Source organism: Mesorhizobium sp. M1307, from assembly GCF_040318155.1.
In the GTDB taxonomy this organism is placed as follows: Bacteria; Pseudomonadota; Alphaproteobacteria; order Rhizobiales; family Rhizobiaceae; genus Mesorhizobium.
The window spans coordinates 1-55,550 of record NZ_JAMYLR010000035.1 but is presented as its reverse complement, the minus strand read 5'-3'; the positions used below and the strand labels follow the sequence as shown (position 1 = coordinate 55,550).

Here is a 55,550-nt window from a genome sequence, read left to right as displayed (position 1 = left end):
GAGTCGCGACCGACGTGGAGGTTTTCGCGAACGTCTCGAGATGGCGCACGTGGTCGGGTGGCGCGTTGAGTTTAACCGGATCAAACGACCATCCGCTTCGGGTCCGCATCAGGTCGTAGCGAGAACGACCGCAATGGTGAAGGGCCATGATTGTCAGCAAATGGCGCTCTGTGCTCATTCCCGCCGACTAATTCAAACGGCAAGTTCCGCCCATCTGGGCCATTGGCGGCAGCCAGTCTGATTGAGTTTTGACCCTAATCCTCAAACGCCGCCCTCAGCGTTTCGAACGTCGCAAACACGCCCAATGCAGCGCCCTCGGGATTCTTGGTCGGTGGCAGAGCTTCAGCTATCCGGCGCACCAAGGTCGTCTCAGAACCGGCTGGAGCGTTCTTTCGGCTGAGGCGACTTCAAGCCGTGACAGGAGCATTCCGGATCAGCGGGAAGTCGCGCGGCGGTCTCCAGCGCGACCCGCGACGCAGTCATGGAGAGGCTCGGCAACACGTCCTCCTGCAGCAGTTTCTGGCGATTGCGATCCATATAGTCGTTGAAGCCCGCCGTCACGAACGCGCAAGGCACGAAACACGCGCCGATCTCGCGCGACAAGGTCGCCTCAGGGGCTATGGAATGGTTGAGTACATCGGCCCCCATGCCCCGATATGCCAAGGCTTCGGCAGGCGTTGTCAGCCGGGGCCCATAACAATGGGCAGCCACCAACTGCTGTTCGATGCCATAAACGCGGCATTCGGCTGGCCAATGACGGCGCGCCGTTTCGACCAGAACCGCCGCACATCTTGGACACACGATTTGCTTGCCCGAACAGTCAAAGCTCTGACGGTCAGGAAGCAGTGAAAACGGGGTCTGCGTCAGTTCGATGATATCGGCGGGCACCACCATGTCGCCCGGCTGGATCGCCTTGTTGACGGCGCCTACAGTCGAGCAGGCGAGAACTTGCCGTACACCCGCCCGCATCAATACCCAGAACGCGCGGCGATGGCAGGAATGGTCGATACGGTCGCGGGGATTGCCGTGCGAATACATGCACAGCGCGCGTTTTGCTCTCCCTTCGGCTGTGATCGACGCATCGAACTCGAGCAGCTTCCAGTTGTCGGTGCGACCGAAAGGTGTTTCAAAACTCATGTCGCGCCGCAAGGTGCGCACACCATCGAATTCGACATCTTCCGGGAAGGCAAGCCCCCAGTTTGCCGACCCGGTGATGATGGCCAACCCTACCTGAGGGATGTCCGTCGAATGATCCGTCAGATCGTCGGCTGCATGGTAATTGGTGGGCATGTTTCCAGTCTCGGTCAGGATTTTTGGCGAAGGGTCACAATCAGGACCACAGCCACGACGATGACGGTCCACAATGTCGAGATCGCCGCAATGGTCGGATCGATCTGATCGCGCAGCGACAGGAACATAAGCTTCGGCATCGTGCTGTTGCGACCACTTGCGATGAAGATCGAAATCACGGACTCGTCGAGCGAAGTCAGGAACGCCATCAATGTCGCCGACAGCAAGCTGATCCGAAGTTGCGGAACGATGATTCCGCCAATGGACCTGGCCCAGTTTGCACCGAGGCTGCGCGCCGCCTGAACCTGGTTCCAGTCAAAGCGGGCGAGAGCGGGTAGCAACACAATGCAGGCGACCGGAACGGCCAGCACCACATGTCCGACCAGCACACCGAATAGCGTTCCGATCAGATGTTGTGCGGCCAACACAAAGAAGAGACCGATCGCAAGCAGGATACCTGGAGTGATCGAGGGGGTCAGCAGGACGCTCTGGATGGCCGCAGCGGTCTTTCCGCCCAGCCGATTCATTGAAATGCAGGCGAGCAGCGCGAAAGGCACCGTGATCGACGCCGTCAAAGTCCCAAGGATCAAACTCGTTCTGAGCGCGGCCATCCACGTTGCCGAGCCGAAGAAGTTCTCGTACCAGCGCAACGAGTAGGCGTGCGGCGGAAACTCGAGGAGATTCGACGCCGAAAAGGAAAGCGGCACCACCACGAGCGTCGGCAGCATCAGAAATGCCATGACAAGAGCGGCAAAGCTCCAGAGCAAAATGCGGGCGAGCCTGTTTTGCGGATAGGCTTCAAGCATGGGAGGCTTCCACGGTGTTCTGGGCCACCAGGCGGCGTGCCGCCAGCAACATCACACCGATCAGCGCCATAAGAACGAGGAGCAGAATGCCCAGGACGCTTGCCGACCCCCAGTCCTGAAAGGTCGATAGTGTACGCTCGATCCGGGTAGAGAGCGGATTTACCTTGCCGCCGCCAAGCACCGCCGGCGTGATGAAAAAACCTATGGCGTAGATGAGGACGATGATCGAACCCGAGAAGATGCCGCCCGCCGAAAGCGGCATAATGACTGTGCGGATGACCTGCCTGAGAGTGGCTCCCATGCTCGCAGCCGCGCGAATGAGATTTGGGTCGATATCGCGCATCGCAGCATAAACAGGCAGCAGAAAAAGTGGCAGCATGTAGTGCACCATGCCGATGAGCGTTCCCGTGAAGTTGTAGACCAGCGGCAATGGCTCCGCCGTCAGGCCTGAACCGGTCAAAGCCGCGTTGATCAGGCCGTCGCGCCGCAAGAGCACGAGCCAACCATAGGTACGCACCAGAATAGAGGTCCACAGCGGCAGCATGACGAACGCCATGAGCACGTTGGCCAGCCTTGGTCTGACGCTGGCTAGCGCCAGCGCCAGAGGAGTGCCGAGGAGAATGCAGCCCGCCAGCGTACCCAAGGACAGTTCGAGGGTCGTGACGAGCGCCGACCACGTCAGTCCGCTCGAAAGGACCTTCTCGTAGTTGCCGACGGTGTACTCACCCCCGGTGGTCAGGAAGGATTGCCGGATGATCCAAAGGATGGGCAGTATCGCCGCCAGTCCAACGATGAACAGCGCCGGGAGCGAAAGTGAAAGAAAAAACCGCCGCTCGCGCCGCGCATCCGCCGCGAGCGCCGGGTCCCGGACGACGGTCACGCCATCGCTCCCGGTATCGCGTGAATCTTCGCTGCTGGTGCATATGCGGTCATCCGCTGACCGGCGGCAAGCTCGGCGCAGCCGCCGGCCAGCGCTGCCGGAATGCAGACAAGAACCTCTTGCCCGCCGTCAAGCGCCAGCGTCAAAAGCCAGTTCTCGCCGCGGAACGCTTTGGCGCGCAGTATTCCTTCGAGAGCCACTCCGTCTCCCCCGACGAGCTTCGCATCAAGATGGAAGCTTTCGGCGCGGATCATCAGGGTTTCGCGTGATGCTTCGGCGCCGTCGATTCTGCGCGCTGAGCCCGGGGCCACAATGTTGGCCTCGCCCATGAACTCCGCGACGAAGCGGGTCGATGGACGATCATAAATCCGCTGCGGCGTATCTATCTGCTGGATGCGGCCAGAATTCATCACCGCAATCCGGTCAGACATAATCAGCGCTTCGCGCTGGTCGTGGGTTACATAGATTGTGGTGATCCGTAGATGATCATGCAGACGCCGGATCTCATACTGCATGGTCTCGCGCAGGTTCTTGTCGAGCGCCGACAGCGGCTCGTCCATCAACATCACGCGCGGTTCGAAGACGATAGCCCGCGCCAATGCCACCCGTTGACGTTGGCCGCCGGATAGTGCGGCAATATTGCGCTCCGCCAGACCATCCAGCTTCACGCGGGCCAAGGTATCAAGCGCCCGCTGACGCGCCTCCGCTCTCGGTACCTTGCGCAGCACCAGCGGATACGCGACGTTCGCCAGGACATTCATGTGGGGAAACAAGGCGTAATTCTGGAATACTATGCCGATGTCTCGTTTGTTGGGCGGCAGGCGGGTGATGTCTCGATCGCCCAAGAAAAGTTTACCGGAATCCGGCCTGACAAAACCGGCCAGAGCCATGAGTAACGTGGTCTTGCCCGATCCCGATGGTCCAAGCAGCGTGAGGAATTCGCCAGCCTGAATGTCGAGCGAAACATCATCCAGTGCGACGTAGGACCCATAAGCCTTGTGCACGCTTTCGATGGTGATCGCGAGCGACTTCATCATGTGCTCCAGCCTTGAAGCGCATCGCGTTCGACCGGCTTCACGCGACGCGCTTTAGGTTCTTGTTTTCATGCATGTCGTTGTCGCGCTGCACATTTTTGCGCGACATGCGTCAGAGCTGAGAGTCAGCGAGCCATCATTTCATCGAAGGCTCTTTGGGCAGCCTCGCCATTCTTGACCCACCATTCTGAATTGGAAAACACCGAAGTGCCAGCATTTTCAGGCGCTGTCGCAAGGGTCTTCAGACGGTCCTCGGGAATAAGGCCACCCTTATATGCCGCAGGATTGACTGGGCCGTAGGCAATGAAATCGGTCAGCTTGGCAACCCGCGCGGGCTGCGTCATCGCTGCGATGAGCTTCATCGCGGCTTCCTTGTTCGGCGCTCCCTTCGGCACCCCAAGACAGTCCGTGCCGATGACCGAACCCTTGAACGTGTAGTCAGCCGCGCCGCCATCGGCTTTCACGGTTTGGGCGCGTCCGTTCCAGGTAATGACCAAATCCGCCTCACCGTCTTTCAGCAACTGCGCGGACTGGGCGCCCGAGGTCCACCACACGGCGACATCTGGTTTGATCGCTTCAAGCCGCTTGATGGCGCGCTCTAGCCCTTCCGGCGTGCTGAGCACGGAATAGACGTCCGCCGGTGCCACGCCATCGGAGAGAAGCGCGATCTCGATCGAGTCTTGCGCATTGGCGCGCAACGCGCGACGGCCAGAAAATTTGGCAACATCCCAGAATTCCGCCCACGTCTTCGGCGGGTTCTCGCCATAGGTCTTGGTGTTCCACGACATGACGGTGCCATAGGAGTCAAACGGATAGCAGTAGTCGGACTTCGCACCCTCCGGCACGGATTTCGGATCGATGATCTTGTAGTCGAGTGGCTCCAGCAGCGATTGTGCGGCCGCCTGGGCACCTTCCGGTGAGCCCAGGTGAATGACGTCGGTCGTGACCGCACCCGAGGTGACCTGCATCTTCAAGGCGGCCAGGCCGTCGCTTAGGGTCTCCTCGCGGACATCATAGCCAAGCTCTTTTGCAGCAGGCCCCCACATGGCTTCCTTCATGGCATTACCATAATCCCCACCTGCGGTCGTGATGGTGACTGTTTGCGCATGAACGGGCAGGGCAGCCGAGATTGCGAATGCTGTTAAGGAAATGCGTAGCCAGGACATAGGTTCTCCTCCCCAACTTTATCAAACATCGCTCAAAAGAGCCATTATTTTGTAATCGTAACGTTACGATTGCATCTCAATGCGCTGGAGTCAAGCTGCTTCCTACGGGAGTTTCGATTGACCGGGATGTCGAATTCGGTAACGTTATGGCGGTCAGCAAATCAGCCGGCGCTTTCGCAAATGAAGTCGGGCGAACAATGGCCAATCTAAAGCAGATCGCCGCGGAACTTTCCCTCTCGGTGACCACGGTATCCCGCGCTCTGAAGGATGGGCCGGAGGTGCAGCCCTCGACCATAGCCCGCGTCAAGGAGGCGGCTAAGCGGGTCGGCTATTTACCAAATCATCATGGTCGCGCGCTCAAAACCGGTCGAACGCAGACGCTGACGGCAGTACTCCCGATGGAAACACGAGACCATCTGTCCGATCTGTTGAAGCTTCCTTTAATCGAAGGCATGACGCTGGCTGCGCGGCAAGCCGGTTATAGTCTGTCCATCTATTCCACCACTCCCGACGACGATCCCGTCGAGAGTGTGCAGCGGCAGCTTCAGGCGCGCAGCGCAGACGGCCTGATCATCACGCGCCTGGTGTCGGCTGATCCGCGCGTCAAGCTGCTGCTGGATAAACGCATGCCGTTCGTCGCGTTTGGAAGAACCGACCTGGATATCGCGTATCCTTATGTCGATGTCGACAATGAACAGATTGCCTACGAGGCGACCCGGCGGCTCATGGATAAGGGCTGTCGACGCATTGCGCTGCAACTTCTCGTTCCGGAGGACCAGGCGAGTGCCGTGCGTCTTTCCGGGTATGGAAGGGCAATGGCCGAGGCTGGTATTCCGATCGACCAATCGTTGATCGGTCATGGCATGTTCACCATGGAATCGAGCGCAGGCTGGTTCGATCGCTTGCTGGCGTCATCAGATCCGCCAACGGGCTTGGCGTGCGCCAACGAACTGGGCCTTCTGGGAGCGTTGCACGCTCTCGGCAAGCGGGGTCTCACACCAGGCCGCGACGTTCACATTGTCACCCGTGACAGCACGCGGCTGGCACGCTTCCTGCCGGCAAAGATCGGAGTTCATTCCGTGGATATGGCGGGTGTTGGACGCAAACTTATCGAAGTCCTGGAGAGCCGGATCATCAATCCGCTTGGGCCGGTGGAGACAGTCTTGGTGCAAGGCAGATTCGAGCCGGCCGAATAGTCCGGGCTGCCCTCAGGAGGCCACCTCGTCTTGAACCGGCCGGATCAGCGCCTTTGCGGCAGCTGCTCCCGCCGCTAGGATACGATCCGATAATTCCGTTCCTTCCACGGCGCGCGCGAGTTGAAGCGCGCCGATGAGCGTTGCAAACATGCCCAACGCAGCGCCCTCGGGATCGTTCGTCTGCGGCAGAGCTTCAGCTATCTGGCGCACCAGGGATTGAGCGCGCTCGGCATAGAGGGCTCGCGTTTCAGGCGGCTGCCGCGCGATTTCCGGCAACAACGCGGCCGAAGCGCAACCCTTTCCAGGATTGTCCCGGTGCTCGGCCGATAGATACGTCTCTATGGCCATTTCCGGACCGCCGGCGGCCAATGCTTCCTGCACTTCATGCGACTGCGCGTCCAAGGCCGCCGCCACGCTTTCACGGACGAGCTCCGCCTTCGACTGGAAGTGCGGATAGAAGGCGCCGTTCGTCAGCCCGGCGTCGCTCATGATGGTTGCCAGCCCGGACGCCGCGATGCCGTCAGATCGAAAACGTTCGGCGGCGACCTCCATGATCCGGCTGCGTGACGCGTCTTTTCGGCCCTTTTCGTAGCGCATGGTCTTTCTTTCCTGTCCTGCTATTGCATTATGCTCATAATCTGATATTACGATCATAATTCAACTCGTGGAAATAAGCTAGACCTCTCGAACCTGGAACATCAAAAATGAATGGGAATTCTGAAAAGACCGCAATCGTGACCGGAGCCTCCTCCGGCATCGGCCGCGCCAGCGCCGAGGCCTTGGCGCGGGCGGGTTTCACTGTCTTCGGGACAAGTCGCCGCAAGACCAGTAATGGTCCGGGCGGAGTGACCATGCTGGCATGCGACGTGACCGATGATGCGGCCGTCAATGCGCTCGTTGCCACCGTGCTCGCGCAGACCGGCCGGATCGACCTCCTGGTCAACAATGCCGGTGTCGGTCTGCTAGGAGGCGCCGAGGAATCCTCGGTCGCCCAGGTACAAGCCCTGTTCGACGTCAATCTGTTCGGCGTCATGCGAATGACCAATGCGGTGTTGCCGTCGATGCGGCGGCGCGGCGAAGGGCGCATCATCAATATCGGCTCCATTCTGGGACTGGTACCCGCGCCATACTCAGCTCATTACTCGGCGGTCAAGCACGCGCTCGAAGGCTATTCGGAATCGCTCGACCACGAGGTGCGCGCCTTCAACGTCCGCGTTTCCGTCATCGAGCCGGCATTCGTTCGCACCGTCTTCGACCAGAACGGCATCGAGCCGGATTCGCTGTTGAAGGAATACGATCGGGCTCGAGCCGGGCTCAAGGCGCTGCTGGGCGATGTGATGCCCAAAGCCGATCGGCCGGAAGTGGTGGCGGATGTGGTTGTCAAGGCAGCGACCGATGCCCGCCCGCGACGGCGCTATACCGCTGGCAACGCAGCGCGCCAGGTCAGCCTGCTGCGCCGCTTTGCCCCCGCGGGGATTTTCGACAAGAGCCTGCGCAAGCAGTTCCGCTTGCCGGTCTGAACAACGGCGAGGCAGAGGATTTCACGCACATGCGACTAGCAACTACGACACATTTGGCCAGGCCCTACGAAACGGAGGCGCCAAGCATGACACATAGATCCAATCGGTCGCCGCGTTCACCGGCGTTGTTCCAGGGCGCGCCAACGCGCTCCGTCGATGTCGGCGGCATAGCTTTTGCGTACAGGGAACTCGGGCCCAGGACGGGCGTGCCAGTGATCCTGCTCAACCATCTGGCTGCTCAGCTGGACAATTTTGATCCGCGCATCGTCGATGGCCTCGCTGCGACCCGGCGGGTAATTGCCTTCGACAATCGCGGCATCGGTGCTTCGGGTGGCAAAACTCCGTCGACCATTTCCGGCATGGCGCGGGATGCAATCGCCTTTGTCCGGGCGCTGGGGTTCGAAGAAGTCGATCTCTTCGGCTTTTCACTCGGCGGCTTCGTGGCGCAAGAGATTGTGCTGACCGAGCCCAAGCTTGTGCGCAAACTCATCCTGGCTGGCACGGGGCCGGCCGGTGGGCAAGGCATCGACAAGGTAACGCCGCTGACGATCGTGGACATGATCAAGGGCGCGCTGACTTTTCGGGATCCGAAGTACTATCTCTTCTTCACAAGAACGCCGAATGGGCGCCGCGCCGCAAACGCATTTCTGGAACGGCTGAAGGAGCGCCGGAACAACCGGGACAAGGCGATATCGCTGAGCGCGTTCGGCGCGCAACTCAAGGCGATCAAGGCCTACGGACTCCAGGCGCCACAAGACCTGAGCACCATCCGCATTCCCACTTTGGTTGCGAATGGCGACCAGGACAGGATGGTGCCGAGCAGCAATACCTATGATCTCGCCGGGCGTATCCCGGGGGCGCATCTGGTCATCTATCCGGATGCCGGGCATGGCGGGATATTTCAGAACCACGCCGATTTTGTCCCGAAGGCCCTGTCCTTCCTCGAGGCTGAGGCCTTGCCGCAAGGCGGCTATGCAGCTGAAAACGTTCGGCTTGTTTCGTCCCGAACAGCAACAGGCATTCTTAGAAAGTAACTGCCATGAAGGCATTCGTTGTCGATAAGTATAACAAGAAGGCTATTCTGCGGCTGGCCGAAATGCCGGAGCCGGAGCTCCAGGACAGCGATGTCTTGGTCGAGGTCCATGCCGCAGGGGTGAACCTGCTCGATTCCAAGGTCAAAACCGGAGAATTCAAGCTCATCTTGCCCTACCGCCGGCCCTTCATCCTGGGCCACGACGTGGCTGGGAAGGTTATCCGCGTGGGATCGAAAGTCAGCAAGTTCAAGGTCGGCGACGAGATCTATGCGCGGCCGCGCGATGGCCGGATTGGGACATTCGCCGAATTCATTGCCGTGAATGAGGCCGACGTAGCCTTGAAGCCCGAGAATCTCAGTATGGAAGAGGCGGCGTCGATTCCCCTGGTCGGTCTCACCGCCTGGCAGACGCTCATCGAACGGGCAAACCTGAAGAAGGGACAGAAGGTCTTCATTCAGGCTGGTTCCGGCGGCGTCGGGACATTTGCTATTCAGTTGGCCAAGCACCTCGGCGCGACCGTTGCGACAACCGCGAGCGCGGCGAGTGCCGATCTGGTCAAAAGTCTCGGCGCCGATGTCGTCGTCGACTACAGGAAAGACGACTTGGAGAAAGTTCTGTCGGGCTACGATGTCGTCTTGAACAGCCAGGACGCCAAGACACTGGAAAAATCCCTGAGGGTGCTGAAACCGGGTGGCAAGCTCATCTCCATCTCCGGTCCACTGGATGCCGAATTTGCCAGGGAAAAGGGACCCTGAACTTAATGCTGAGGCTGGTGCTCAGCTTCCTGAGTCGCGGAATTCGGGCCAAAGCCAAGCGCCGCGGCGTGCAGTTTTCGTTCCTTTTCATGTGGGCGCAGGGCGATCAGCTGAGCAAAATCACCGCTCTCATCGAAGCCGGCGCGATCCGCCCGGTTGTGGATCGGGTCTTTCCATTCGAGGCGACCAATGACGCCCTGGCCTATGTCGAAACAGGACGCGCCAAGGGCAAGGTCGTCATCAAGGTCAGATAGCAGTTGCCTCGAACGCAGCCTTGAGCGTCTCGAACGGCGCCAGGGCGCCGCGCACCTGCACGACGGCGGCGGCGACGCGATGGGCGCGCAGCACCGCCTCTGCCGGGGCATGGCTGGCAAGGCGAGCGGCGAGGTAGGCGCCGTTGAAGGAGTCGCCGGCGCCGGTGGTGTCGACCGGGGTGGCGACGTGTACCGCCGGCACCGATTGCGAGGTTCCGTTTTGCGCGATCAGCGCCGGTTCCTCGCCGTTCTTGACGACGACTTCGCCGACCAGCTTTCGCAGCCGTTCAGCTGTTTTCTGCGGTGTTGTATCACCAAACAGCATCTGCTCGTCGGGAAAGGTCGGTAGCGCGATGTCGGCGACGGCGAGCGCCTCGAGGATCGCGGCCTGCGCTTCCTCGCTTTGGCGCCACAGCCTCGGCCGGTAATTGGGGTCGAAGGCAATCAGCGAGCCGGCCGCGCGCGCCTTGGCCACGGCCGTCAGCAGTACCTTGCGTGGAGCCTCGTCGAGGATTGCCAAAGTTATACCGGAAAAATAGACAAGCGCTTGGTTTTCAAGGCTTTTCTGCAATGCGGCTGGGTCCGAAGCCAACTGCCTTGCGGCCGCATCGGCCCGCCAATAGGTGAAAGAACGTTCGGCGCCGGTCAGCGTGATCGCATAGAGGCCGGGGCGGGCGCCCGCTATCACCGGGCTGGCGCCGATGCCGATGCCGTTCTCGGCCAGGAACTTGATCTGGTCGCGTGAGAACGGGTCGTCGCCGAAGGCCGACACATAGGTCGCCGGCCGCTCGCCGCTCAAAGCATGCAGCGCCCACAAAGTGTTGAACGTGTCGCCGGCAAAGCCCATGCGCCAGTTCGGCCCGGCCTGGCCCGAAAGCTCGAGCATGCACTCGCCGATCGAGGCGATGCCGATTCCTGCCATGAAGCACTCCTCCATCCTGCAATTGCGGTGCTGTAGCTTTTTGCTGCCGGCAGCGCCATGCTTGGCGACGGCGGATTCTTGCACTGGGCGCGATTTCCCACAGGGGCGTGGGACGCGATCTGCCCAGCGAAACGTTATCCGCAGAACAGGAATGGGTTTGGCATCGTTATGGCGTTATCTTCTTGGAGGCCTCGGCTTGGCTGCCTTGCTCGCCGGCGTGCTGGCAATCGTCTATCTGACGGCGCCGCATGCACCGCAACCAAGCTCGGACGTCGGCCGTTCCAAGACGACGGCGAACAAGCTGTTCGCGGCGACTTTCGAGCCCGAGAAAGGCGTCATCCGGCAGGGCGAACTGGAATCCTGGCTGCTGACGCTGAAAACCGTCGAAGGTGCGCCGGTGGAAGGTGCTGCGATAACGATTTCCGGCGGCATGCCGCAGCACAAGCACGGTCTGCCGACCAGCCCGCAGGCGACCGATTACCTCGGCGCGGGGCGCTATCGCATCGACGGCGTGAAATTCACGATGAGCGGGTGGTGGCAATTGCATTTTGCCATTTCCGCCGCGGCCGGTTCGGACACTGTCGTTTTCAACGTGGTGCTGTGAGCCATAGATGAGCCGGTTTTCCAGTCTTCTCGCGTTGGTGATGGTGGCGGTGCTCGCCGGCTGCGGCAGACCGGAGTTTTCCGACGCCGAGAAGCAGACCATCGCCTCATTGGCGCTGTCCAGGCTGCCGCAGCTGAAGCCCGATACCACCAATCGCTTTGCCGACGTGCCGGCCGCCGCGGCACTCGGCTCGACGCTGTTTTTCGACACCGGGATGAGCGGCGACGGCACGGTATCGTGCTCGACGTGCCACAAGATCGACCGCCAATTCCAGGACGACCTGCCGCAAGCGGTCGGCGTCGGCCGCACCAACCGCCGCACCATGCCGTTGGCCGGCGTCGCGCATGATCCCTGGTTCTTCTGGGACGGGCGGCGCGACAGCCTGTGGGGGCAAGCGCTGACACCGCTCGAAAATCCGCTGGAGCAGGCCGGCAACCGCGCCGCCTTCGCGCATTACATCAAGGCCCGCTTCGGCGAGCGCTACGAGCGCATCTTCGGGCCGCTGCCGGACCTTTCGGGCGTGCCGGCCAATGCCGGCCCGCTCGGCACCGATGCCGAGAAGGCGGCCTGGAACGCCATGCCCGCCAGTCAAGCCGAGGACGTCAACCGCGTCTTTGCCAATATCGGCAAGGCGATCGCCGCCTTCGAGCGCTCGATCGCGCCGCCGCAGACACGCTTCGACCGCTTTGCCCTCGACCTGGCTGCGGGCGCCGAGCCGAAAGGCGACGCCGCCTTTTCATCGGAGGAAATCCTCGGCCTGAAATTGTTCATCGGCAAGGCCAATTGCGTGACCTGCCACAACGGCCCGCGTTTTACCGACGGCAGCTTCCACAACACCGGCGTGCCGCCGGTCGCGGGCCTGCCGCCGGATCGCGGCCGCGTCGAGGCGGTGGCGCAGGTCGAGGCCGATCCGTTCAACTGTTTCGGCGCCTTTCGCGACGGCGATGCCAGCGCCTGCCGCGAGTTGCGCTTCATGGTCAAGACCGGGCCGGAACTCGTCCGCGCCTACAAGACGCCGTCGCTGCGCGGTGCCGCCACCCGTCCGCCCTACATGCATGCCGGGCAGTTTTCCTCGCTGGACGAGGTGGTGGCGCATTATTCGAAGGCGCCGGCAAGTGTCGAGGGTGTGTCAGAGGTCCACCCGCTGCAGCTTTCGGACCGCGAGCGCGCGGCGCTGGTGGCGTTCCTGAAGACGCTGGCGGAGTGAAGGCGGCGGGGTAGCGATCCTTCGCGCCCCCCTCTGTCCTGCCGGACATCTCCCCCTCTAGTGGGGAGATTGGCAGCTTCGGCGCGCCGTTCACTCCTGCGACGTTTAGAGATTGGCGAAAGCGGCAGTGACAACCGATCTCCCCCCTGGAGGGGGAGATGTCCGGCAGGACAGAGGGGGGGCTGTCCCGCCGGCGTTTCCTACCGGTCCTTCACCGTCTCCATCGCGACAAACGTCGAGGTCTGGGCAACGTGCGGCAGGGCGGAGATGCGCTCGCCGAGCACGCGGCGGTAGGCGGCGATGTCGGTGGTGCGGACCTTCAGCAGATAGTCGAAGCTCGATGCCATCATGTGGCACTGCTCGATCTCCGGCACCGCCTGCACGGCGCGGTTGAAGGCGTCGAGCGCGGCCGAGCGGGTGTCGGACAGTTTCACCTGGACGAAGGCGACATGGCCTTCGCCCATGCGCTCACGGTCGATGATCGCCTGGTAGCCCCTGATGAAGCCGTCCTTCTCCAGCCGTTTGACTCGTGCCTGCACCGGCGTCTTCGACAGGCCGACTTTCGCCGCCAGTTCCGACATGGAAAGCCGGCCATTACTGCCCAGAGCCGACAGGATGTTCCTGTCGATCCGGTCCAATTGGTCTTCTGTCATCAGATTTTTGGCCACATTGGTGATTGCCGACCCGCAATCATAGATCAATCGACCTGTCTTGTCGATTTCTTTGGACCGACCGAAATCCGTACTTATGTTAGGTTGCGCCATTCGGCCCGGTGACCGCCGGCCCGCCCCCTTATGCTCGTTCTACAGGACCGCCATGCCAGCGCTCGACACCATCCGCCAGCAAATCCGTGCCAATTATTTGCCCGACGAAGACCAGGCGGTGAAGCGGCTGGCCGAGGCGGCCGGGCTGTCCGCGCAAGACCGCAAGGCGATTTCGGCCCGTGCCGCCGATCTGGTGCGCGCGGTGCGCGGCTCGTCCGATCCGCGGCTGATGGAGGTCTTCCTGTCCGCCTATGGCCTCTCGACCAAGGAGGGCGTGGCGCTGATGTGCCTGGCCGAGGCGCTGCTGCGGGTGCCCGACACCGAGACGATGGACGACCTCATCGCCGACAAGATCGCGCCGCACGACTGGTCGGCGCATTCGGGCGGCTCGAGCTCGATCTTCATCAATGCATCGACCTGGGCGCTGATGCTGACCGGCCGCGTGCTCGACGAAGGCGAGGGCGGCATCGAAGGCACGCTGCGCGCGATGGTGCGCCGGCTGGGCGAGCCGGTCATCCGCAAGGCGGTCGCCGCCGGCATGCGCGAGATGGGCGAGCAGTTCGTGCTCGGCCGCACCATTGCCGAGGCGGTCAGGCGCGGCCGGCCGATGACACAGAAGGGCTATCTCTATTCTTTCGACATGCTGGGCGAGGCGGCCCGCACCGAGGCCGACGCGCTGCGCTACCTCAAGGCATATGCCGATGCCATCTCTTCGCTCGATGCCGGCGCCAACGGCCCCGACATCCGCCAGAACCACGGCATTTCGGTCAAGCTTTCGGCGCTGCATCCGCGCTATGAAGTGACGCAGAAGGAAAAGATGCTGCCCGTCATGGCCGAGCGGCTGCTGTCGCTGGCGCTGGCGGCGCGCCATTCGCGCATGGGCCTCAACATCGACGCCGAGGAGGCCGACCGCCTCGACCTGTCGCTCGACGTCATCGAACGGGTACTGGCCGAACCGGAGCTTGCCGGCTGGAACGGCTTTGGCGTCGTCGTGCAGGCCTACGGTCCGCGCGCGGCCTTCACCATCGACTGGCTCAATGAGCTGGCGAGGAAATACGACCGCAGCATCATGGTGCGGCTGGTCAAGGGCGCCTATTGGGACACCGAGATCAAGCGGGCGCAGACGCTCGGGCTCGACGGCTATCCGGTTTTTACCCGCAAAGCCAATACCGACGTCTCCTACCTGGCCTGCGCGAAGAAGCTTTTGTCGATGACCGACCGGATCTACCCGCAATTCGCCACCCACAACGCCCACACCGTCGCCGCCATCCTGTCGATGACGACGGACCGCGATACGTTCGAGTTCCAGCGGCTGCACGGCATGGGCGAGGCGCTGCATGAGACGGTGCGGCGGGCCGAAGGCACGCGCTGCCGCATCTATGCGCCGGTCGGCGCGCATTCCGACCTGCTCGCCTATTTGGTCCGCCGGCTGCTGGAGAACGGCGCCAATTCCTCCTTTGTCCACCAGCTTACCGATGAAGAGGTCGAGCCCGAGGACATCGCCCGCGACCCGATCGACACGATGGAGAAACAAGGCCCCGCCGCCAATCCGGCGATCGTGCCGCCGTCGGCGATCTTTGGCCCCGGCCGGCGCAATTCCAAGGGCTTCGATATCACCGACACGCTGACGCTGGCTGCGATCGACAAGGCGAGGGCCGAGTTCGCCGGGCCGGAGCGCTGGCACGCCAAGCCGGTCAGCCGCGCCGCCGGCTACGGCAAGCAGCGTCCGGTGGTCAATCCGGCAAAACCTTCCGAAGTGGTCGGCACGGTCAGCGAGGCCGGCGCCAAGCAGGTCGAGACCGCCGTGCGCATCGCCGTCGAGGCACAACCGGCATGGGCAAGACGCCCGGTCGCCGAGCGTGCCGCCATCCTCAACCGCACGGCTGATCTCTACGAAGCCAATGCCGTCGAGTTTTTCGCGCTTGCCAGCCGCGAGGCCGGCAAGTCGCTCGCCGACGGCGTTGCCGAGGTGCGCGAGGCGGTCGATTTCCTGCGCTACTATGCGGCCGAGGCCGCCAATGCCGAGGCGGGCACCGAGGCGCGCGGCACCATCGCCTGCATCTCGCCGTGGAACTTTCCGCTCGCCATCTTCACCGGGCAGATCGCGGCGGCACTCGTCACCGGCAATTCGGTGATCGCCAAGCCGGCCGAACAGACGCCGCTGATCGCCTTCCGCGCCGTCCAGCTACTGCGCGAGGCCGGCGTGCCGGAAGACATCATCCAGCTTCTGCCCGGCGACGGCCCTTCGGTCGGCGGCCCGCTGACCGCCGATCCGCGCATTGCCGGCGTCTGCTTCACCGGCTCGACCGAGGTCGCCAAGCTGATCGAAAAGCAGCTGGCCGAGACCGCCGCGCCCGACGCCATGCTGATCGCCGAGACCGGCGGCCTCAACGCCATGATCGTCGATTCCACAGCACTTCCCGAACAGGCGGTGCGCGACATCCTCGCCTCCGCCTTCCAGAGCGCCGGCCAGCGCTGCTCGGCATTGCGCATTCTCTACGTGCAGAAGGACGTCGAGAAGAAGATGCTTGAGATGCTGAAAGGCGCGATGGAAGCGCTTAGCCTCGGCGACCCGTGGCGGATATCGACCGATGTCGGCCCGGTCATCGATGACGAGGCGCAAGCGTCGATCCGTGACTATTGCACCAAAATGGGCCTGCAGGGCCGGCTGATCGCCAAGCTTGAAGCGCCGAAGGACGGCCGCTTCGTTGCGCCGCACGTCTTTCGGGTCAAGGGCATCGAGGAGTTGGAGCGCGAGGTGTTCGGGCCGGTGCTGCATGTCGCCACCTTCGATGCCGACGAGATCGATGCGGTGATCGCTGCGATCAACCGCAAAGGCTATGGCCTGACCTTTGGCCTGCACACCCGCATCGAAGGCCGCGCCCAGCATTTCGTCGATGGCATCCATGCCGGCAACATCTACGTTAACCGCAACCAGATCGGCGCCGTCGTCGGCGCGCAGCCGTTCGGCGGCGAGGGCCTTTCCGGCACCGGGCCGAAGGCCGGCGGGCCACATTATCTCCGGCGCTTCCGCAAGGGGCCGGAAGCCGGCACCCATCTTGCCGAAGGCCGCAAGGTGACGGCGACCGAGCTCGCCGACAATCTGCCGGACCCGGCCTTTGGCGGCTGGTCGACGCGGCCGGATCGCGTCGCCATCCTGAGGAAACATCTGCGCGGCAAGGGTGCCGCGGCTATCGGCACTGCCGCCGGCATCGATTTCGGCCAGGTCGACCTGCCCGGGCCGACCGGTGAGGCCAACACGCTGTCGCTGTCGCCGCGCGGCCGCGTGCTCTGCCTTGGCCCGGACGCAGATACGCTGCTTGCCCAGACGATCCAGGCGCTGGCCGCCGGCAATGCGGTGCTCGCCGTCGCGCCCGGCGCGCCGGCAGCACTTTCGTCACTGACCGGCAAGGGACTGCCGCTGGCGGCCATCGACGGCAGACCGGACCCGGTCGAAGCGCGCTCGCTGCGGGTCGATGTCGTTGCCTTTTCCGGCACGCCCGAGGCCGCGCGCATCGTGCGCAAGGTCATCGCCGAGCGCGCCGGCCCGATCGTGCCGCTGATCAGCGAAGTCTATTATCCGGCCGCCTACGCCCACGAGCGCGCCGTCTGCGTCGACACCACGGCGGCGGGCGGCAATGCCAGCCTGCTGGCCGCTGCGTAGGTTCGCCAGGGCTCGCGTATCGCGGGCAGGGCGGCGCCAACTTTGGTGCCGGCATGGGGACGGTCGCTATCTGATACCGAGCGGCACTTCGAACTGCCAGGCCGAGCGACCGGCTCCGTCTGGAATAGGGGGAAACGGAGAAGCCCGGCGGACCGCGTCGAGTGCGGCCTTGTCCAGCGCGGCAACGCCCGAACTGCCCGTCAGCCTGGCCGACCGGACGCTGCCGTTCGAACCGACAGTAAAGGCAACCGTGGCTGTGCCAGTGGCGCGCGTGCGTGTCGAATTGAAGGCCCGCACCAGCTTTGACCTGATCTTGCCGGGATAGTTCGTGAAGGCTGCATTGCCGATGCCTGATTTGCCGCCCCTGCTGGCGGTCAGGATCTTGCCGTCCTTCCTGCCGTCGGCCATGCCGCGCGCGACATCCGTTTCGTCACGGCCGCCGGAGCCGGTCTTTTTCTTCTTGGAATCGGCTTTCGCAAGTGCCTTGCTCGCCTTCCTGCGCAGGGCCGGCTTTTCAGGCTCGTTTGGTTCGGCCTTCCTGGCCCGCTTGTTCTTTGCGGTTGCCTCCTTCGGCTGCTTGGGCTCCGGCCTGTCCGGCTTCGGTTCTTCCGCCGCGCCGACTGTCTCGGTCGTCTGAACTGTTTCCGCCGGCGCCGGATCGGCTGGTGCCGGTGCGCTTGTCTCGGCAGGCTCGGCCGTTTCGGCCGCGCTGACTGGCGGCGGCACGGCATTGCCGTCGGCAGGCACCAGCCTGTCGGTCACAAGAACGTCGGGCGATGGGTCCTGGCGCGCCGGCTGCGCGGGTGCTGGTTCGGTGCGATCGGCAGGCGCAGCAGTTTCCGTGGCGGCCTCGTTGACCGGCTCAACCACTTCTTTGTCCGATGTCTCCGCCGCATCGGTGACCGGCTGGAGCGTCTCCTCTGCCGCGGCCGCCTGCGCCTCGACCGTTTCGACCGGCTTGGCGTCGAGCATGGTCACCATCGTCACGTTGGCCACTTCCGGATCGTCTCCGACATCGCCGGCCGCCTGCTGCGGGTCGGCGCCGAGCAGCATTTCGCCTTGCTGATCGGCACCTTCGATGCTTGGCCGGTCGTCCGGCAGCGTGAGGAAGGCCAGCGCCACCGCCACGTGGAATGCGCAAGAGCAGGCGATCGCCACCGTCCAGTTGCGGCGCCGCCGCGTCTGTCGTGCCTGCCGCAATGGCTCCGCAGGCACCGTCGGCAAGTCGCCGTCGGCGTCGGCGATGTAACTGTCTTCCGGCCTGTCGCGCGGCGAAACACGCAGCGCCCCGCGCGGGATGGCGAAATCCGGATCGTCCGGTTCCGGCGGCAGGAAACCGGCCAATGGCCACGCGACGGGGTTTCGTGCGAATGCGGGTTCCGGTCCCAAAATTCAGACCCCGAAGGCGATGCCGGTCCTGGCCTGCGTTTTCAGCCCGTGCATGCAGGCATTCGGCTCGGCGCCGGCGCATTCCGTGGCGCTGTTGATCAACACGCGGCTGACCTTGCCGCAATCCGTGCCGGCAAGATCGAAACGCGTCACCTTGGTCTTGCCTGCCGGCAGCTCCTTGAAGTCGAGCACGGTCAGCCGGTCGACGACGCCGGCCTCGTTGAACAGCGCGATCTCGAACGCCGCCTTGGAAAGGTCGGCGCCGAGATTGTTGGTGACCACGAAAGTCAGGCGGCAGCCCTTGTCGGAAGGCTGCGCGCCATTGAGCTCGAGGATCAGCGCCGGTGCTTGCTGCTGTGTCCATGCCGGAGCCGCCGCAAGCAATATTGCCAGCACCGCGGCGAACAGACGAAGGGATGCCGTCATGCCTTTCATTGTCGTCAGCCTCCAAACCTCATGGTCGCCGCCAGCTTCAGGGTGACGCCGGGCTCGTAGACGACGCTCGTCGTCGATGCGTTCAGCGGGTTGGCGTATTTGACGTCGAACAGATTGTCGGCGCGGAAATCGACCTTGAAATTGTCGGTCGCCTGGTAGCTGGCGAAGGCATTGACCAGCGTATAGTCCTTGGCCACCGGGTTGCCCTGCGGCTTGCCATTGTACTGCACCTCGCCACCGATGGTCAGCCTGTCCTCGAGGAAGCGAAAGCCGAGTTGCCCGGTGATCTGTGAGGAGGGGACGGTGACAAGGTCCGCCCGTTCGCCTTCATAGGAAATCGTGTGGCCGTCGGTGAACGACGCCGAAAGCCCGGCAAAGCCCCAGGTGGCATCATAGACGCCCTCCATCTCGAAGCCGTGAATCTTGGCCTTGGCGAAATTCTGATACTGGAAGCAGATCGGTATGCCCGGACCGAACGGGCAGCCGCTGGTCGGGTCGAACGGCGAGAGCGTCACGCCGTCTATGTAATCGTCGACGTTGTTGTTGAAATAGGCCGCCTTCAGCCGCAGCGCGTCGTCGGCCTCAATGACGCCGTTGGTGCTGTAATTGACGCCAAACTCCACGGTCTTGCCGGTTTCGGGCTTGAGATTGGGATTGGGGAGGAACGGGAAGCTGACGCCGGCTGGATGGTTGCCGCTGATCAGTGTCTCCGATAGCGACGGAGAACGATAGCCTTCAGCGTAGGTGCCGTAGAATTGTAGCCCGGAAATGCTGGCGCTCTCGAAGGGCGAAATGCCCACTGTGATGCGTGGCGACAGCCGGTCGCCAGAGGTTTCGCCGACATCGCTGTCAAGCTTGTAGCTGTCGTAGCGCAGCCCGGCGATGATCTCGAGCCAGTCCCAGGTGAGCTTGTCCTGAACGTAAGCGCCGGAGACGTTCCTGTTGCCCGAGGGCGTATAGAAGCTGTCGCCGCCCGCCGTGCCGCCTGTCTCGACATCGTCGCGAACCCAGTCGCCGCCATAGGTCAGCTCATGCGCGATGCCGACGGTCTCGAATCTCGACGTGTTCCAAATGTCGATGCCGGAGGTGCCGATGTCGAACGTCGATTTCGAACCCGCCGGCAAAACCACGGGCAGACCGGTGACCGGATCAAACCGGTTTTGCGCGACAAGGGTCGTCAGATCGAGCTTGGTCTTGTTGTAGGACGCATTGATGTGGAGATCGAGCCAGCTCTTGTCTTCGTCGGTGATGTTGTAGCGGGCCGTGAAGGTATTCGCCTTCAGGTCGGCGTCGTTCACCGGCGCGCTGCCGCTGGTCTCGGTCCATCCGTCGTTCGAGCCGATCCAACCGAGCTTCAGCTCGCTGTTTTCGCTGGGGCGGATGGTCGTCTTGAGGAGGCCGCTCAAGACATCGAAGCCGGTGCCCGCTACAGCGTCGCCGCCGCCATGCTTGTAGTCGTCATAGTCGCGGTAGACGATATTGCCGAGCACGTCCCAGTTCTCGTTGATCCGATAGGCGCCGGTGGCGCTGGTGGTCCAGCCTTCGCCGTTGGTTTCGTAGCGCCCAGTTGCGGATACCGCCCAGGTCTCGTCCGGCTTGAGGAAATCCTGTGCATCCTTGGTGTCGAAAAATACGACGCCGCCGATCGCCCCGGAGCCATAGGTGTTGGCGACCGGGCCGCGGATCACATCGACGGATTTGATCAATTCGGGATCGATGTAGAAGGTCGATTGCGTACCGTGATCCGAGCGCTGGAAATTCTGGCGGGCGCCGTCGACGATGACGGAGACGCGGCCGAAATCCTGCAGGCCGCGGATGTTGATGCTGGAACTGACACGCCTTGCGTCGGCCTGGACGGCGACACCCGGCACACCGAACAGCATTTCGTTGGGCGTCGTCGCCATGCGGCGCTCGAGCTGTTCCTCGTCGACATGGCTGGCTGAAGCAAGCGACTCGATCGCCGTCTCGCCAGTACGGCTGAGGATCAGGATCTTGTCGAGCAGTGTGGTACCCGCCGGGGCCGGCTTTACCTTTTCGGGCTGTTGAGACGGGTCAGTCTGCTGCTGGTCGGCTGCCGGTTGGGCGGCCTGCTGGGCGCCGGCCGGTGTGGCGAGCAGCGGGATCGCCGCCGCGCCGGCCAGCAACGCGGCCATTTTGCTTGTCATAGAACAATGTGTCAGGCCGCTGCCCGCCAGCCGTCCCCAATTCGCCAACCCCATGCTGCAACTCCAAGAATCCATGTTCGATGCTGGCTGGCCTGGGGCTCGCTGGCATTTTTCATCGTGTCCGGCGTCTTAAATGTTGACTCTTTACTCCGGTATTGCACTGCTAGATAACATGATTATTCGAGTCAAGAATTGAATCGGCATTTCACGCAGGCGCCGAGCCAGATGCCCGGCACAGGAAAAGGGATCGAACCAATGAACACGCACAATCCCAGCGACTTTCGCTATCGCGTCCGCCGTTCCGACGAAAATTCCGTCCGTTTCGACCGGATCCAATCGGCCGTGAGAACGCTGTCCAGCAACACGCTGTTCCAGGGCGAGCACGAGATCGGCATCGAGCATCATGGTGCGCTGTACCGGCTGAAGATCACCCGGCAGGGCAAGCTCATCCTCAACAAGTAGGTGGTAGAAATGGACCAGCGCGTAAAACCCGCCCCACACGAGATCCGGCGGGCACGGGCAGACAATCCGAAAATGCGCGAGCGCGACCTCGCCGCCCAGCTCGGTATTTCGGAGGCCGAACTGGTCGCCGCGCATTGCGGCGACGGCGTCGTGCGCGTCGAGCCGCGTGTCAACGACCTTTTGACTGGCCTCGAAGCTGTCGGTGAGGTGATGGCGCTGACCCGCAACGAAAGCGCGGTGCACGAGAAGATCGGCGTCTACGACAAGGTCGTCACCGGCAATCACAATGCCATGGTGCTCGGTGAGAATATCGACCTGCGCATTTTCCCAAAAGTCTGGGCGCACGGCTTTGCCGTGGAAAAGCGCGATGGCGCCGACATCCGCCGCAGCCTGCAGTTCTTCGATACCGCAGGCGAGGCGGTACACAAGGTGCATCTCAGGCCAGCCTCCAACCTTTACGCCTATCAGAAACTGGTGGCCGGGCTGGAATCGCCGAACCAGGAGCCGACGGTGGCGATTTCAGCGGGCACGGCCGACGAGACCGAGACTGCGGACAACCCGGCGAGCATCGACGATCTGCGCGACCGCTGGAGCCAGCTGACCGACGTGCATCAGTTCTTCGGCATGCTGAAGACACTGAAGATCAGCCGCCGACAGGCGGTGCGCATGGTCGGCCAGGACTACGCCTGGCTGGTCGACAAGGATGCGGTGAACGCCATGTTCAACCACGCCGCTGCCGGCGCCATGCCGATCATGTGCTTTGTCGGCAATCGCGGCTGCATCCAGATCCATTCCGGCCCGGTCGCCTCGATCAAGCCGATGGGACCATGGCTCAACGTGCTCGACCAGAACTTCCATCTGCACCTGCGGACCGACCACATCGATGAGGTCTGGGCCGTGCGCAAGCCGACCAAGGACGGCCATGTCACGTCGCTCGAAATCTATGGCGCCGACGGCAAGATGATCATCCAGTTCTTCGGTAAGCGGCATGAAGGCGAAAGCGAGCGCGAAGACTGGCGCTTTCTGGCCGAAAACCTGCCGCGTATCCCAAGCCCGACCGCAGCCTGAGGAAAACGACGATGGTTCTTTTCTCCAGGCTGGCATCGGTCTCCAGGTCGGCGCCTGGTCCTGCGGCGGCTGTTTTCCTGGCGTTCGCCGCGCTGATGCCGGCTCAAGCCGCCGAGGGCATCGCGACTTTCGCCGACCGCTCGAGGATCGTTGCCATCGGCGGCTCGATCACCGAGATCGTCTATGCGCTCGGTGAACAGGATCGTCTTGTCGCGCGCGATTCGACCAGCCGCTATCCGCAAGCGGCGGCGGAACTGCCTGATGTCGGCTACATGCGCCAGCTGTCGCCGGAGGGTGTGCTGTCGGTCAATCCGTCGGGCATATTGGCCCTGCACGGCAGCGGACCGAAGGAAGCCGTCGACGTCTTGAAGAAATCAAGCATCCCATTCATCGAGGTGACCGAGCGCTATGATAATCAAGGCATTCTCGAAAAGATCCACATCGTCGGCAAGGCGCTTGGCACCGAGGCCAAGGCCGATGCGCTGGCGGCCCAGATAGACGCCAGGCTGAAGGCAGCCGAAAAGCAGACCGCCTCGATCAAGGATCGCAAGCGCATCCTGTTCGTGCTGTCGATGCAGGGCGGCAAGCTGCTTGCCGCCGGCAGCGACACCGCCGCGGAGGGCATCATCAAGCTTTCGGGCGGCATCAACGCCATCGACGGCTTTGCCGGCTACAAGCAATTGTCGGACGAGGCAGTCATCACCGCCAGGCCCGACGTGATCCTGATGATGAACAATGCCGGACCGGCCACCGCGGATGACGAATTGTTTTCGAACCCTGCCGTGGCTTCGACGCCGGCGGGTGCAGCCCGCAGGCTGATCCGCATGGACGGCGGCTACCTGCTCGGCTTCGGTCCGCGCACGGCCGAGGCCATCCACGATCTCGCCGTCTCGCTCTATGGCAGCCAGGTCGCGGATTGAGCGCGATGGCCGAACATTCGATCGCCGGTACGGCGGGCATTATGGCGACGGCAGGTGACCGTTCGCGGCGTGCCCGCCTCGTCATCGTGCTGCTCTGCGTCGGGCTGGTTATCGCCGTGCTGTTGTCGCTGACCTCCGGCGCGTCCGATGCCTCGGCCATTGGCGTCATGCACAACTGGCTGTTCGGCGCGTTGCCCGGCGACGCGGCGTTGAGCGCCCGCGACCGCCTGATCATCCATGACATCCGTCTGCCGCGCGTTGTTCTGGGCGTGCTGATCGGCGCATCGCTTGCAGTCTCCGGTGCCGTCATGCAGGGGTTGTTCCGCAATCCGCTGGCCGACCCCGGCCTGATCGGCGTTTCGGCGGGATCGAGCCTCGGTGCGGTCGCCGTCATCGTGCTTGGCTCGACCATGCTGGCGCCGCTGACTACGGCGCTCGGCACGATGGCTTTGCCGCTGGCTGCGTTCTGCGGCGGGCTGGCTACGACATTGCTGCTCTATCGGGTCGCGACACGGCAAGGCCGGACCTCGGTCGCCACCATGCTGCTCGCCGGCATCGCGCTGGCGGCGCTTGCCATGGCGCTGACCGGCATCCTGATCTTCATGGCCGACGATCGGCAATTGCGCGACCTGACCTTCTGGCAGCTCGGTTCGCTGGGCGGCGCAACCTGGCAGAAGATCGGCTCGGTCGGGCCGGTCATCGTGCTGGCGTTGGCGGCAATGCCGTTCCTGGCGCGCGGCCTCAACGCGCTGGCGCTCGGCGAGGCCACGGCCGGCCATCTCGGCATTCCGGTTCAGCGGCTGAAATACACCGCGATTGTCGGCGTCTCAGCAGCGGTCGGCGCCTCCGTCGCGGTCAGCGGCGGAATCGGCTTCGTCGGCATCGTCGTGCCGCATCTGCTGCGTCTGCTGATCGGCCCCGACAACCGTTACCTGCTGCCGGCATCGGCCCTGCTTGGTGCGGCGCTGCTGCTGTTGGGAGACGCCGTTGCCCGCACCATCGTTGCCCCGGCCGAATTGCCGATTGGGATCGTCACCGCGGTCGCCGGTGCGCCGTTCTTCCTGTGGATCCTGCTGCGCAAGCGCGGCGTCATTGACCTGTGAAAGTTTGCTTATGATCGAAGCGCGGGATGTCTCGGTGGCGATCGGCTGCAAGCGCATTGTCGCCAATGTCGATTTCGAGGCGCGGCCGGGCGAAATCGCGGCCATCGTCGGCCCCAACGGTTCGGGCAAGACGACCTTCCTCCGAGCACTGTCCGGCGATCTTGGCTATTCGGGAGAGGTCACCGTCAACGGCCGCAATCTATCGGCGATGAAGCCGGTCGATGCGGCGACGGTCCGTGCGGTGCTGCCGCAGGCGACGACGCTGTCGTTTCCGTTCACCGTGCGTGAGATCGTCAGGCTAGGCCTGGTCGGCGGGCGCTCCGGCGCGTTGCCCGGCGAGGACCAGCGCCTGCCCGAACGGGCGCTGGCTCGCGTCGACCTCGACGGTTTTGCCGGCCGCTTCTACCAGGAGCTGTCCGGCGGCGAGCAGCAGCGCGTGCAGCTTGCCCGCGTACTCTGCCAGGTCTGGGCGCCGGTGCTCGATGGCAAGCCGCGCTATTTGTTCCTCGATGAGCCGGTGTCCAGCCTCGATATCAAGCACCAGCTGATCATCATGGACATCGCGCGCGATTTCGCCAGACGGGGAGGCGGCGTGGTCGCCATCCTGCACGACCTCAATTTGACGGCGATGTATGCCGACCGGATTTTCGTCATGCATCGCGGCAGGCTCGCCGCTACAGGTTCGCCGCAACAGGTGCTCAGCGACGAGCTGATCGAAAAGGTCTTCGATTGCCGGCTGAAGGTCGGTGTGTTGCCGGCGGCAAACATGCCGTTCGTATTGCCGCAGTCGGTCTGTTGATATTCAGGTGATGCCGGCCTGCAAATGGCGGTTTCCTGCGCTTCCGGCCTTCGCCGGCCGAAGCATTCATGAGAGGTGCGGCAGTTAAGGCTATGGCCGGCGCAGGCCGGTACTCACGTACCCAAACGTACGCTCCGTTCCGGTTCTCGGAACCCACCATTTTCGGCTCGGCCTGACCTGAATCTCAACAGACCTCACCAACTGAGATGCGACCAAAAATCAGGCGGCCGGCGCCCTTTGCACCAGCATGTCGATGCCGAGCAGGTGCCGCACATTCGGGCGCGCCGCCACCAGATCGGCGATCGTGTAGCGCGACAGCACGGCGAAGAAGGCGTTGAGCGCTTCGCGCAATGCCGAATTCAGCGCGCAGCTGTCGACCAGCGGACATTCGGCGGCGTCGTTCTCGAAGCACTCGGCCATGGCAAAGCTTTCCTCCGTTACCCGCACGACATCGAACAGGCTGATTGATTCGGCCGCGCGGCCGAGCCTGACGCCGCCATTCCTGCCGCGCACCGTTTCGATCAGGCCGTTTTCGACCAGCGGCTGCAGGATCTTGAACAGGAAAAGTTCCGATACCGAATAGGCGGCGGCGATCTCGGGGATGCGGCTCAACCGCTCGGTGTTGGCGGCGCAATACATCAGAATGCGCATGGCGTAGTTGGTCTGACGGGTAAGCCGCATTGTGTCCTCACATAACAGTGGTTGGCGTCAATATGGCCTATAGTTTGGAACAATTCCAGACTGGCGCTGCATAATAGATGAATTCCGGCGTCAAGTTTGCGTGCACGATTGCGCGCACCGGAACCAGCGGCGCGCTTTCTGGGGCAGGCGACACTAGATAAGTTCGCATACACGATCAGGAGCGGCCCATCATGTCACGACCAGCCCCGGCATTTGCATCCGTCGCGTCCGTCCGGTTCGACGCCGATGCCGACGCCAAGCTTTCGGCGCTCAGGCGCACCAAGTTCGTCGCCGCCGCAGCACTTGCGTTTTGCGTGCTGGTCTTTGCGGTGGCGAAATCGCTCGAGAGCCGGCATGCGTGGTTGGGCTTCGTCGCCGCTTTCGCCGAGGCGGCGACGATCGGCGGGCTGGCCGACTGGTATGCGGTGGTGGCGCTGTTTCGGCGGCCACTTGGCCTGCCGATCCCGCATACGGCCATCATCCCGGACAACCAGAATCGCATCGCCGACAATCTCGGCCGCTTCATCGAGGTGAATTTCCTGGCGCCGGAACCGGTGCGCGAAAAGCTCGCCGAGGTCGACTTTTCGGCGCTGGTCGCGGACTGGCTGGCCGACCCGAACCGCGCCGCCGATTTATCGCGCTTCGTCGGCCGGCTGGTGCCGCAGGCGCTGGCGGCGGTCGAGCAATCCGGACTGCGCAGCTTCGTCACCAGCCGCATGCTGGAGCAGATCGAAAAGGTGCCGCTGGCGCCGCTCGCCGCCGAGCTGCTGTCGGCGCTGACCGACGATCGCCGCCACCAGAAATTATTCGACGAGTTCACCAAGGTGGTCGGCCGCTTCCTGAGCGACGAGCAGGCGCTGGCGACGATGCGCGAGAAGATCCGCGAGGAACTGCCGTCGCTGTTCAACCTGTTTCGCGCCGACGCCTATCTGTTGAAGAAGATCATTGCGTCGGCCGGCTCGCTGCTCGATGAGGTACGCGCCGATCCGCACCATCCGATGCGAGCCGAATTCGACCTTTTCGTCGAAACCTTCGTCGAGCGGCTGAGGACATCCAAACAATATGCCAGGCGCGCCGAAAAGCTGAAGCGCGATTTCCTTGCCCGGCCAGAGCTCAGCGCGCTGGCCGGCGATATGTGGGACAGCCTGCGGCTGTTCATCGAACAGGACGCCAAGGCGCCGAATTCGATGATCCGCGACCATCTCGCCACCATGTTCGTCGAGGTCGGCCGCCATCTTGCCGACGACGCGCAGATCAGGGCCGACATGAACCAGGGCTTCATCGTGGCGCTGGCGTCCTTCGTCGAAAGCCAGAAGAGCGGCGTGTCGAAGTTCATCGCCGACCAGGTCAAGCGCTGGGACCTCGCGCAACTGACAAGGCTTATAGAAATGAACATCGGCAAGGACCTGCAATATATCCGCTTCAACGGCATGATCATCGGTGGCCTTGCCGGGCTCGTGCTCTACACTGCCGAACGGCTGTTTCTTGTCGGCTGACTCGTCCGAATGGACCGCTGAGCTTCGCTGCACTATCTTCCGTGCAGTGGCGGGGTTCACGGCAACAGGGGGAGAGAACCAGCATGGCAAAACGACCGGAGTCCGAGTCCTTCATCGACATGTTCGGCAAATTCGGCCGCGACCTGAAGCTGTCGAATGTCGATGTCGAGGCGATCCTCGCCCACCACGCCAAGAACCTGGAAGCGCTGGAGAAGTCGGCACGGGCGAGCGCCGCTGGAGCCTCGGCGCTGTTGTCAAGGCAACGCGAGATGCTGCAGGACACGCTGCGCGAAATCACCGACATGGCACAAAGCTACAGAGCGCCCGGCAATCCGCAGGAAATGATGCAGAAGCAGGCGGCGTTCGCCAGGAAATTCTTCGAGACCGCGCTGAAGAATGCCGGCGAGATGGCCGAACTGGCGAGGGCGTCCGGCACCGAATCGATCGAAATCCTGCGCAGCCGCATCAAGGAGGCGATGGAGGAAATCCGCGCCGGCCACGACAAGAGGTAGCTGTTCCCCGGCAGCACACTTGGCGGCGGCGAAGACCGGCGGTTCGAGGGCCGAAGATTATGGGCTGGAATCGCATTGGCGAATTGACAGAGGCGGCCCGTCGTGGTCCGGAACAGGCAAGCGATCGGGAAAGCAGGAATGACGCAGATACGGCCGAGGACGCCGCCGACCTTCGAGCAACTCAGGGCGATGGCCGGGCAGGAGTTGGGCGTTTCGGACTGGACGCTGGTCGATCAGCACCGCATCGACCAGTTTGCCGAATGCACGGGCGATCATCAATGGATCCATGTCGATCCCGAGCGGGCGAAGCGGCAAAGCCCGTTCCGCACCACGATCGCGCATGGCTATCTGACCCTGTCGATCATCGGCGCGCTGGCGCTCGAGATGGGCATCGTCCCCGAAAACACGCAGGCCGCCTTCAACTACGGTTTCGACAAAGTGCGTTTCGTGGCGCCGGTCAGGGTCGGCTCGCGAATCAGGCTGCGCACCACGCTGTTGTCGATGGAAGACAAAGGTCCGGGGCAATATCTAATGAAGGCCGCCAATACGGTCGAGATCGAAGGCGAGCAGAGGCCGGCGCTCACCGCCGAGACGCTCGTCATGCTTTACGCACGCCGCAAGCGGGCCGGCACCTGAGAGTTCAGCCTCAGTTTTGCGGCAGCGCAATCAACGCGACATCGCCTCTTCAAGCGCCCTGAAAACCCGGTCGTCTCCCGATTGGGCGACATTGAAGCGCATGTAACGGCTGGCCGACCGGGACAGGCTGAACGCATTGCCGGGCGCAAGCACGACATTAGCCGACAGGGCATGGCGGGCGACATCCGCGGCATCTATCCCCTCCGGCAGCCTGCACCATAAAAACATGCCGGCGGGCTGATCTATCCATGGCACGATGCCGATCGCCCTGAGGCGGGTGCCGGTTTCTTCCATGGCGCGCGAGAGCCGCGCGCGCAGCAGATCGACGTGCTTGCGATAGAGGCCGTCCTTCAGCAGCGTCAGTACCAGTTCGGATGCAAGCCGACCGCTGCCAAACGACGTGGCGATCTTGAGATCGGTCAATCCTTCCATCCAGTCGCGAGGAGCGGCGATGAAGCCGCAGCGCACCGATGCCGACAGCGTCTTGGAAAAGCTTCCGATATGAATGACCCGGCTGAGGCCGTCGAAGGCAGCCAACCTGGGCGCCGGTGTGTGTTCGAAATCTGCGAAGATATCGTCCTCGATGATCGTCAGCCCCGACGGGTCGGCGAGCTTCAGCACCCGATGGGCAACGACCGGCGACAATATCGCGCCGGTCGGATTGTGAAGCGCCGAATTGGTAATGTAGAGGCGCGGCCGATGCTCGTTCAGCGCTTGCGCGAACAACTCGATGTCCGGACCCGAGCGCGTGTAGGGGACGCTGATCACCTTGGCCCGATGGGCGCGCAACAGGGCATGGAAGTTGAAGTAGCAGGGATCGTCGACCAACACCGTGTCACCCGGTTCGAGCAGGAACCGGCACAGCAGGTCGATCGCCTGGGTGCCCGATTCCGTCAGCATGATCTGGTCCGGAGAGGCTTCGATGCCGTGCTCGGCCATGCGCCGCGCCAGCAGATGGCGTAGCGCCGGCAAGCCGAGCGGCGTGCCGTAGTCGGTCAGAGCGGCGTCGTCGGCGCGGGCCGTCGTCCGCAGTGCGCGGCGCAATCCAGCCTCGGGCATCCATGTTGCCGGCAGCCAGCCGCAACCTGGTTTCAGGACGCCGTCGCCCGCTTCCAGCGATTGGCGCGAGACCCAGAGCGGGTCGACGGCACGGTCAAGCCTGGGGCCGATCTCGGCCAGCGACAACGGAGCCAACGGTCCGGCGGCATAGAAACCCGAGCCCGGCCGCGAGCGGATCATGCCTTCCGCCGCAAGACGCTCATAGGCTTCGACCACGGTGGATTTGGAAACCTGCATGGCCTTCGCGAACGCCCGGATCGAAGGCAGCCGCGTTCCCGGTGTGAGGCTGCGCGCGGCGATCCTGTGCCTGATCGTCGCCATGACGCTTTCGACAAGCGTCCGGCTGCCCTCATCTGTTGTCGTCAGTTCGTCCATCCGTACTGCTCAGCCTACCATGACGGTTTTGTCAAACTGTACCTGATTGTCTCTGGCGGAGCCAGACGCCCGGCCCGATAGAGGGCGAAATCAGCGGGGCATCGATGAACAAGGCGATGAGTAGTTGGGCGGCGAGTAGTTGGGCGGCGAGTGGTTGGGCGGCGAGTGGCTGGGTCAACGGGTTCATAGGCGTGCTGATCTTCAGCGGTTCGCTTCCGGCGACGCGCGTGGCGGTGATGGATTTCGATCCGGTATTCGTAACGGTCGCCCGTGCGGCTTCAGCGGGCATCCTCGGCCTGGCGCTTCTACTCGTTTTTCGTCAGAAGCGTCCGGAGCGGCGAGATCTGTTCCCGCTGGCGATCGTGGCGCTTGGCGTCGTGGTCGGCTTTCCCCTGCTGACGGCGCTGGCGCTCAAGCACATCACGTCGGCTCACTCCATCATCTTCGTCGGCCTGTTGCCGTTGGCGACCGCGATCTTCGGCGTGGTTCGAGGCGGCGATCGCCCGAAGCCGGCGTTCTGGCTGTTCTCGTGCCTCGGCAGCGCCCTTGTCGCCGGTTTCGCAGTCACCCAAGGCCTGTCGGTCTCGCCGCTCGGCGACATCTTGATGCTGGCCGCCATCATCGTGTGCGGATTGGGCTATGCCGAAGGAGCGGCGCTGTCGCGCAAACTCGGCGGTTGGCAGGTGATTTCGTGGGCGCTGGTGCTGTCGCTGCCCCTCATGCTGGCGCTGACGTTCATCACTTTGCCGCCGTCGCTCGAAAGTGCCGGCAGGGGCGCCTGGATCGGCTTGGCCTATGTTTCGCTGTTCAGCATGCTGATCGGTTTCGTGTTCTGGTATCGCGGCCTGGCGCAAGGCGGCATCGCCGCCGTCGGGCAGTTGCAACTGCTGCAGCCCTTCTTCGGCCTCGGGCTGGCGGCAGCGCTGCTGCATGAGCAGGTCAGTCCCGCCATGATCGCCGTCACCGCCGCCGTCGTGCTTTGCGTCGTCGGTGCCAAGAGATATGCGAGATAGGTGCGCCGGCTGCCGGAGTTGCATGCGAACCGGGTGGAATCCTCAAGGATGCTTGGCAATGATATCTGTTCGCCCGGCAGTGGCGCGGGCTGAAAATACCGCAAGGATCAGCGCCATCAGCACCAGGCCCGTCGCCACCTGGAAAGTGACCTGCATCCCTCGTGCCGCTGCCGCAGGTGCCAACACTGCCAAGCCAGTGCCTTCCCCAGCCGATGCGAAGGCGAACACCGCGCCCATCACCGACGCACCGGTGATCAGGCCGAGATTGCGCGACAGATTGAGCAGGCCGGAGACGACGCCACGCTGGTCGGATGCGACGCCGGTCATCACGGCCGAATTGTTGGAGGTCTGAAACAGGCTGTAGCCGGTGCAGACGATGATGATTGGTACGGCATAGCCGGCAATACCGAATTCCGCCCGCGACAGAGCAAAGGTGCCAATAGCGAGATCGAACAGGCCGACGATCATGATCCGGTTCGCCCCGAAACGATCGACCAGGCGTCCGGCCGGCAGCGCCGCCAATGCGGTAACCAGAGGGCCGGTCGACAGAACCAGCCCGACCATGGCTGCGTTCAGCCCGAGCGCGCGCGACAGATAGAATGGTGCGACCACCAGCGTCGCCATCATCACCGTGGCGACGATCAGGTTCATGGCGAGGCTTGCGTTCAACGCCTGGTCGCGGAACCTCGCAGGTTGAATCAAAGGGTTCTGGACCCTTGTCTGCGCAACGACAAACAGCAGGCCAGCCACGGTTGCGGCAATCAGCAAGCCGACATTGAGAGAACCAAAACTGCCACGCCCAAGGGTCATGGCGAGCGCATAGGCGGCTAGCGTCAGCGCGAGCAAAGCCGTGCCGATCCCGTCGAAACCGCGCCGACCTGGCGTCTTTTTTCCGGCCGGCAGGAAGCGCCAGGCAAGCGCAAAGGCCAGCACCCCCAACGGCAGATTGATGAGGAAGATCGCGCGCCAGCCGAGGCCGGCAATCAACAGTCCGCCAAGGGAGGGGCCAAGCGTGGTGCCGATCGCCGACATGGCGCCGAGCAGGCCCATGGCGCTGCCGGTTTTATCCCGGGGAACTGCGTCGGCGACAAAGGCCAGCGTCAGAGCCATCATGACGGCCGCGCCGAGCCCCTGTGCCGCCCGTGCGGCAATCAGCAGCCAGAGCGTCGGCGCGAGCCCGCAAAGCACCGATGCGAAGGTGAACAGGGCGATGCCGCCGAGCAATAGCGGGCGGCGGCCGACTATGTCGGCGAGCCGCCCGACGCTGACGATCAAGGTGGTGATGGCGAGCAGATAGGCCAGGACGACCCATTGCACGAGCTGGAACGATGCGCCGAATGCCTGCATCAGCGATGGCAGCCCGACGCTGGCGATGCTGGTGGCGAGCGACGACAGCAGCGTTGAAAGCGACAGGCTTGCCAATGCCCATCGGGTCGAGCGTGCGCTCACCGGGGCAACTTCGTCCCAGGTCTTTTCAGCGGTCGATGCCAAGGTGAACTCCTTTGCCGGCAGCCCCCAATCGGAGCTGTCGGACGCTATTCCCTCGCATGATGTGGCGGAAGGCGCAGTATTTGCATCTTATTCGTGCATGAAACGCCACATCGCGGCCGAGCTGTGCTACGGTCCTTCCATGTCGTCGCCAGATCTCAATCTGCTTGTCGCCCTCGATGTGCTGCTGAGCGAGGGCAGTGTGGCGCGCGCGGCCGGGCGGCTGCGCCTCAGTCCCTCGGCGATGAGCCGGACGTTGGCGCGGTTGCGCCAGGCGACAGGCGACCCATTGTTGGTCCGGGCCGGCCGTGGCCTGGTTGCGACGCCGCGCGCGCTCGAATTGCAGCAACAGGTAGGCCGAGTCGTTCAGGATGCGGAAGCGCTGCTGCGCCCGGCCAAGCTCCTCGACCTCTCTGCTCTCGACAAGGTCTTCACGCTGCGCGCCAACGAAAGTTTCGTCGAGGAGTTCGCACCGCGTCTTCTGACCCGTGTCGAAGCGGACGCACCTGGCGTACGGCTGCGTTTTGCGCCGAAATCCGACAAGAACGACATCTCGTTGCGTGACGCGGCGGTTGATCTCGAAATCGGGGTTGCCAGTGAAACGAGCCCTGAAATGCGCATTCAGGCGCTGTTTCGCGACCGCTTCATCGGTGCGGTGCGAACGGGTCACAGGCTGGGCGAGGGCCCAATGACGCCGGAACGCTATGCTGCCGGCCGCCACATCAGCGTTTCGCGGCGTGGCCGCGAAAAGGGCCCGATCGACGAGGCCTTGAAACAGCTCGGTCTCCAGCGGACGATCGTGTGCATGGTTTCCAGCTTCTCGGCCACGCTCGCCATGGCGCGCGCCTCCGATCTGATCGCCAGCGTCCCCGAACGGCACACGCTGGGCGCGCGCACGGGCATGTACAGCTTCCCGTTGCCGGTCGATATCGAGGAGGTCACCATTTCGATGCTGTGGCATCCGCGGCTCGATGCCGATCCGGCGCAGCGCTGGCTGCGAGCCTGCGTGCAGGGGGTCTGCGCGTCGTTTCGCTGATCCAGACTCAGGGCGTGATCTAGAATCTGGTCACCACGCCGATGCCTATGCCTTCGAAGCCGCCCATCGCCATCAATGCGGCCGGCGCCTCTTCGAGGCTGATCTTCTTGCCGATCAGCAGTTCGGGTTTCAGCTTGCCGGTGCGGATCATCTCCATCATCGCCTGGTAGCGGAAGGCCTGCATGCCGTGGCTGCCGCGGATTTCGAGCTCGAATGCGATCACCTTGTCCATCGGTATCTGCGGCCTGGCATGGTCGCCGAGCATCAGGCCGACCTGCACGTGGCGGCCGCGGCGGCGCAGGTTGGCGATCGAGTTGAACGAGGTACTGGGGTGGCCGAGCGCGTCCATCGACATGTGCGCGCCGCCATTGGTGATCTGCTTGACCGCCTTGACCACGTTCGGCGTCTTTGCCGCGTTGATCGTCGCCACCGCGCCGATCTTTTTGGCAAAGTCCAGCTTCTCGTCGGTGAGGTCGATGGCGACGACATTGGCGCCCATGGCGCTGGCGATCATGATCGCCGACAGGCCGACGCCGCCGCAGCCGTGCACCGCCACCCATTCGCCGGGCGTCACCCGGCCCTGGTCGACGATGGCGCGGAACGAGGTGACAAACCGGCAGCCGAGGCTGGCGGCGGTGGCGAATTCCATCTCGTCGGGCAAGCGCACGAGATTGGTGTCGGCATGGTCGATGGCGACATATTCGGCGAACGAACCCCAGGCGCTGAAGCCGGGCTGGAACTGATGTTCGCACACCTGGTGGTTGCCCGACGTGCATTCGAAGCAGCGGCCGCAGCCGACGGCAAACGGCACGGTGACGCGCTCGCCGCCCTTCCAGCGGGTCACCTGGTTGCCTGCGGAGACCACGACGCCGGCCAGTTCGTGGCCCGGCACATGCGGCAGGCGGATGCCGTCGTCGTGGCCCATCCAGCCATGCCAGTCGCTGCGGCAGAGGCCGGTCGCCTCCACCTTGATGACGACGCCTTCCGGTGCCGGCTCCGGATCGGGAACGGTCTGGATCGTTGGCGTTTCGCCGAACTTTTCGAAGACGACGGCTTTCATCGGCAGTTCCTCATGACTTCATGCAATTTGCGGTCTATTCGGCATCGATCTGGTTCTCAGGCGCGGCCTTCTGGAACGCCGGCAGCGCCATGCAGGCGGCATTGATGCGCGCGATGATCGGATAGGGCGTCATGTCGACGCCGAAACGGGCATTGCTGGTGACCTGTGCGACGAGGCAGATATCGGCCAGCCCCGGCGTGTCGCCATGGCAGAATGTCTTGGTCTCGGGCGAGGAAGCCAGAATCTTTTCAAGCGGCTGGAAGCCTTCGTTGACCCAGTGCCGGAACCAGTTGACGACATCCTGGTCGCCGGCGCCGAACAGTGTGCGCAGCGAGGTCAGCACGCGCAGATTGTTCACCGGATGGATGTCGCAGGCGATCATCTGCGCCAGCATCCTGACGCGGGCGCGGCCCGGCGCATCCTTGGGCAGCAGCGGCGGCTCAGGCGTGGTCTCGTCGAAATATTCGATGATCGCCAGCGATTGCGTCAGCAGCGTGCCGTCGTCCAGGACCAGTGCCGGCACCAGCCCTTGCGGATTGACCGCGAGGTAGGCGGGTTCGAGATGCTCGCCGTGGCGCAAATGATGCGGCACGTAGTCGTAGGACAGGCCCTTCATCTCCAGCGCGATCCGCACCCGGTAAGAGGTCGAGGAGCGGTAATAGTTATGGAGGACGATGTCGCTCATCGGATTGGTTGGCCGATGGTCAGTTCGATTTCGCCGATGCCGTCGACGCCACCGGTGATCTTTTCGCCCGGCCCGACGGCGCCGACGCCAGCCGGTGTTCCGGTGAAGATCAGGTCGCCTGGCCGGAGTTCTACCGCCTCGCTGCAAATCGAGACGATGTCGGGAACCGGCCAGATCAATTCGGCGAGGTCGCCGTCCTGCCTGATCTCGCCGTCGACCGCGAGCCAGATGCGGCCCTTGTCGGGATGACCGGATTTTTGCGCCGGAACCAGCGGGCCGCAGGGCGCTGAACGGTCGAAGGCTTTCGACCAGTCCCACGGCCTTGCCGCCTTTTTCGCCTCGTCCTGAAGGTCGCGGCGAGTCAGGTCGACGCCGACGCCGTAGCCCCAGACATGGTCCAGCGCCCGCTCGCGCGGGATGCGAAAGCCGGCTCTGCCGATCGCGACGACCAGCTCGATTTCGTGATGCAGGTTTTGGGTCAGCGGCGGGTAGGGGATCGTGGTGCCCGAACCGACCACCGAGTCGACCACTGCGTCGCCTGGTTTGGTGAAGAAGAAGGGAGGGTCGCGCTCGTCATTGCCGAGCTCGCGGGCATGGGCTGCGTAGTTGCGGCCAACGCAGAAGATCCGGCGCACCGCAAAACGCTCCGGCGAGCCGGCCACGGCCACCGACGGGGTTGCGGGCAAAGGAAGGACGAAGCCGGTCATGCACTGTCTCTGTTTCAGTGGATATGTCGCCGGCACATTCGACCGATTTGGCCGGTCGGGCAAGGCATTGCATCGCGCAAAGGCTAGGCCTGCCGCACGGTGCCGCGGAAATCGCCGGTACATTTTGCTCTGCCGGCCAGATGGCAATGTACCATTTGGGAATAAGCCGGCCACGGCGCGAAGCGCCTGCCGCCAACGCCTGAGACTGTCGACCGTTGGTTTCGGGGAACGGACGTGACAGCCCCTTTCGGTCCGTCCTGTACTTCGGGCGTGTCGTTATCTCGCACTTGCACAAGGTTCTGGTGCGCTGCAATATAGCTGGAGGAATGCGGCCTCCAGCCCGCCTTTCGCAGGTTCAATGAAGGGACCGGCATGACGGACATCTCCGCGACGCGTCTTGTCGTGTCCAGGCCTGTCGCCGATAGCTCGGCAAGAACCAGGCTTGCCTATCTCGACGGCTGGCGCGGCCTGTCGATCGCGCTGGTGCTGATCGGCCATTTCTTCCCCGTTCCCGGCATTAATCTCGGCGTCCTGGGCGTCGAATTCTTCTTCGTGCTCAGCGGCCGGCTGATGGCCGAGATCCTGTTTGTCGAATATTATCCGCTGAAGAAATTCTTCAAGCGCCGGTTCTCCCGCATCTACCCGGCACTGCTGATTTTTGTCGTCGCCGTGATGGTTGCCTTGTCCGGCACATTCATCGCCTTCAAATGGAAGGCGGCGCTGACGGCGCTGACGTTCACCTACAACTATGCCGGAATTCTCGTCACCCGCGCCGGCGCGCTCGACCATATCTGGTCGCTCTGCGTCGAAGAGCACGCCTATATCATCCTGGCGCTGATCAGCGTTGTCGTCTCGGGGCGGTCCCGGGTCATCATGTTGCTCGGCGCATTGTCGGTGCTGGCCATGGCAAACGGCGCCATCTCCTACTGGGTGCTCGCAATAGGCTACGAGGGCACCTATTGGCGCACCGACGTGCACATCGCCTCGATCCTGCTGTCGGCGGTGTTATGCCTGCTCAAGGCCGACGACAGGCTGCCGGCGCTGCTCAAGGGGCCGCATGTTGCCCTCGCGGCCACAGTCGTGGCTGTGCTCGTTTTCATGGCTGCCGTGCCAACCCCCATCCACTATCTGGTCGCGGTGCCGCTGCTGGCGCTCGCCGTCAATTTGCTCGACTTCAGCAGCCGGTATCTGACCGGGTTTCTATCGTCCCTGCCGATGACGATGCTGGGGCTGTGGTCGTATTCGCTCTATATCTTTGGCAGCAGCCCTTTTATCAATTCGTCGACATAAAAGGCAGTTCGCCGTGGTTGATGCTTGCGGCGGCGTTCGCTTGCGCGCTGTGCAGCTACTACATCATCGAAAAGCCGGCCCGCTCCTGGCTGAACCGCAATTGGTAGGGCGAACGGCGCCCGCCGTTCAGCCGGCGATCCGTCTTGCATAATACCGCACGACTTTCCTGCCGCCTTGGATTACCGCGTCGCCCACTTCCGCAAAGCCGAGTGCGGCATGGAAGGCGTCCGAAGCCGGATTGGGTGGCTCGGCATTGACTTCGCAGGTGACGATCGCCTGGCCGGCGCGTGACGCCTGCTCGAACAGATCCTCATACAGCCGGCGGGCATGGCCGCGCCCGCGCGCTGCGGCGGCGACCACGACGCGATCGACATAGACGAACCGCGGGTAACGCTGGCGAAACCACACGAAGTTCGGGCTGTCGTAGCTGGCGTCCTGGTCGAAGGTCATGATGAAGGCTTCGAGCCTGCCGATGCGGCGCGTGTAAAACGCTTCGCCGAGCAGGAAGGACAGGCGCTCGGGTTCGAGCCACGACAATTCGGCGGCATGCTCGTTGTTGAGCGCGAGGATTGCGGACTCATCACGCGGCGAGACCCGTTCGATCGGCAAACGCACTTCGATCATGTTGTTCGATCTTCCAGGATCACAGCCGGGCGGCTGCGATGGTCGCCGCCACCATCGCCTCATCGGTCAAGGTGTTGCGGTATTCGCGGTCGAGGTCGGTGCCGCCCATGCCGACCCTTGGGTTGCGGTAACGCATGGCGCTCGGCACGTCCTTGAGCGCGGCGAAGTGCATTTCGCTCAACCCGGTTTTCCTCCGCACCTTGCCAATGTTCTCGGGATCAAGCCCGCCGCAGCCGAGGATGATGATGCGGTCGCCGGCCTGCCTGACAAGATCGGCGAGCAGGTCAGCGCCCTCGAGCGCCGTGTCGCGCTGGCCGCTGGTCAGCACGCGGCCGACCTTGCAGCGGATCAGCGTCTCCAGCGCCTCTGTCGGGTCGCGGGTCATGTCGAAGGCGCGGTGGCAGGTGACGTTCAAGCGTCCCGCCGCCTTAACCAATTCGCTCATGCGCTGTTCGTCGATAGTGCCCTCGGCAGCGAGGCAACCGACGACGACACCGGCGACGCCGAGCTCGGCAAGCGCGCCGACATCGGCGAGCATCGAACGATATTCGGCTTCGCCATAGAGAAAATCGCCGCCGCGCGGCCGCACGATGACGTGGAACGGGATCGTCGCCAGCTCGAGCGCCGTGCGCACCGTGCCGAAGCTCGGTGTGATGCCGCCTTCGATCAGGCTGGCACAGAGCTCGACACGGTCGGCGCCGGCGGCTTGCGCGGCCAGCAGGCCGTCTATGCCTTCGACGCAGATCTCGATCAGCGGGAGGCGAGGGCGTTCGGTCTCGGTCATGGGCGATCCGTCGATGATTTCAGCTGGCCAGCGGTAGCATCGGGCATGGTGCGATGAAAGCCGGAAGTGTTGGCTCAATGTGCTTGCGGGCGCGCCTGCCATTCCGCCGCTTGACACATTCATAACTTAAGCGTTATACGTAACTCATAGCTGGTGGGTTATTGGTTCTCATGGAGAGCGCGTTGTTGATAGCCCAGCCAAACCGCAAACAACGGGTCCGAAGTCATGACTGAAGCAACCACAATCGAAACCAAATCCATTGTCGTCGAGCGTCTGATCCCGCATGCGGCTGAAAAGATATGGCGCGCAATGACCGTGCCGCATCTAGTTGCCGAATGGCTGATGGAGAACGACTTTGCGCCTGAGCAAGGCCATCGCTTTACCTTTCGCGCGACGCCGGTGCCTGGCTGGTCCGGCGTGACGAACTGCGAGGTGCTGAAGATCGAGCCGCCACGCCTGCTAGCCTACAGCTGGGGCGACGGCACCGAATCCGACAGCGGTCTGAAGACCGTGGTGACATGGTCGTTGACGCCCGAAGGTACAGCGACGCGGGTGCGCATGGAGCATTCCGGGTTCCGGTCCGAGGACGAGCGCGGCTACATCGGCATGGGAAGCGGTTGGCCGCGCATTCTCGAGCGGCTTGAGCGGGTGACTGCCTCGCAAAGCTGAAGATCCCGGCGCTCGCCTTGCCGCGACGCGGCGGCCGGCGAACTGACAGAACCAAGACATATCGAGACCCCGGATGTTCGTCGTCCGGGCTTGAAAAAACACGCCCGAAGGAGACCACTATGCAAGCACGATTGAAAAACCCGGTGATGCTCATTCCCGGCGCCTTGCAGGCGCTGCTCGCGCTGGACAAGTCGACGGAGACTGCCGACTTGTCCTATGTGACGCGCAAGCTCGTCCATTTGCGCGCCAGCCAGATCAACGGATGCAGCTTCTGCGTCGATATGCATGCGCGCGAATTGAAGAAGGCCGGCGAAAAGGACGAGCGCATCTTTGCCGTGTCCGCATGGCGGGAGACACCCTACTTCACCGACGCCGAACGCGCCGCGCTGGCACTGACCGAGGCGGCAACCCGGTTGGCCGACCGGCCAGACGCGGTAACGGATGCGGTCTGGGATGAAGCCGCCCGGCACTATGACGAAAAGGCGCTTGCCGCCCTGGTCGTCCAGATTGCCCTGATCAACGCATTCAACCGGCTCAACGCAACCACCAGGCAGATGGTCGGCGCCTGGGGCTGAACGGGGCCGGGTTCTCGAAAAGCCACATCAGATCCGCAGCTTGTGCGAATTCGCGCGCACGAAGTCGATGAAGGCACGCAGCTTCGGCGGCACGAGGCGACGGCTGGGATAATAGAGGTGAAGCGGCTCGTAAGCTGGACAGAAAGGCTCCAGCACCTTGACCAGCGCGCCTGAGGCGAGAAGCGGCGCGGCGAGGCCCTCGACGGCGAAGGCGAGGCCCAGCCCTTGCGCGGCGGCGGTAATGCACAGCGGAAGTGTGTTCACGACCAGACATGCGTCCGGCGTGAATGCGACTTCGCGTCCATCCACGGTGAACTCCCAGGGCGAAATCGCGCGCGTGCGGGTGAGAGCGAATGCGATGCAGCGATGGGCGGCGAGGTCGGCCGGCCGTTTCGGTGTGCCGTTGCGCGCCAGATAATCGGGGCTGCCCACCACGACCATCTGCAGGGGACCGCCCAGGCACGCGCCCATCATATCTCTCTCGAGAAGTTCGCCGATGCGCAGGCCGGCATCGAAGCCCTCGGCGGCGATGTCGACGAAGCTGTCGTCGAAAATCAGACTAAGCCGCACTTCGGGATAAGCATCCATGAACGGCCGCATCAGTGGCTCTATCAGCAGCGGCGCGGCGATCCAGGGCAGGCTGAGGCGCAGCGTGCCGGCGGGACGGTCGCGAGCTTCGCGCAGTGCCGCACCAGCCGCCCAGATGTCTTCGGCTGCCGGACGCACATGGTCGAGGTATTGGGCGCCAGCTTCGGTCAAGCCAACGCTGCGGGTCGTCCGGTTGAGCAGCCGCACCCCCAGGCGCTCTTCGAGCCCCTTTACCGCCTCGCTCAACGAGGCCGGAGCGACGCCGAGCTCGGCGGCGGCGCGGGTGAAGCTTTTGGCCTCCGCAACCTTGACGAAGGCGACGATGCCGCTGAATTGGTCGAGGCGCATTGTAAGGATTTTCCAAATAGCCCTGTCGAACTCTACTGGTTTTTCCGGCGAACAAAAGGCGTCATGTTGGGTCCGACGAACGGGCCTCGGTGTTGGGAACGGCTCGAACAGGCAAGGAAACAGGACCGATGTTCAGGCTTGCTTTACTCGCCGCCGGCACTCTTCTGGCGGTGTCTGCCGCCCCGGCGCACAGCGGGCCACTGGAAGACCGCAATATCCAGCTCATCAAAGACTATTACGCAGCTTACGCGACCGGTAATCCCGAGGCCGTGCGGCCCTTCCTCGCGCCCAACATCGTGTGGCGCATTCCCGGTCATCATCCGCTCGCCGGCGACAAGCGCGGGCCGGACGAGGTGGTCGCCTTCTTCCGCGGCCTGGCCGATGGCAAGTTCAAGGCCGAGCCGATCTTCTTCCAGGCGCAAGGCGACCTCGTTGTCGACGTCCATCGCGGCTGGTCGAATGTCGGCTCAGGTCCCGAGATCGACCAGCTCTACGCGCTGATATTCCGCATCAAGGACGGCAAGATTGCCGAGGCACAGAATTTTTTGACCGACATGTACCAGTCGGACGCTTTCTACTGGGCGCATTACCCGCTGAAGCCGCTGCCCGGCCGACTGGCTGGCCAGCGCTGAGACGGCGGTCTTTCTCGCAACGCGCCGCGCTTCTCATTCCAAGGAGACTAGCGATGCTTAAAACCCTGACACTTGCCGTAGCAACCACCGCCGCGCTCGCCGCCTCCAATGCCGTCGCCGCACCGCGCGTCGAGCGCGTCACATTCTCCTCGTATGGTGAGCAGCTTGTCGGCGAGCTCTATTTGCCAGAGGATCTGGACGCGGCAAAACCTCGGCCGGCGCTGGTCGTGACCGGCGCCTGGATGACGGTGAAGGAACAGATGCCGGCCCGCTACGCCCGCGAGATGGCCGATCGTGGCTTCGTCGCCTTGACCTTCGATTTTCGTGGGTGGGGCGAAAGCGGCGGCATACGCCGCCAGTACGAGGATCCTAACGCCAAGATCGCCGACATCGAAGCGGCGGTCGCCTATCTCACGCGCCGGCCCGAAGCCGATCAGGACCGCATCGGCGGGCTCGGCATTTGCGCCAGCTCCGGCTATATGGTCACCGCCGCCGCCGAAAACGCCGCGATCAAATCGGTCGCCCTCGTTGCGCCCTGGTTGCAGGATGCCGAAGTGGTCGAGCAGGCCTATGGCGGCCGGAATGGCGTCGTCAGGCTTGAGGCCGTGGGCGATGCGGCCGAGGCTGAGTATCGCCGCACCGGCAAGCAAGCGTTCTTGCCGGCCGCCAGCCTGACCGACGAGCGCGCGGTCATGTTCAAGGTGCCCTATTACACCGAGCCCGATCGCGGCATGATCCCGGCCTGGCGCAACGAGGCCGATCCGGCGTTCTGGCGCGGCTGGCTGACGTTCGACGCCATCCAGGCTGCTCCGCGCCTGCACCAGCCCTTTCTGATGGTGCACAGCGAGGCGGCTGCCATTCCGCAGGGGGCGCACAAATTCTACACGCGGCTGACCAGTTCCAGGCGGGAGCTGTGGCTCGACAATGTCACCCAATTCGATTTCTACGATCGTGCCGCGCCGGTGAAGGCCGCAAGCGATGCCGTCGCCGCGCACTTCCGCGCGACGCTGGGCAGTGCGGGGGAGGCGGGACAATGAGCCTCGTCACCCGCCGGCATGTCCTGGCCTCGGCGGTTTCCGCCGCGATGGTTTCCGCCGTCTCGGCGCCCGCCTCGAGCGCGCCGCGAGATGCGCTGACGGTCAAAGATAGGATCGCAATCGCCGAGGCGATTGCCGGGATCGGCCTCTATGCCGATCTGCGTGAATGGGACCGGGTCAGATCCTATCTCGCGGCCCGTGTCACGACCGACTACACCAGCCTCTTCGGCGGCGAGGTCACGACCAGCGGCTGCGACGCGCTGATCGCCCAATGGCAAGCGCTGCTGCCGGGCTTCGACGCCACCCAGCACCTCATCACCAACATCATTGTCGAAGGCGGGGATAACGGTGCGGTTGCGCGCAGCCATGTCCGCGCAACCCACTGGATCGGCGGGCGGTTCTGGACGGTCGGCGGCAGCTATCTCCACCGGCTGGTGCGGACGCCGGAAGGTTGGCGCGTCAAGGCAATCTCCATCCGCCGCTTGTACGAAGAGGGGGATCGCGCCGTGCTGGCCGCCGCCGCCGGCCGGGTAAAGGCGGAGGCCAAATGAGTGTTCGGGTTTGCGCATGCCCAGTCGCGCGGCGAGGTTGCTCGGAGCATCGGCAACGTGAATATTGATCGAAATGTCGGGGCAGGCTTGGCGCATGCGGCATTAGTGCCGCCAACCGCGGAGACAGGACATGACCCTTTCATTGCAGGAGGTTTCCGATAGGCTTGAGATCGAACAGCTGCTTGTTCGCTATTGCTATGCGGTGGACGATCGCGACTGGGAAGCCTATCGCAAAATATTCACACCCGATGCCGTGCTTGACGACACTGTAACAGGTGGAATCAGGAGCGGTGTGGATGAGCATGTTGCTTACATGAAAGGCGCCCTTTCCAAGATATTGATCTCGCAGCACGCCATTTCGACAATCCTTCTGGATCTCCGAGGGGATGAGGCCAGCGCGCGCGTGCATTGTTCATGCCCGATGGTGGTCGACCTCGGCGAAGGCAAAAGGCAGGTCTTCTTCCAGGGGCTTTGGTATCGAGACCGCGTCGTACGCACGTCCGAGGGCTGGCGCATAAGTGAACTTGTCGAGGAAGGCTATTGGAATCACAATTTGCCTGAGGGGTTCGCGTTCTGACGTCTGTTACGCGCTGTGCTGGATCCGCCCCGGACGCCGTTTTCAGACGTGGCAGCTACTGGCGCAACACCGTGTTCTTGGTACCTTCTTCGACCTGGTCGATGACCAGCAGCTTGACCGGATCGGCGCCGACATTGGTCGCCTGATGCCATTGCCCGATCATCTCGATGATGAAATCACCTGTTTGATAGGTGTTGCTCTTGCCGGTCTCGACGTTGGTGACCTGAAGCGTGCCGGCCTCGACATAGGCATAGCGCGGAAACGGATGCTTGTGGACCGGCAAGGTCGCGCCCGGCGCGATCTGATAGGCCGAGACCAGGACCTGGACGTTCTTCTGCGGCAGCGTGATCGGCTGGCCGGACGCGGTCTCGGTGTGAGAGGCAAGCGGGGTCACGATGACCGGCGTGCCGCTGGCATCCAGCGCCTGGGCGCTGTTTGCAAACAGTGGAGCCGCGAGCAGCAGCATCGATGCCAAGATTTTTCGCATGATTCCCCCCGAGCTGCGTCAGCATTGCGCAGCAAGCATTGGCGCGCAAGCTTGTCTGTTCAGGAGCGCCTTATCCCGCTCTTCTGAACATGCCCGGCGTCATGCCATGCATAGCCCGGAATGTACGGGAAAGATGGCTCTGGTCGGCGAAACCCGCCGCGATGGCGGCGTCGGCGAGGCCAAATCCCTGTTCGATCAGCGCACTCGCCCGGCGCAATCGCCGGTCGCGGATATAGGCCGCCGGCGTCAGGCCGATCGCCTTGTTGAAGTCGCGGATGACCTGGAATCGGGTCACGCCAGCCGCGCCGGCTAGCCGCTTGAGGTCGAGCTGCGAGCCAAGCTCGCTTTCGACAAGATCGCGGTAGAGCGAGAACCGCCGCTGCGATCCGGAGCTTTCGATCTCTTCGGCCTGTCCGCTCGAGTCGCCGTGCCGAACGATCAGCCGTCGCAGCGCCACGAGCAGGGACGTCTCGGCCGTCATTGTGTCCGGGGATGTCGAGCCCTGGTGTGCTGCCATCAATGCTGCGGCGAGACTGCTGTCTTCGATAGTCGCGCGCGAAAATACTGGAGCGCCGTCGCGGCCGAGTTCGCGGGTAAGCGCGGTCATCATCGGCACCGAAGGATAAAACGTCCGGTAGGCCCAGCCTTCATCCGCCCCGCGTTCGCCGTCATGCCACTCCTCGGGATTGACGACGGCAATGGTGCCTGCCGGAGCGAGAACGCTTTTGCGGCCGATGCGAATGCGCTCGCAGCCAGAGGTGATCAGGGCGATCACATAGGTCGGGTGCGTGTGCAAGTCATAGCGGTGCCGGGTGAAGCGCGCCTCGAACAGGCCCAGGTCGGGGAAGCACGGATGGCGCCAGTATTTCCCGGTCTCTGCCGCTTCGTTTGTCCTTGCCATGGTCAATCCGGTTCAAGACGCCTCTCGCCGGGCCTTCTATGGCAGGCAAACCAAGCCGCTTTTTGTCGGCGGAAAGGAGGCATCATGTTGCATAATGACCCCGTCGCCGCGCTGACACCAGAGGTTATAGGCTGGCGGCACCATATCCATGCCAATCCGGAACTCGCATTCAATGAATACGAAACGGCGCGTTTCGTTGCAGAGAAGCTGCGCTCCTTCGGCGTCGACGAGGTGCATGAAGGGATCGGCGGCACCGGCGTCGTCGGTGTCCTGCGCAGCGGCGCTGGAACGTGCGCTATCGGCCTTCGCGCCGAGCTCGACGCGCTTCCGGTGCTGGAGAAAACCGGGCCTGTCCTATGCTTCGAGGCAAGAGGGCGTGATGCACGCCTGCGGCCATGACGGCCCCGCCGCCATGCTGCTCGGCGCCGCCAAACTGCTCAGTCAATCGCGCGCCTTCGACGGAGCCGTCACTTTCATCTTTCAGCCGGCCGAGGAAAACGAGGGCGGCAGCATGCGCATGATCGAGGACGGCCTGTTCAAGCGCTTTCCGGTCGAAGCGGTCTATGCGGTTCACAACTGGCCGGGCATCAGGCTGGGGACGATCGCCGCCCGCGTCGGGCCGCAAATGGCGGCCGTCGATAATTTCGAACTGACCTTTGAGGGTCTTGGCGCTCATGCCGCCATGCCGCAGCTCGGGGATGACCCGATCCTGGCCGCGGGCGCCTTCGTGCAAGCCGTCCAGCGCATCGTCAGCCGCTCGGTCGACCCTCAGAGCGCGCTTGTCGTCAGCATCACGCAGATTCATGGCGGCAATGTCGGCAATATCGTGCCGGGCAAGGTCTGGCTGCAAGGCACCTGCCGCTTCTTCGAGCACGGCCTTTCCGACCATTGCGAGAGGCTGATCGGCGAGATCGCACAAGGTATTGCCGCCGCGCATTCGCTCAAGGCCAGGCTCGACTACAGGAAGGGCTATCCGCCGCTGATCAATACGGCCGATGCGACGGCCCGCGCCGTCGAGGCCGCCGCCTCCGTCGTCGGCCGGGAGAATGTCTTGACCGAGTTCAGCCCCAGTCTCGGCTGCGAGGATTTCGCTTTCATGATCCGCGCCGCCGGCGGCTGCTATGCGTGGATCGGCGCCGGCGAGGTCGGCCCGGGCGAAGGCCTGCACGGCGACCGCTACGTTTTCAACGACGAGATCGTGCCGACGGTGATGCGCTATTACGTCAACCTCGTCGAGCAGACGCTTCCGCGGGCCGATCCTTCCACAGCAGTTTTTCCGGCGTGATCGGCAACTCCCGGATCCGCTTGCCTGTGGCGTCGAAGACGGCGTTGGCAACAGCAGCGGCAACGCCGGTGGCGCCGAGTTCGCCGATGCCTTTGCCGCCGATCGGGCTGGCATGCTCGTCCACCTCATCGACGAAGTGGATTATGATGTCGCCGGGAATGTCGGCGTTGACCGGAATGGCGACTCCGGAAAGGTTCTTCGACAGGAACCGGCCAAGCACCGGTTCGTGCCTGCTCTGCTCCATTGCCGCCATGCCCCAGCCCCAGATGATGCCGCCCGTCATCTGGCTGCGTGCGGTGCGGGGATTGACGATGCGGCCGGCGCTGTAGCTGCCCACGGCGCGACGAAGCCTGAGCAGGCCGAGCCCCGGATCGACGCCGACCTCCATGAAAATCGCGCCGAAAGTGCGCATCGCGAGGCCTTTGCCATGCTGCGCCGGATCGAACGAGCCGGAGCCGGTGATCTCGCCGATGTCGGTATGGCTCATCACGTCGGCGATCGTCTGACCGCCGGCAGCGCCTCTGCGGCGAATCTTGCCGTCCTGCATCTCGACCTCGTCCGGCAGCAGATTGGCAAGACGGGCAAGCTGCGAACGCGCATCTTCGGCAGCGGCAAGCACCGCCGCGCCCACCCCCATGGTCGATGACGAGCCATAGGTCGGTCCCGCCTCCGGCAGCTGTGTATCGCCCATTTCCATCTCAATCCTCTCCATCGGCAGGCCCAGCACGTCGGCCGCGATCTGCGGAAAGATGGTGAGTGTTCCGGTCCCTATGTCCTGGGTGCCGGTGCGGATGAGCACCGTGCCATCTCGGTGCAACCTGACCTCGGCTGCAGGCGTCGGGTTGCGGAAACAGCCCATGCTGCAGGTCGCCATGCCGTAGCCGATCAGCCAATCGCCGTCGCGTTGCGGCTTGCGCGGGCGCTCGCGCCAGCCGAACAGGCGGGCGCCTTCCTCATAAGCCTCGCGCAGCTTCTTCGACGACCAGGGCTGGCCGGTGGCCGGATCCGTGTCCGCATGGTTGACCAGACGCAGATCGAGCGGATCGATGCCGAGGCGGTGGGCGAGCTCGTCCATCGCGCTTTCGAGCGCCCAGGTGCCCGGACCCTCGACCGGCGCGCGCAGCGGCGTCGGCATGGCGACGTTTGCGCGCTCCACGCGCTGGCTGAGACGCATGGCCGGCGTGGCGTAGAGACCCTTCGAGGCTTCGGTGGCGAACTCGACGAAATCGTCGGTCACGGTGGTCAGGTTGACCACGTCCTGTTGCACGGCGGTCAGCTTGCCCGACCTGTCCGCCGCCAGCACGATCTTCTGTGCCATGCGCGGCTGATAACCGAGGCACGAATAGGCATTGGCTCGGCTTAGCGCCAGCCTGACCGGGCGCTCCATGATGCGCGCGGCGGCGGCGGCCAGCACCTGATGCGGCCAGATCCAGCCCTTGCCGCCGAAGCCGCCGCCGGTATGGCGGGAAATCACGCGGACCTTCTCGGCCGGGACATTCATGCGGGCGGCAACCACCTGGCGGACACCGTAGACGTGCTGCGTGGCGTCGTGCAGCGTCAGCTCTCCGTCATTCCATTCGGCGAGCGTCGCCGAGGGCTCCATGGCGTTGTGATGGCGCGACGGCTGCAAATAGACGGCTTCGACCGTGGCGGCGGCATCAGCAAGCCCGCGGTCGACCTCGCCCTTCGTAAACGTCGGCTCCAGGAACAGGAAGCCGCTCTCCCTCGGCACGACAGCAGCCTTGTCGATGGCGGTCCACTCGGGGGGTGCCGGCAACTCCGGCTCGGCGAACGCGTAGCGCAACGCGACGCGGCGAGCGCCGGCCTCCGCCGCCTCCAGCGTCTCGCCCAGCACAATGGCAAGCGGCTGGCCCTCGTGACGTATTTCGTCGCCCTGCATGGGCATGAAGCTCTGCGCCGCGGGCGGGCCTTCGGCTTGCTGCATCTGCGTATCGGGCTCGGCCCTTGGCGATACGAACCGGCCGAATTTGGGCATGTCCTCATGCGTGAGCACACGCACGACGCCGTTCTCGGCGAGCGCGTCGTCGACCATGATCGACGTCACGCGGCCGGCCGGAACGGGCGCGGTCACGAGTACCGCATAGAGCAGGTCGGGGGCGAAATAGTCGGCCGCATAGCGGGCGCGGCCGGTGACCTTGACGCCGCCGTCAGGGCGGGCAACAGGCTGGCTGATCATCATGACGGCATCCTCGCTGCTCTTTCGATCGCCCGCAAAGCGGCGGTCTTGGCCAGTTCGATCTTGTAGGCGTTCTGCGACAAGGGACGCGCTTCGGCGAAGGATTGCTCGATAGCGGTGCTCAACGCCTCGCGATCGCCGATTTCGGCACCGGCGAGCTGCTGGTCGGCGGCGCTCAGCCGCCACGGCCGCAGCGCGACGGACCCCAGCGCCAGGGCCGCCCGACGGATGGTTTGGCCGTCCATCTCCAGCACAGCGGCGGCAGAGACGATGGCGTACTCGTAGGATTCGCGCTCGCGCACCTTGAGGTAAGCCGATCGCGGCGCCGGCGCCGGCAGCTCGATTGCCGTGATCAGTTCGCCTTGCTGCAACACATTGTCTGCCTCGGGCCGCGTGTCGGGAAGCAGGTGGAATTCCGCTGCCGGAATGCGCCGGCCGCCGCTGCGGTGCGCGGTGACGATGACCGCATCAAGTGCTGCCAGCGCCACCGCCGGGTCGGATGGCTGGGTGGCGACGCAATCCTCGGTCCAGCCGAATATCGCGTGATTGTCGTTGATGCCATGCAATGCCGAGCAGCCGGAGCCGAGCTGACGCTTGTTGCATGGCAACTGCTCTTCGGCACGGAAATAGGCACAGCGCGTCTTCTGCAGAAGATTGCCGCCTATCGTTGCTAGGTTTCTCAGCTGCGGCGATGCGGCGTTGAGGATCGCCTGGCTCAACACCGGATAATCGCGCATCACCAGCGCATGCTGCGCGACATCGTTGAGATGCGTCAGCGCGCCGATCGTCAAGCCGCCGCCGGGCAGTGCCTCGATCTGATCCAGCCCGTCGAGGCGGGAGATATCGATGATCCGCGCCGGCCCGGCAATTCCAAGGCGCAGCCAGTTGAGCAATTCGGTGCCGCCGGCGAGAAAGGCGCTGTCGGGCGCGGCACCGGCTGCGATCGTGTCGCCCAGGCTGTCGGCGCGCGCATAGACGAATGGGGTCATTGGATCGCCCTCCCGGCCGCTGAGCGCACCGCCTCGACGATTTGCGGATAGGCCGAGCAGCGGCACAGATTACCGCTCATCCATTCGCGGATCTCGGCATCGGAGCCGGTATGTCCCTCCTCGATCAGTGCCGCCGCCGACATCACCTGTCCGGGCGTGCAGAATCCGCACTGGAACCCATCATGATCGATGAACGCCTGCTGCACGGGATGAAGCGCATCGCCGTTTGCCAAGCCTTCGATCGTCGTGACCTCGCGTCCCTCGCAGGACACGGCAAGTATCATGCAGGCATTCACACGCCGTTCGTCGAGATGCACGGTGCAGGCGCCGCACTCGCCGAAATTGCATCCCTTTTTCGTTCCGGTCAGATGAAGCCGCTCGCGCAGCAGGTCGAGCAGCGTGACGCGGGGATCGAGATCGGAAAGGCTGTGATCCTCTCCGTTCACCCGCAACCGCAATAGGTGCCGATCGTGGAAGTCCATTGGGGGTTACCTCGAAGCACATGCCGTACTCGTCGCAGGGACTCGTCCAGCAAGCAGCCACCCACCTGTCGAGGCGAAATAGGGCGGTCGATTCCGGTGAAAAGGCGCTGCCGGTCAGGGAAGGCTAAAAAACGCGCATTTGAGATTTGCGGCGGAGCGGAAAGGCCCTGCATAACTGTGGTTCACGGCCGTCCCAACATGAGCCGAATGCAGACGGTCCCCTTTAGGGACGATTACCATGAGCTGAAGTCACCTGGTGAGGTCTAAGACTATCTTTCCGGGAGCGTGGCCGGTGCGATTGCGCTCGATCGCGGATGCCAGATCGTCGAAGCCGACCACTTCTGCAATCGTGGACCGCAGCGAGCCGTCAGCGATCTCTTGAGCGATTGTGGCTAGGCGCGCGGTGTCAGGTTTGACTGACAACCAGATGCCATGACGGCCTGCCGGGGCGCGCGAAACCACATCAGTTGCAGCGATGCTGGCCAGGACGCCGCCAGGCGATAGGACCGACCAAGATTTGTCCAAGACCTGGCCCCCGACAAGATCGACGATAAGGTCAATGTCGCTCGCAAGAAGCTCGAAGTTCTGTTTCTGGTAATCGATCACTTCGTCAGCGCCCAAGGCTTGGACATGGGCCACGCTCTTGGTTGAGGCTGTAGCATAGACGGTCGCTCCAGCCGTCTTGGCGAACTGGACAGCGAAGCTGCCCACCCCACCAGCCGCGCCGTGGATCAACACCCGCCGCCCCCGAAGGTTGAAATCGGCGACCTGAAGGACTTGCCATGCCGTCATCGCCGCCACCGGTACTGCCGCCGCGTCAATGTCTGACAGGACCGCAGGCGTCTTGACGAGTTTTTCGGCATTTATCAGCAAGTGGTCAGCATAAGCGCCCAGGCCACCCAGCGCGGCCATGACCCGGTCTCCGACCCTCACGCCTTCGACGTTGGAGCCGGTCCGCAGCACGACCCCCGCCATTTCGATGCCAAGCGTCGCGGGCAAAGATAACTTGAACTTGTCGCGGACGTAGCCTTCACGGATTTTCCAGTCGATTCCGTTTACTCCGGCAGCCTTGACCTGGACGAGCACTTGGTCGGGACCAGGCTCGGGGGCGGATAGCCAATCGACTTTCAAGCTCTCTGTGCCGCCATATGCTTGAAGACGTAGGGCCCGGCCGGAGCCAAGCGGTTCAGCCCGGCCGGGGGCGCTTTGGAAGTCATTGAGTTGGTTCATCAGGCTTCTCCTTCCTGTTGGACGATATAGTTTGAAGTCTCTCAAGAAGAACTTCGAATTATGCAGTCCACCGCGGGTGAGAAATGTTATTAGACTGCCGGCGCTTGGGGATTTACTTGCTTGCGCTTTACGTGCTCAAAGCAGGATAGTCGGTGTAGCCCAGGGCGGTGCCACCATAGAAAGTGGCTTGGACTGCCGCATTCAGCGCCGCATTGGTCTTCAACCGTTCCACAAAGTCCGGATTGGCCAGGACCATCTGGCCGTAGGACTCCTGATCGGCCCGCCCCGAAGCTACGTCGGCGCCGATCTGGTCACGCGGACGACTTGGCCGATTGAGGATCAGCGATTGGTGCCAGAGCTTGCGGATATCGGCCAGCAGCGCCTCGTCGCCCTGGTGCATGATGTGCACGTAAGCGAGCCCGAGCTTGTCGAGTTCGGCGACCAGATAGCGGTAGAGGTCCGGCCCTTCGGCGCCTTCGTCGATCCCCCATATCGTCGTCCCGGGTGACAGGCGGATCGCGGTGCGGTCCGCGCCAATCTCCTCGGCGATCGCCGTGGCGACTTCGATGGCGAAGCGCGCTCGGTTCTCGATCGACCCGCCATATTCGTCCGTGCGCGTGTTGGCGCTGGGCGCGAAGAACTGCTGGACCAGGTAGGCGTTCGCGCCGTGAATCTCGATGCCGTCGGCGCCGGCCTCGACCGCCGAGCGCGCGGCATGGCGGAAATCGGCGACCGTCTGGCGCACCTCTTCGGTCGTCAGCGCGCGCGGCGTGGGAATGTCCTGCATCCCCGTCATGGTAAACATACCCGCCCCCGGCGCGATCGCGGAGGGCGCGACCCCCTGGCGGTGATGCAGCGTATTGTCGGGATGCGACATGCGCCCGGCGTGCATCAGCTGGATGAAGATGCGGCCGCCCTTGTCGTGCACGGCGGAAGTGATCTTCCGCCAGCCGGCGACATGGGCAGGCGTGTAGATGCCCGGGGTGGTGAGATAGCCCTGGCCGTCATCCGAGGGCTGGGTGCCTTCGGTGACGATCAGGCCGACGCCGGCGCGCTGGGAATAATATTCGGTGGCCAGCTCGCCCGGCGTACCGTCGAAGCCGGCGCGGCTACGGGTCATCGGGGCCATGACGAGGCGGTTCGGCAGAGTGTAGCGACCGACGCGGACAGAGGTGAATAAGGGACTCATTGGGATCTCCATTCTTTTGCTGGAGCCCTTGTCCACTATTCTAATGTCGGGATGAATCCGGCAAAAGTGAAATCAATATTCCAAATATGGAGCAATAGCGTGAGCCACTTGAACGACATGGCGCTGTTCGTGGAGGTGGCGAGAGCGAGGAGCTTCCGGAAGGCGGCTGAGGCTCTGGGCATGCCCAACTCGACTCTGTCGCGACGTATCAGCGCGCTGGAGAAGGCGATCGGCCTGAGGCTTCTGCATCGAACGACGCGCAAGATCGAGCTCACCGAGGCCGGCCAGCTCTATTACGAACGAAGCAAGCGCATCGTCGACGAGGCACGGCTCGCACACGAGCAGCTCGGCGCGATGCTGGAGCAGCCAAGCGGTGTCCTGCGGGTCTCGCTCCCGGTCGACTTCGCCACGCTTTACCTGACGCCGATCATCGTCGATTTCGCGCGGCACTATCCCGGCATCACCTTCGAGTTCGACCTGACCCCGCGCCGCGTCGATTTGGTGGCCGAGCCGTTCGATGTAGCGATCCGCATCGGCGAGCTGGAAGACTCCAGCCTGATCGCTCGCCTGATCGGGCGCCACGCGCGCCACCTCTATGCGTCTCCTGGCTACATCGAAGCGTCCGACGAGCCGGCGACACCGGCGGATCTGGCGGAGCATGAATGCATCTGCATGCCGAAGATCTGGACCTTGCATCAGGGGATGAACAAGGTCGAAGTCGAGGTTGGAGGCCGCTTCACAGTCAACAGCGTCGGGATGATCCGCGCCCTGGCGGTCAACCACCAGGGCATCGCCCTGCTTGCCGAGAAGATCGTCGCCGAAGATTTGGCCTCGGGCAGGCTCCGGCGTGTCCTGCCCGAATGGCAGGGATCGTCGGTCAGCATTCACGCCGTCACCGAAACTCGCCTCATTCCAGCCAAGACCCAGCGCTTCATCGAATTCCTGTCCGCCAGGCTGGTGGAAACATGACCCAGATCGTTACGCCGAGAAAAATCGCAAGCCGGCGTGCAAAATCGCGACTTGGCGTAGAAAAGACGGTGGCTCCCCAGGTCGGACAAATTTGATAAATCGAACCGGGGATGAAAGTGCCAGAAAATCTTTTATTTTCAGTAGCTTGATACGACCGCTTCCACAAAGCATCCGGACGGCATGAGCGGCGGTTCCGCCTTCGTGATCCAGATGGCAGGGACGGACCTTCGAGCGTACTTCGCCGGGATTATCTTGCAGGGTAACAGGAAGCTTTTTCACGTGCTGAAGTCAGACTACGTCGTAGCATTTCTCCGCAGCGTCTACCCATGAGCCTCCTCACGCAAGCAACGGCGTATGTCTGAATGACCGTAGTTGGCGAGATAACGGGTGGAACAGCGCTGCAATGGTGGTCCACCTCCGATCTATCGCACCTCATCCAAAGCGCTGCCCGTGCCTGTATGGGTCGAGTTCGAGATCTTGAAATGCGCCAAGACTTCCGGTTGCATTGATTGTACATTAGCGGCTCCTTAGAAGAGGAGAGGGGCCATGCAGTCGCAGTCGCTATCGTGCGCCATACTTGCCTTGATGCTTTGGGTTAGTCCCGCTCTAGCTGACGACAGCACCACCGCCGGAAACAAAGACACGGTTGTTGCCGGCAAGATTATCGGGAACGGGCGAGCCCCCGACAGTCCAGAGTGCAAAGAGAACAAGACCGCTGACGGGTGCGAACAACCCAAATCGACTGCTGCCGTTCCCGCGACACCCACAGTTAATTCGGCGCTTGTGTCAGACACAGCTTCGTTGCCCAACTAGCTCGGCCACGGTCCGTTGAGGGTGGACGAAAGGGGGCACGGGGGGTCTTCGCGCGAGCCAATTATCCGATCACCCGGACGAATTTTTCCACCAAACATTCCTGGCTGTTGCGGCCCAGCACCGCACCAATTTTGTACGGTTGTTACATGGCGTTGATGTCGGTCAGGAAGTGAGTAGAGTCTCCTTCGGCGTGTCCCTGGGGAGGGCTGGATGAGCGTCGCGCAAAGGGTAGGTCCGCTTCTAGAGCAAGCAATCACTGTACTCCTCAACAGGGCGGACCGTCGCGACACGGTCTCGATGAAAGCGGCACTACGCGAAGCTCGGGAGGCTGCGCCTTATTTGGTGGCCTCCGACGAAGAACTAACCGAGGCGATCGTCGAGGCAGCAACTGCCATAGGCCTCTGCGTGGCTTTCGACTGTCGCGAGTAGCTGTCAGCCAACTTCAGTCACTGTGGCACATCGCAACGAAAGCGCGCCGTCCTGCGCCATTTTCAATAGTTAGAGGAGGTAATCCGCAATTACCTTCGCAACCTGCTCACTCTGCCTGTAGAACGGGAACTGGGCTGAGCAAAAGTATTTGCTGGAGGAACTTGATCGGGCCGACAAAGAGTGACGTATGGCTCCCCACTGGTTCAACCCTCCGGTCCCGGTCAAGACCGAGCGTCCCGGGATCATCCACAACGTCAACAACGCCGAGACAGCCGGCGAGGAGCTGATGAAGTGGACCAAGCGTGGCCCTTGCTGGGACCTCGCGGTGCGCGTTTGCATGGCCGTGATTTTCGACGAGATGGAACCTGAGGAGGCCCGCAAGGCATTCCTGGCTGCTGCAAAAGAGGAGGGGACATTACTCCCCCAATGAGAACTAGCTAAATTGGATGCGGTATAAGGTTCTAAGGAGTCTATTACCAACACCGCCTTCGCGAAAGGAGCCCGCCGCCGGTGAGGGAGAGGCGACGGACCCCCCCACAGCGGCTGCACATCCACGAAGAATCCCGCTGCCACCTCTAAACCCGCGAGGGCCTACATCGTTCCCTTAGCTGCGGCTAAAGCGGGGTTGGTCGGCGGGCTCTTGCCGCTCTAAGTTCCCCCTTATGGGTCCTCTCTGGTTCTCTCCACCGGTCTACGTGAAGACGAAACGTCCGGGCATT

General features: G+C 63.3%; 54 protein-coding genes and 1 pseudogene. 28 read left to right on the top strand and 27 right to left on the bottom strand.

Going from position 1 to position 55,550, the window contains the following annotated elements:
* Window positions 1–369: 369 nt before the first annotated feature.
* From NKH16_RS26920 to NKH16_RS26900, 5 genes are all read right to left on the bottom strand, one after another.
* A complete protein-coding gene (locus tag NKH16_RS26920) occupies window positions 370–1,362 on the bottom strand; it encodes a phosphorylase family protein (RefSeq protein ID WP_352902732.1) in 993 nt (330 codons plus the stop codon).
* Window positions 1,305–2,096, bottom strand: coding sequence for an ABC transporter permease (locus NKH16_RS26915; protein ID WP_352747790.1), 792 nt, complete (start codon window positions 2,094–2,096; stop codon window positions 1,305–1,307). Before NKH16_RS26915 ends, NKH16_RS26920 begins: the two co-directional genes overlap by 58 nt.
* Window positions 2,089–2,976 carry an ABC transporter permease gene (locus NKH16_RS26910; RefSeq protein ID WP_352747788.1) on the bottom strand — a complete coding sequence of 296 codons (888 nt, stop codon included), beginning with the start codon at window positions 2,974–2,976 and terminating at the stop codon, window positions 2,089–2,091. Before NKH16_RS26910 ends, NKH16_RS26915 begins: the two co-directional genes overlap by 8 nt.
* Window positions 2,973–4,010: an ABC transporter ATP-binding protein gene (locus NKH16_RS26905; protein WP_352744840.1), complete on the bottom strand. Its 1,038-nt coding sequence runs from the start codon at window positions 4,008–4,010 to the stop codon at window positions 2,973–2,975. The genes NKH16_RS26910 and NKH16_RS26905 overlap by 4 nt, the downstream gene beginning before the upstream one ends.
* A gap of 125 nt (window positions 4,011–4,135) precedes the next feature.
* Window positions 4,136–5,176 carry an ABC transporter substrate-binding protein gene (locus NKH16_RS26900; RefSeq protein ID WP_352747786.1) on the bottom strand — a complete coding sequence of 347 codons (1,041 nt, stop codon included), beginning with the start codon at window positions 5,174–5,176 and terminating at the stop codon, window positions 4,136–4,138.
* A gap of 146 nt (window positions 5,177–5,322) precedes the next feature.
* On the opposite strand from NKH16_RS26900, the gene NKH16_RS26895 reads away from it, so the two are divergent.
* The gene (locus NKH16_RS26895) at window positions 5,323–6,372 is read left to right on the top strand and encodes a LacI family DNA-binding transcriptional regulator (protein WP_352747784.1); all 1,050 of its coding nucleotides are present in this window, start codon (window positions 5,323–5,325) and stop codon (window positions 6,370–6,372) included.
* 12 nt (window positions 6,373–6,384) lie between these two features.
* Here NKH16_RS26895 and NKH16_RS26890 read toward each other — a convergent pair whose 3' ends face one another.
* Window positions 6,385–6,969 (bottom strand): TetR/AcrR family transcriptional regulator, encoded by a 585-nt coding sequence (locus tag NKH16_RS26890; protein WP_352451959.1) that lies wholly within the window; start codon window positions 6,967–6,969, stop codon window positions 6,385–6,387.
* Window positions 6,970–7,076: 107 nt separating this feature from the next.
* On the opposite strand from NKH16_RS26890, the gene NKH16_RS26885 reads away from it, so the two are divergent.
* The 3 genes and pseudogenes from NKH16_RS26885 (at window position 7,077) to NKH16_RS26875 (ending at window position 9,935) form a co-directional block, all read left to right on the top strand.
* On the top strand, window positions 7,077–7,892 hold the full coding sequence (locus NKH16_RS26885; protein ID WP_352451958.1) for an oxidoreductase: 816 nt from the start codon (window positions 7,077–7,079) through the stop codon (window positions 7,890–7,892).
* 86 nt (window positions 7,893–7,978) lie between these two features.
* On the top strand, window positions 7,979–8,926 hold the full coding sequence (locus tag NKH16_RS26880; RefSeq protein WP_352822633.1) for an alpha/beta fold hydrolase: 948 nt from the start codon (window positions 7,979–7,981) through the stop codon (window positions 8,924–8,926).
* 5 nt (window positions 8,927–8,931) lie between these two features.
* Window positions 8,932–9,935, top strand: a pseudogene (locus NKH16_RS26875) (NADP-dependent oxidoreductase).
* Here NKH16_RS26875 and NKH16_RS26870 read toward each other — a convergent pair.
* Entirely contained in the window at window positions 9,928–10,857 is a 930-nt protein-coding gene (locus tag NKH16_RS26870; protein ID WP_352747779.1) for a sugar kinase, read from the bottom strand. The pseudogene NKH16_RS26875 and the gene NKH16_RS26870 sit on opposite strands and share 8 nt — an antisense overlap.
* A 157-nt stretch (window positions 10,858–11,014) precedes the next feature.
* Between NKH16_RS26870 and NKH16_RS26865 the strand changes: the two genes are divergently transcribed.
* Both NKH16_RS26865 and NKH16_RS26860 read left to right on the top strand, forming a co-directional pair.
* Complete coding sequence (locus tag NKH16_RS26865; RefSeq protein WP_352451991.1) at window positions 11,015–11,461, top strand: FixH family protein; 447 nt, start codon at window positions 11,015–11,017, stop codon at window positions 11,459–11,461.
* 7 nt (window positions 11,462–11,468) lie between these two features.
* A complete protein-coding gene (locus tag NKH16_RS26860) occupies window positions 11,469–12,668 on the top strand; it encodes a cytochrome-c peroxidase (protein WP_352747777.1) in 1,200 nt (399 codons plus the stop codon).
* A gap of 200 nt (window positions 12,669–12,868) precedes the next feature.
* Here NKH16_RS26860 and NKH16_RS26855 read toward each other — a convergent pair whose 3' ends face one another.
* Entirely contained in the window at window positions 12,869–13,321 is a 453-nt protein-coding gene (locus tag NKH16_RS26855; protein ID WP_023676441.1) for an Lrp/AsnC family transcriptional regulator, read from the bottom strand.
* A gap of 163 nt (window positions 13,322–13,484) precedes the next feature.
* Here NKH16_RS26855 and putA point away from each other — a divergent pair, with 163 nt between their 5' ends.
* Entirely contained in the window at window positions 13,485–17,096 is a 3,612-nt protein-coding gene (gene putA / locus NKH16_RS26850; RefSeq protein ID WP_352747774.1) for a bifunctional proline dehydrogenase/L-glutamate gamma-semialdehyde dehydrogenase PutA, read from the top strand.
* A gap of 66 nt (window positions 17,097–17,162) precedes the next feature.
* Here putA and tolA read toward each other — a convergent pair whose 3' ends face one another.
* Genes tolA through NKH16_RS26835 form a run of 3 tightly spaced genes read right to left on the bottom strand, consistent with a single transcriptional unit; the run spans window position 17,163 to window position 21,139 of the window.
* The gene (tolA, locus tag NKH16_RS26845; RefSeq protein WP_352747772.1) at window positions 17,163–18,440 is read right to left on the bottom strand and encodes a cell envelope integrity protein TolA; all 1,278 of its coding nucleotides are present in this window, start codon (window positions 18,438–18,440) and stop codon (window positions 17,163–17,165) included.
* Between the two features lie 48 nt (window positions 18,441–18,488).
* Window positions 18,489–18,920 (bottom strand): hypothetical protein, encoded by a 432-nt coding sequence (locus NKH16_RS26840; protein WP_352747770.1) that lies wholly within the window; start codon window positions 18,918–18,920, stop codon window positions 18,489–18,491.
* Window positions 18,921–18,925: 5 nt separating this feature from the next.
* Window positions 18,926–21,139, bottom strand: a complete 2,214-nt coding sequence (locus tag NKH16_RS26835; protein WP_502895009.1) for a TonB-dependent hemoglobin/transferrin/lactoferrin family receptor — start codon at window positions 21,137–21,139, stop codon at window positions 18,926–18,928.
* Between the two features lie 201 nt (window positions 21,140–21,340).
* Between NKH16_RS26835 and hemP the strand changes: the two genes are divergently transcribed.
* From hemP to NKH16_RS26810, 5 genes are read left to right on the top strand one after another with little or no spacing between them, the layout of a single operon-like run.
* Entirely contained in the window at window positions 21,341–21,547 is a 207-nt protein-coding gene (hemP, locus tag NKH16_RS26830) for a hemin uptake protein HemP (RefSeq protein WP_352587787.1), read from the top strand.
* Between the two features lie 9 nt (window positions 21,548–21,556).
* The gene (locus NKH16_RS26825; RefSeq protein WP_352822631.1) at window positions 21,557–22,615 is read left to right on the top strand and encodes a hemin-degrading factor; all 1,059 of its coding nucleotides are present in this window, start codon (window positions 21,557–21,559) and stop codon (window positions 22,613–22,615) included.
* Window positions 22,616–22,626: 11 nt separating this feature from the next.
* A complete protein-coding gene (locus tag NKH16_RS26820; protein WP_352747762.1) occupies window positions 22,627–23,535 on the top strand; it encodes a heme/hemin ABC transporter substrate-binding protein in 909 nt (302 codons plus the stop codon).
* A 5-nt stretch (window positions 23,536–23,540) separates the two neighbouring features.
* The gene (locus NKH16_RS26815; protein WP_352747760.1) at window positions 23,541–24,638 is read left to right on the top strand and encodes a FecCD family ABC transporter permease; all 1,098 of its coding nucleotides are present in this window, start codon (window positions 23,541–23,543) and stop codon (window positions 24,636–24,638) included.
* 10 nt (window positions 24,639–24,648) lie between these two features.
* Entirely contained in the window at window positions 24,649–25,437 is a 789-nt protein-coding gene (locus tag NKH16_RS26810) for a heme ABC transporter ATP-binding protein (protein ID WP_352747758.1), read from the top strand.
* Between the two features lie 219 nt (window positions 25,438–25,656).
* On the opposite strand, the gene rirA is transcribed toward NKH16_RS26810, so the two are convergent.
* Window positions 25,657–26,118, bottom strand: coding sequence for an iron-responsive transcriptional regulator RirA (gene rirA / locus NKH16_RS26805; protein ID WP_023676431.1), 462 nt, complete (start codon window positions 26,116–26,118; stop codon window positions 25,657–25,659).
* Window positions 26,119–26,309: 191 nt separating this feature from the next.
* Here rirA and NKH16_RS26800 point away from each other — a divergent pair, with 191 nt between their 5' ends.
* From NKH16_RS26800 to NKH16_RS26790, 3 genes are all read left to right on the top strand, one after another.
* A complete protein-coding gene (locus tag NKH16_RS26800; protein ID WP_352747756.1) occupies window positions 26,310–27,614 on the top strand; it encodes a DUF445 domain-containing protein in 1,305 nt (434 codons plus the stop codon).
* 83 nt (window positions 27,615–27,697) lie between these two features.
* Window positions 27,698–28,126, top strand: coding sequence for a phasin family protein (locus NKH16_RS26795; protein ID WP_352747753.1), 429 nt, complete (start codon window positions 27,698–27,700; stop codon window positions 28,124–28,126).
* Between the two features lie 138 nt (window positions 28,127–28,264).
* The gene (locus NKH16_RS26790) at window positions 28,265–28,762 is read left to right on the top strand and encodes a MaoC family dehydratase (RefSeq protein ID WP_292664992.1); all 498 of its coding nucleotides are present in this window, start codon (window positions 28,265–28,267) and stop codon (window positions 28,760–28,762) included.
* Window positions 28,763–28,792: 30 nt separating this feature from the next.
* On the opposite strand, the gene NKH16_RS26785 is transcribed toward NKH16_RS26790, so the two are convergent.
* Window positions 28,793–30,196, bottom strand: a complete 1,404-nt coding sequence (locus NKH16_RS26785) for an aminotransferase-like domain-containing protein (protein ID WP_352747751.1) — start codon at window positions 30,194–30,196, stop codon at window positions 28,793–28,795.
* A 104-nt stretch (window positions 30,197–30,300) separates the two neighbouring features.
* On the opposite strand from NKH16_RS26785, the gene NKH16_RS26780 reads away from it, so the two are divergent.
* Window positions 30,301–31,209, top strand: coding sequence for a DMT family transporter (locus NKH16_RS26780; RefSeq protein ID WP_352747749.1), 909 nt, complete (start codon window positions 30,301–30,303; stop codon window positions 31,207–31,209).
* A gap of 42 nt (window positions 31,210–31,251) precedes the next feature.
* On the opposite strand, the gene NKH16_RS26775 is transcribed toward NKH16_RS26780, so the two are convergent.
* Complete coding sequence (locus NKH16_RS26775; protein WP_502895011.1) at window positions 31,252–32,700, bottom strand: MFS transporter; 1,449 nt, start codon at window positions 32,698–32,700, stop codon at window positions 31,252–31,254.
* Window positions 32,701–32,839: 139 nt separating this feature from the next.
* On the opposite strand from NKH16_RS26775, the gene NKH16_RS26770 reads away from it, so the two are divergent.
* Window positions 32,840–33,733: a LysR family transcriptional regulator gene (locus tag NKH16_RS26770; protein WP_352747799.1), complete on the top strand. Its 894-nt coding sequence runs from the start codon at window positions 32,840–32,842 to the stop codon at window positions 33,731–33,733.
* 19 nt (window positions 33,734–33,752) lie between these two features.
* Here the strand turns inward: NKH16_RS26770 and NKH16_RS26765 are convergent, their stop codons facing one another.
* Genes NKH16_RS26765 through NKH16_RS26755 form a run of 3 tightly spaced genes read right to left on the bottom strand, consistent with a single transcriptional unit; the run spans window position 33,753 to window position 36,185 of the window.
* The gene (locus tag NKH16_RS26765; RefSeq protein ID WP_352747747.1) at window positions 33,753–34,793 is read right to left on the bottom strand and encodes a zinc-dependent alcohol dehydrogenase family protein; all 1,041 of its coding nucleotides are present in this window, start codon (window positions 34,791–34,793) and stop codon (window positions 33,753–33,755) included.
* 34 nt (window positions 34,794–34,827) lie between these two features.
* Window positions 34,828–35,478: a maleylacetoacetate isomerase gene (maiA, locus tag NKH16_RS26760; RefSeq protein WP_352747744.1), complete on the bottom strand. Its 651-nt coding sequence runs from the start codon at window positions 35,476–35,478 to the stop codon at window positions 34,828–34,830.
* Window positions 35,475–36,185, bottom strand: coding sequence for a fumarylacetoacetate hydrolase family protein (locus NKH16_RS26755; RefSeq protein ID WP_352747741.1), 711 nt, complete (start codon window positions 36,183–36,185; stop codon window positions 35,475–35,477). The genes maiA and NKH16_RS26755 overlap by 4 nt, the downstream gene beginning before the upstream one ends.
* 372 nt (window positions 36,186–36,557) lie before the next feature.
* On the opposite strand from NKH16_RS26755, the gene NKH16_RS26750 reads away from it, so the two are divergent.
* Window positions 36,558–37,475: an acyltransferase family protein gene (locus tag NKH16_RS26750; protein WP_352902715.1), complete on the top strand. Its 918-nt coding sequence runs from the start codon at window positions 36,558–36,560 to the stop codon at window positions 37,473–37,475.
* 126 nt (window positions 37,476–37,601) lie between these two features.
* Here the strand turns inward: NKH16_RS26750 and NKH16_RS26745 are convergent, their stop codons facing one another.
* Entirely contained in the window at window positions 37,602–38,099 is a 498-nt protein-coding gene (locus NKH16_RS26745; RefSeq protein ID WP_352747735.1) for a GNAT family N-acetyltransferase, read from the bottom strand.
* Between the two features lie 19 nt (window positions 38,100–38,118).
* On the bottom strand, window positions 38,119–38,883 hold the full coding sequence (locus NKH16_RS26740) for a copper homeostasis protein CutC (protein WP_352747732.1): 765 nt from the start codon (window positions 38,881–38,883) through the stop codon (window positions 38,119–38,121).
* 225 nt (window positions 38,884–39,108) lie between these two features.
* Between NKH16_RS26740 and NKH16_RS26735 the strand changes: the two genes are divergently transcribed.
* Entirely contained in the window at window positions 39,109–39,552 is a 444-nt protein-coding gene (locus NKH16_RS26735) for an SRPBCC family protein (protein WP_352747730.1), read from the top strand.
* A 119-nt stretch (window positions 39,553–39,671) separates the two neighbouring features.
* Window positions 39,672–40,127: a carboxymuconolactone decarboxylase family protein gene (locus tag NKH16_RS26730; protein WP_352747728.1), complete on the top strand. Its 456-nt coding sequence runs from the start codon at window positions 39,672–39,674 to the stop codon at window positions 40,125–40,127.
* Window positions 40,128–40,154: 27 nt separating this feature from the next.
* Here the strand turns inward: NKH16_RS26730 and NKH16_RS26725 are convergent, their stop codons facing one another.
* Window positions 40,155–41,063, bottom strand: coding sequence for a LysR family transcriptional regulator (locus NKH16_RS26725; protein WP_352747725.1), 909 nt, complete (start codon window positions 41,061–41,063; stop codon window positions 40,155–40,157).
* A gap of 128 nt (window positions 41,064–41,191) precedes the next feature.
* Here NKH16_RS26725 and NKH16_RS26720 point away from each other — a divergent pair, with 128 nt between their 5' ends.
* The 4 genes from NKH16_RS26720 to NKH16_RS26705 all read left to right on the top strand — a co-directional run bounded on the left by NKH16_RS26720 (window position 41,192) and on the right by NKH16_RS26705 (window position 43,860).
* Entirely contained in the window at window positions 41,192–41,695 is a 504-nt protein-coding gene (locus NKH16_RS26720; protein ID WP_352747722.1) for a nuclear transport factor 2 family protein, read from the top strand.
* A gap of 53 nt (window positions 41,696–41,748) precedes the next feature.
* Window positions 41,749–42,732 (top strand): alpha/beta hydrolase, encoded by a 984-nt coding sequence (locus NKH16_RS26715; RefSeq protein WP_352747720.1) that lies wholly within the window; start codon window positions 41,749–41,751, stop codon window positions 42,730–42,732.
* Window positions 42,729–43,283 (top strand): nuclear transport factor 2 family protein, encoded by a 555-nt coding sequence (locus NKH16_RS26710; RefSeq protein WP_352747717.1) that lies wholly within the window; start codon window positions 42,729–42,731, stop codon window positions 43,281–43,283. The genes NKH16_RS26715 and NKH16_RS26710 overlap by 4 nt, the downstream gene beginning before the upstream one ends.
* A gap of 130 nt (window positions 43,284–43,413) precedes the next feature.
* Window positions 43,414–43,860, top strand: a complete 447-nt coding sequence (locus tag NKH16_RS26705; RefSeq protein WP_352454540.1) for a nuclear transport factor 2 family protein — start codon at window positions 43,414–43,416, stop codon at window positions 43,858–43,860.
* A gap of 55 nt (window positions 43,861–43,915) precedes the next feature.
* On the opposite strand, the gene NKH16_RS26700 is transcribed toward NKH16_RS26705, so the two are convergent.
* Together NKH16_RS26700 and NKH16_RS26695 are read right to left on the bottom strand one after the other, a co-directional pair.
* Entirely contained in the window at window positions 43,916–44,347 is a 432-nt protein-coding gene (locus tag NKH16_RS26700) for a cupin domain-containing protein (RefSeq protein ID WP_352635535.1), read from the bottom strand.
* A 70-nt stretch (window positions 44,348–44,417) separates the two neighbouring features.
* Window positions 44,418–45,248 carry an AraC family transcriptional regulator gene (locus tag NKH16_RS26695; protein WP_352635533.1) on the bottom strand — a complete coding sequence of 277 codons (831 nt, stop codon included), beginning with the start codon at window positions 45,246–45,248 and terminating at the stop codon, window positions 44,418–44,420.
* An 84-nt stretch (window positions 45,249–45,332) separates the two neighbouring features.
* Between NKH16_RS26695 and NKH16_RS26690 the strand changes: the two genes are divergently transcribed.
* Window positions 45,333–45,647, top strand: a complete 315-nt coding sequence (locus NKH16_RS26690; protein ID WP_352747715.1) for a zinc-binding metallopeptidase family protein — start codon at window positions 45,333–45,335, stop codon at window positions 45,645–45,647.
* Window positions 45,628–46,533, top strand: a complete 906-nt coding sequence (locus NKH16_RS26685; protein ID WP_352902739.1) for an amidohydrolase — start codon at window positions 45,628–45,630, stop codon at window positions 46,531–46,533. Before NKH16_RS26690 ends, NKH16_RS26685 begins: the two co-directional genes overlap by 20 nt.
* On the opposite strand, the gene NKH16_RS26680 is transcribed toward NKH16_RS26685, so the two are convergent.
* From NKH16_RS26680 to NKH16_RS26660, 5 genes are all read right to left on the bottom strand, one after another.
* Window positions 46,472–48,733, bottom strand: a complete 2,262-nt coding sequence (locus NKH16_RS26680; RefSeq protein WP_352451927.1) for a xanthine dehydrogenase family protein molybdopterin-binding subunit — start codon at window positions 48,731–48,733, stop codon at window positions 46,472–46,474. The two genes, NKH16_RS26685 and NKH16_RS26680, sit on opposite strands and share 62 nt — an antisense overlap.
* A complete protein-coding gene (locus tag NKH16_RS26675) occupies window positions 48,730–49,719 on the bottom strand; it encodes an FAD binding domain-containing protein (protein ID WP_352451925.1) in 990 nt (329 codons plus the stop codon). Before NKH16_RS26675 ends, NKH16_RS26680 begins: the two co-directional genes overlap by 4 nt.
* Window positions 49,716–50,201, bottom strand: coding sequence for a (2Fe-2S)-binding protein (locus tag NKH16_RS26670; RefSeq protein WP_352451924.1), 486 nt, complete (start codon window positions 50,199–50,201; stop codon window positions 49,716–49,718). Before NKH16_RS26670 ends, NKH16_RS26675 begins: the two co-directional genes overlap by 4 nt.
* Window positions 50,202–50,450: 249 nt before the next feature.
* A complete protein-coding gene (locus NKH16_RS26665; RefSeq protein ID WP_352747711.1) occupies window positions 50,451–51,431 on the bottom strand; it encodes an NADP-dependent oxidoreductase in 981 nt (326 codons plus the stop codon).
* A 127-nt stretch (window positions 51,432–51,558) separates the two neighbouring features.
* Window positions 51,559–52,632: an alkene reductase gene (locus NKH16_RS26660; RefSeq protein WP_352747708.1), complete on the bottom strand. Its 1,074-nt coding sequence runs from the start codon at window positions 52,630–52,632 to the stop codon at window positions 51,559–51,561.
* An 87-nt stretch (window positions 52,633–52,719) separates the two neighbouring features.
* Between NKH16_RS26660 and NKH16_RS26655 the strand changes: the two genes are divergently transcribed.
* Together NKH16_RS26655 and NKH16_RS26650 are read left to right on the top strand one after the other, a co-directional pair.
* Entirely contained in the window at window positions 52,720–53,589 is an 870-nt protein-coding gene (locus NKH16_RS26655) for a LysR family transcriptional regulator (protein ID WP_352747706.1), read from the top strand.
* A gap of 1,429 nt (window positions 53,590–55,018) precedes the next feature.
* Window positions 55,019–55,261 carry a DUF982 domain-containing protein gene (locus NKH16_RS26650; RefSeq protein WP_352902706.1) on the top strand — a complete coding sequence of 81 codons (243 nt, stop codon included), beginning with the start codon at window positions 55,019–55,021 and terminating at the stop codon, window positions 55,259–55,261.
* The last annotated feature ends 289 nt before the right edge of the window (window positions 55,262–55,550 follow it).

Coding starts and splice junctions, on each gene's coding strand:
- NKH16_RS26740 (WP_352747732.1), bottom strand. CDS start 38,883: ATGACCGAGACCGAACGCCCTCGCCTCCCGCTGATCGAGATCTGCGTC.
- NKH16_RS26670 (WP_352451924.1), bottom strand. CDS start 50,201: ATGGACTTCCACGATCGGCACCTATTGCGGTTGCGGGTGAACGGAGAG.
- NKH16_RS26860 (WP_352747777.1), top strand. CDS start 11,469: ATGAGCCGGTTTTCCAGTCTTCTCGCGTTGGTGATGGTGGCGGTGCTC.
- NKH16_RS26705 (WP_352454540.1), top strand. CDS start 43,414: ATGACCCTTTCATTGCAGGAGGTTTCCGATAGGCTTGAGATCGAACAG.
- NKH16_RS26665 (WP_352747711.1), bottom strand. CDS start 51,431: ATGAACCAACTCAATGACTTCCAAAGCGCCCCCGGCCGGGCTGAACCG.
- NKH16_RS26905 (WP_352744840.1), bottom strand. CDS start 4,010: ATGAAGTCGCTCGCGATCACCATCGAAAGCGTGCACAAGGCTTATGGG.
- NKH16_RS26685 (WP_352902739.1), top strand. CDS start 45,628: ATGCACGCCTGCGGCCATGACGGCCCCGCCGCCATGCTGCTCGGCGCC.
- NKH16_RS26750 (WP_352902715.1), top strand. CDS start 36,558: ATGACGGACATCTCCGCGACGCGTCTTGTCGTGTCCAGGCCTGTCGCC.
- NKH16_RS26700 (WP_352635535.1), bottom strand. CDS start 44,347: ATGCGAAAAATCTTGGCATCGATGCTGCTGCTCGCGGCTCCACTGTTT.
- NKH16_RS26780 (WP_352747749.1), top strand. CDS start 30,301: ATGAACAAGGCGATGAGTAGTTGGGCGGCGAGTAGTTGGGCGGCGAGT.
- NKH16_RS26770 (WP_352747799.1), top strand. CDS start 32,840: ATGTCGTCGCCAGATCTCAATCTGCTTGTCGCCCTCGATGTGCTGCTG.
- hemP (WP_352587787.1), top strand. CDS start 21,341: ATGAACACGCACAATCCCAGCGACTTTCGCTATCGCGTCCGCCGTTCC.
- NKH16_RS26690 (WP_352747715.1), top strand. CDS start 45,333: ATGTTGCATAATGACCCCGTCGCCGCGCTGACACCAGAGGTTATAGGC.
- NKH16_RS26890 (WP_352451959.1), bottom strand. CDS start 6,969: ATGCGCTACGAAAAGGGCCGAAAAGACGCGTCACGCAGCCGGATCATG.
- NKH16_RS26745 (WP_352747735.1), bottom strand. CDS start 38,099: ATGATCGAAGTGCGTTTGCCGATCGAACGGGTCTCGCCGCGTGATGAG.
- NKH16_RS26840 (WP_352747770.1), bottom strand. CDS start 18,920: ATGAAAGGCATGACGGCATCCCTTCGTCTGTTCGCCGCGGTGCTGGCA.
- NKH16_RS26870 (WP_352747779.1), bottom strand. CDS start 10,857: ATGGCAGGAATCGGCATCGCCTCGATCGGCGAGTGCATGCTCGAGCTT.
- NKH16_RS26720 (WP_352747722.1), top strand. CDS start 41,192: ATGTTCAGGCTTGCTTTACTCGCCGCCGGCACTCTTCTGGCGGTGTCT.
- NKH16_RS26755 (WP_352747741.1), bottom strand. CDS start 36,185: ATGACCGGCTTCGTCCTTCCTTTGCCCGCAACCCCGTCGGTGGCCGTG.
- NKH16_RS26785 (WP_352747751.1), bottom strand. CDS start 30,196: ATGGACGAACTGACGACAACAGATGAGGGCAGCCGGACGCTTGTCGAA.
- NKH16_RS26800 (WP_352747756.1), top strand. CDS start 26,310: ATGTCACGACCAGCCCCGGCATTTGCATCCGTCGCGTCCGTCCGGTTC.
- NKH16_RS26790 (WP_292664992.1), top strand. CDS start 28,265: ATGACGCAGATACGGCCGAGGACGCCGCCGACCTTCGAGCAACTCAGG.
- NKH16_RS26765 (WP_352747747.1), bottom strand. CDS start 34,793: ATGAAAGCCGTCGTCTTCGAAAAGTTCGGCGAAACGCCAACGATCCAG.
- NKH16_RS26820 (WP_352747762.1), top strand. CDS start 22,627: ATGGTTCTTTTCTCCAGGCTGGCATCGGTCTCCAGGTCGGCGCCTGGT.
- NKH16_RS26680 (WP_352451927.1), bottom strand. CDS start 48,733: ATGATGATCAGCCAGCCTGTTGCCCGCCCTGACGGCGGCGTCAAGGTC.
- NKH16_RS26710 (WP_352747717.1), top strand. CDS start 42,729: ATGAGCCTCGTCACCCGCCGGCATGTCCTGGCCTCGGCGGTTTCCGCC.
- NKH16_RS26675 (WP_352451925.1), bottom strand. CDS start 49,719: ATGACCCCATTCGTCTATGCGCGCGCCGACAGCCTGGGCGACACGATC.
- NKH16_RS26660 (WP_352747708.1), bottom strand. CDS start 52,632: ATGGAGATCCCAATGAGTCCCTTATTCACCTCTGTCCGCGTCGGTCGC.
- rirA (WP_023676431.1), bottom strand. CDS start 26,118: ATGCGGCTTACCCGTCAGACCAACTACGCCATGCGCATTCTGATGTAT.
- NKH16_RS26900 (WP_352747786.1), bottom strand. CDS start 5,176: ATGTCCTGGCTACGCATTTCCTTAACAGCATTCGCAATCTCGGCTGCC.
- NKH16_RS26915 (WP_352747790.1), bottom strand. CDS start 2,096: ATGCTTGAAGCCTATCCGCAAAACAGGCTCGCCCGCATTTTGCTCTGG.
- NKH16_RS26895 (WP_352747784.1), top strand. CDS start 5,323: ATGGCGGTCAGCAAATCAGCCGGCGCTTTCGCAAATGAAGTCGGGCGA.
- NKH16_RS26735 (WP_352747730.1), top strand. CDS start 39,109: ATGACTGAAGCAACCACAATCGAAACCAAATCCATTGTCGTCGAGCGT.
- NKH16_RS26725 (WP_352747725.1), bottom strand. CDS start 41,063: ATGCGCCTCGACCAATTCAGCGGCATCGTCGCCTTCGTCAAGGTTGCG.
- NKH16_RS26650 (WP_352902706.1), top strand. CDS start 55,019: ATGGCTCCCCACTGGTTCAACCCTCCGGTCCCGGTCAAGACCGAGCGT.
- NKH16_RS26880 (WP_352822633.1), top strand. CDS start 7,979: ATGACACATAGATCCAATCGGTCGCCGCGTTCACCGGCGTTGTTCCAG.
- NKH16_RS26825 (WP_352822631.1), top strand. CDS start 21,557: ATGGACCAGCGCGTAAAACCCGCCCCACACGAGATCCGGCGGGCACGG.
- NKH16_RS26810 (WP_352747758.1), top strand. CDS start 24,649: ATGATCGAAGCGCGGGATGTCTCGGTGGCGATCGGCTGCAAGCGCATT.
- NKH16_RS26835 (WP_502895009.1), bottom strand. CDS start 21,139: ATGGGGTTGGCGAATTGGGGACGGCTGGCGGGCAGCGGCCTGACACAT.
- NKH16_RS26715 (WP_352747720.1), top strand. CDS start 41,749: ATGCTTAAAACCCTGACACTTGCCGTAGCAACCACCGCCGCGCTCGCC.
- putA (WP_352747774.1), top strand. CDS start 13,485: ATGCCAGCGCTCGACACCATCCGCCAGCAAATCCGTGCCAATTATTTG.
- NKH16_RS26730 (WP_352747728.1), top strand. CDS start 39,672: ATGCAAGCACGATTGAAAAACCCGGTGATGCTCATTCCCGGCGCCTTG.
- NKH16_RS26815 (WP_352747760.1), top strand. CDS start 23,541: ATGGCCGAACATTCGATCGCCGGTACGGCGGGCATTATGGCGACGGCA.
- maiA (WP_352747744.1), bottom strand. CDS start 35,478: ATGAGCGACATCGTCCTCCATAACTATTACCGCTCCTCGACCTCTTAC.
- NKH16_RS26885 (WP_352451958.1), top strand. CDS start 7,077: ATGAATGGGAATTCTGAAAAGACCGCAATCGTGACCGGAGCCTCCTCC.
- NKH16_RS26695 (WP_352635533.1), bottom strand. CDS start 45,248: ATGGCAAGGACAAACGAAGCGGCAGAGACCGGGAAATACTGGCGCCAT.
- NKH16_RS26795 (WP_352747753.1), top strand. CDS start 27,698: ATGGCAAAACGACCGGAGTCCGAGTCCTTCATCGACATGTTCGGCAAA.
- NKH16_RS26855 (WP_023676441.1), bottom strand. CDS start 13,321: ATGACAGAAGACCAATTGGACCGGATCGACAGGAACATCCTGTCGGCT.